Genomic DNA, 57,671 nt, shown 5'->3' with positions numbered 1-57,671 from the left:
CTTCGTCCTCCGGGTCAAGAGATACCGATTCCGTGGTTGATTTGCCCATTACCCAGGCGAAAATCATCGGCAGTATAATCAATACCGTAAATGTAGAAAATAACAAACCGCCAATTACGGCTCTTCCTAACGGAGAAACCTGCTCTCCACCCTCACCATGGCCAATTGCCATTGGCAACATACCGGCAATCATTGCAATACTGGTCATGATGATCGGACGTAGCCTCAAAGAAACTGCTTCCCTGGCAGATAATACGGCATCACCATTGTGTTTCCTCAACTGTTCTGCATTGGTAATCAAGAGTACCGCATTGGCAATCGATACCCCGACTGACATGATGATCCCCATATAAGATTGTAAATTGAGGGTTGAACCTGTCAGCAACAATAGAATTAACGAGCCCAGCACAACCGCAGGTACCGTAGTAAGGATGACAAAAGAGATTTTGAACGACTGGAAATTGGCAGCCAGCATCAGGAAGATCACCACTACAGCAACCAGTAGTCCAGATTCAAGGCTCGTCATTGTTTCTGTTAATACTGTACTCAATCCGATAGGCTCAATAAACAATCCCCTTGGTAAGGTCCCCAGCCCTTCAATAGTCTTACCTACCTGTTTTGCGGCAGTTCCCAGATCAGTATGGTCAATATTGGCAGTTACAGAAAGGTATGGCATTGCACCAATATTGTCGTTTTCCCCATAAGTAACAGAAGGAATAATTTCCGCCACATCACTCAATACAGGTCTGGAATTGTTTTTCAATAAGGGTATCGCCCCCATATCATTTTCCGTCATCATTTTTTCCAGTGGAACCTGCACCTGCACATTATAAGACAAGCCTGCTTTTTCATCTATCCATGTATTCTTTTCCGTATACCTTGACGATGACGTGGAAGCAATCAGCGATCGGGAGATATCAGTCATATCGACACCCAACTGGGCAGCACGTACTCTATCAATATTGATATCTAGCGAGGGATAATGAATAGGTTGCGCAATCTGAACATCCCTGAAATAATCAACCTTGTTTAATTTCGCAATGATCTTATTTGCATATTCCTCGTTTAGTTTCTTATTCTTTCCGGCAATCCTGATTTCAATAGGTGTTGGTGAACCCTGGCTTAACACTTTATCAGTCAACTCAATTGGCTCGAATGACACCTTGGTATCAGGCAATAGCTTCTTGATCCGCTTTCTCAGCTCATCCTTAAAAGTATCCATATCGGTATGGAAATCTTTCAGCGCAATTTGAAAAACAGCTTCATGTGGGCCAGCAGTAAACAGGTAGATCGGAGATACAGAAAACTGTGCCGGATGCTGTCCGATATAGACTGAAGAAATGGCTACATGTTCTTTTCCGACCATCTTTTCCAGATCGTGAAGCACTAGCTTTGCCTGATCTTCTGTTCTCTCCAACCTTGTACCATCTACAGCCCTTAATCTCATCTGAAACTGACTGGAATTTACCTTTGGAAAAACATCCTGTCCGATAACATTTAGCAGAACGATCGCTATAGCCGAAATTCCAAGGAGATAAAACAGTGTAACAGGCTTTTTGAAATTAAATAGCCTATCGATCATGGCCACAAACTTCATTCTGAACCTTTCAAAAGCACCAATCTTCCCATTATTATTCAGATCCTCACGCACCAGTATTTCCTTTTGTACAATGATATCTTTTTCAGATTCAGGCGTCAGCCCTGAAGCATTGAATTCTGCTTCATCATCAGTAATCCCAACAGGATGTTTTACTTTCGTGTGTGCCTTCATCAGCCAGTTGGCCATAATGGGTACAAAAGTCTGAGACAATAAGAAGGAGACGAGCATCGCACAGCCAATAGCCAGCGCTAAAGGTAAAAACAATGCTCCCGGAATACCCGTCATGACAAATGCCGGAGCAAAAACAGCAAGTATACACAACAGGATCAATAATTTCGGCAACGCAATTTCTTTACAGGCATCCCAAATCGCCAGGGCCTTGGGTTTCCCCATATCCAGGTGCTGGTGTATATTTTCTATGGTTACTGTACTTTCATCCACGAGGATTCCAATAGCCAGCGCAAGACCGCTTAAGGTCATCAGGTTAATCGTCTGACCAAACAACTTTAACAGCAGTACTGAGGAAATTACAGAGATCGGAATGGTCAGGATTACAATTAATGCAGCCCTTCTATCACCGAGGAACAGCAATACCATCAATCCGGTCAGGACTGCGCCTATCGCGCCTTCAGTAACCAGGCTTTTTACTGAATTGATCACATACACCGACTGATCAAATTCGTACGAAAGCTGTACATCATCAGGCAAGGTACTTTGTATAACGGGGAGTTTTTTCTTCAGTTGTTGTACAACCTCCCAGGTAGAAGCATCACCAGCCTTGGCAATACTCACATAAACAGAGCGTTTTCCATTTACCAACGCATAACCGGCCGTCACATCAGCCCCATCTTTTACAGTCGCCACATCCCCGAGGTAAAGGTTTTGCACGCCTCCTTTAAACAAAGGGATCTTTTCAAAATCTTTTACCTGCTTAATTGTATTGTTGGTTGGCGTAATGTAGTTTTTATCGCCAATTCTAACATTTCCGGAAGGTGCCGTCTGGTTATTGATCCTTATCGCTTCAACAATCTGATCGGGCGTTAAATTATGCGTGCGTAGCGTTACAGGATCAACATTGATTTCTATTGTTCTAGGACTTCCTCCAAAAGGTGGTGGAGAAAGTAAACCTGGCACAGAAGTAAAGGAAGCCCTCACATACACATTTGCCAGATCCTGCAGTTCATTGTTACTCTTTGTTTTACTACTCAGCACCAACTGTCCGACCGGAAGTGAGGAGGCGTCGAAACGAATGATAAAAGGCGGCTGCGAGCCCGGAGGAAATGCCGCCTGCATCCGATTTGCCAGGGCACTAAGTTCCGCTGCAGCCTGAGCCATATTGGTATCCTCATAATAGCTGATCTTCATCAACGTCAAGCCCTGGATATTCTTTGATTCAATGGATTTTACACCATTGGCGAAAAGGAGAATGTTTACATAGTTTTTTGCGAAGTACGATTCCATTTGGTTAGGCGTATATCCACCAAAAGGATGCGCCAGGTAAATCACCGGCAGGTTCATTTTAGGCAGAATATCGACTTTTATAGTCCTAATGGCGCCGATTCCGAAAAAGAAAAGCCCGGCGACCAGTACAAGGATAGAAATGGGTTTGCGAAGGGCAAAACGGATTAAATTCATGAAGCTACAGCATTAAAATTCATTAATAAAAAGGTCGAAATCTCCGGAGGCAGCTGCTTTCATCAGCAAAGACTGCCATACATTGGTATAAATGATATCGCTATCAATTTCCGCACGATTCAGTGCATACAGGGCTTGGGTAACGTCAACCAGGTTCGTTAATCCATTTTTATATAAAGTTGTTTTCTGAAGATAAGCCTGACGAGCAGCACGTACCTGTTTAGGAGCTTCATTGTAATTGTTCAGTGCAAATTTGATTTTAGCTTCCGCTGCGTCCAATTGTGTTTTCAGTTGCTGATCAATGACATCATATTCATCCTGCAAGCCCGACACGGTATACTGCTGGGCAGTTACCTTCTTTCCTGTTCTGGCGATGGAGGTTAAATTCCATGTCAGACCGATACCAAAGAGATAATTTTGTCTGTCGGGACTAATGCCATCCAGGTAATTCTGTGAAAAAGCGTGTTGATTGCTTGCGTATTCCGGACTAAAACCAGAACCGCGTGTCTGGTAAATCCCGATCAGGTTCACTGTTGGGTAATATTCTTTTTTATATAGTTTAAGTGATTGTTTCCCTGCATCCACACGGCTTTTATAATATTGAAGCACCGGGTTCAGGGTAACCGCATTGGATAAGATGGCCTTTGGTACACGCCTTACAAAGCTACTGTCCAGCACAAAATCTTCAATACCTACCCCCATCAATGCAACGAGTTTGTTGTTTTCTTCTTTTGCACGGTCCTTTAACTGGTTCAATGCGATAACGGCTCTTGAAACCTCAGCATAAGCCAGGGTAGAATCTACGCCGGCCAGCAATCCATTCTTCACCCTTGCGGCTGCAGTGTTATGAAATACAGTTGCCCGCTCCAGATTTTTCTGCTGCGAGACAATCAATCGCTGACTAGCTAATAGGTTTAGGTAAGCTGCCGCAATTTTTATCTTTTGCTGAAAGGTCTCCTGATCCAGATCTTTGGCTGAACGTTCCGACTCCACTTTTGAAAGATTAATTCGCTCTCTGATCCTGCCAAACGAAAATACTTCCCAGTTCACATTCACCAGGTATAAAGCGCCGAAAGCAGCATTCCAATTTTGTTGTGGCAGCGGTAATCCTGACGAAGCCACTCCATACCCACCGAAGCCATACAACGGACCATTTTGTCCATTTACAGTTCCATAGTCCTGCTGGGCAGAAAGCGTTACATTAGGAAGGTAATCTGTTTTCGTCTGTTTAATTGTTTCTTTTGATGCTGCAAGATATTTGCTTTTAGCTTTAATGGTACCGTAATTGAAAACGCCTCGCTCAATAGCATCTTTTAAAGTAAGTGTTTGCGAATAACTGTGAAATGAAAATAACAAAAGGAGAAAAATAGGCCACTTTTTAAACATCTGATTCTTTAATTTGAACCAAAACTAAGTGGAAAGCAGAGGATAAAAGCGCTTTAAATGATGAATGAACCTTATAAATGACCAATTGAATTCGTCATTTATATAATTATGTTACATAATTATATCCTTACTTTGTATTCTTTAACAAATGTGATGGGGGCAAAATATATATTGGAGAGCAAATGGTTACAGGAAATTTCTATACTGATTTTCTCCTTCCTGCTGTTTACTGTTAACGATTGGATTTTCATCACAGGCTGGAGAAGCTTTTTCACAGGCACTGTATACTTTTTTATTCTGTATAGTCATGCACAGTTCAATCGTTTTTTTATATTGCCCATCCTACTGAAGGAACATAAGCCTTACCTCTATTTCCTGTTGACAACGACATTTCTTTTTGTATTTTCCATTCTGTTATTCGAGGTATCTACCGAGTTGCTGTACAAGAATTGTTTCCTATATAAATCTTCCTATCAAAAAACCTATCACTTTCAGCTAGGCACGCTAGCGGGAACGCTGATCTGTATCCTCGGCTCCATCCAGATCCTTGAGCATTACCGGGAGCAGAAAATGAAAACCAGCAAAGAGCTGTTACACAACCAGGCGCAGCTCAATGTTTTAAGAGCACAGCTCAACCCCCATTTCCTGTTCAATACCTTCAATACACTTTATGGGGTCAGCTTACAATATCCCGAACGATCATCTGAGCTGATTATGCAGGTTTCTAAGCTCATGCGCTACCAGGTAGAAAACAGCACAAAAGAATTCATTTCTGTAGAAGATGAAATTGATTTCATCTCGAGCTATGTGGAACTGGAGAAAGAGCGGGTCGGTTACCGGTCCGAAATTAATTACACGCATCATACTGACAACGGTAATTATAGAATAGCACCTATGCTCCTGATCACCTTCATTGAAAATGCGTTTAAACACGGCGCATGTTCAATTGAAAAATGTTTCGTTGATATTGATATCAATGTAGTGCAAGGGACGTTGCATATGCATATCCGCAATTCTATACCTACAAAAAAGAAAAAGGTCATCTCTACGAAAATCGGATTAAAAAATACCATTGAAAGTTTAAAAATTATCTATCCCCATAAACATCAGCTGGAAAGCTTTGCGAATGGAGAAGAATATGTTGTAAACCTAAAAATTGACCTGAGCTCATGAGTATACCAAAGAAATGTATCATTGTAGATGATGAACCTGCGGCCCATTATGTGCTGGTTAATTACATTAGTCAAAACCCACTCCTGGAACTTACACATCAGTGTTACAATGCTATTGAGGCACTAAATATACTACGTAGCAATACAATAGACCTCATGTTTCTGGATATTGATATGCCGGAAATATCAGGGCTGGAATTATTGCAGACTTTAAAAAATATCCCCCGGACAATCCTTACAACTGCTTATTCTGAATTCGCACTGGAGAGCTATGAGTATGGAGTTATAGATTACTTGCTAAAACCAATATATTACCCAAGATTCGTCAAATCAATAGAACGTTTTTTGGCTATGGATGCCGTTGAAAAGCCAGAGACAACTGCCGGGAAGAGTATTGCTGTAAAGGTAGACAGTGTAGTTATCGAACTTCCTGTAAATGATATTTTATATGCTCAGAGTTACGGGAATTACGTAAAGATATTTACCCCGGATAAATCCCATCTTGCGTCCATCACAACTAATCAACTGGAGAGCATGTTACCACAAGATCATTTTGTCAGGGTTCATAAATCATATATTGTAGCAGTTGGAAAAATAGAGCAGGTAGAGCGGGATAACATCATCTTGAACAACGAGAAAATCCCGGTCGGCATTACCTACAGAAGAAACCTGAGCCGTTTTTTAGGGTAGAAAACCGATGATCATTTACATTATTGGGATGGAGTTTTACTAAACAGAAATGGTGCATTATCTCATACTTATGAAAATGCTATCGTCCATTATACTCGCGGAGTTCCTGACGAAATAAAAACCAATTACATCAACAGAATACAGTTTGATTACTACGCAGAGATATTCTACTAACATTTCTCCACGATCAAAGATACTATCGGACAAATTTTGAATGTATACTATGAATTTGATATCGATTCAGAAAAGCTTTATTTTAATGATGTCTTAGCCAAGATTCCCGATAAATCTGTTACTGAGGCAATCACTTCTTTTGTTAAGGAAACCAAACTTGCCGCAACCTTAATTGCCGAAAATGCTGCATTATTATTTACCGATTACAGCATTCCGATCATTTTAGAAGGGTTAGCCAGTTTGCGTGTCAAAAATTAAAAAATAAAGCCCCTTTTATTCAAAGGGGCAGTCAAATTCTTTCCATAATTTTTAGCAATAGGGATTTGCAACTTTTACTTGGTGTGACATAACGGGCAGCAGCTTGCACATCCGTCAGAATTACTATAATGATATGCTTTAGCTCTTGCAATAGCTGATCCGCAAGATGCATAGGAACCCAAGTATGACTTGCTCCTTACCTGGCTTAGCCAATAACACCCATCTTTGTGTACTTCATGCTCACCCGTTGATTGCGCATTGTCGTTTACATAATAATTGTCCATTACCTACTTCTCCTTTGTCACTCCCTTAAATGGAGTTCCATCTTTTTTAACATCCATAAATCTACCTGTATCGGCATCCCTTTTTACCCATTGGTCTGTTTTCGGGTTGTGTGTTTGAGAACGATCCCTGATCGCTCCATTTCTGTGACCGTCGCCTTTAGGCGGATTTGTTGCCATATTTTAAATGATTAAATGATTAATTATTACAAATCTAGAGTGGCAGAACGCAATCTATTTGCGGAGTGATTTTTTTTATATAACTTTCTTTCAAATTTAAATTAAATGCCTCAAACCAGACAACCAACCGCTAGATATAAAATAATTAATGAATGTCTCTCAAGACCAGGTAGCTATTGGACAAAACAGCAGCTACTTGATAAAATTTCCGAAATAGATATAGATATAAAAGGTAGGTCGATAGACGGCGATTTGCATCTTATGCGTCATTGTCCACAACTTAAATACTATGCGCCTATTGTATATTGTAAAAATAGAAAGGGCTATCACTATACCGACCCTGACTATTCAATCGACAAATTGCCGTTAAATCATGCCGACATACTTGCTTTAGAACTTGCAGCAACTACGCTTAAGCAATACCAGTACATTCCAATCATGAAAGAATTTACAACTATAATAGACAAAATTATTCGGGTTGTAAATCGGGCGAAGCAAGCTGATCATGAAAGTATTTTGGATTTCATAGAATTTGAAAAGACACCTGTAGCACTTGGTATTGAGCACATGGACATCATTATAGAAGCCATTCAAAAAAAGCTGCCGTTAAATTTGTCTTATCAAAAATTTGGAGCCGACATTTCCACAACACAACTAGTTCATCCTTATTTTTTAAAAGAGTATAGAAACAGGTGGTACGTGATAGGTCTCAATGAATCAAAAAATGAAATTCGTACATATGGTTTTGATAGGATCAAATCAGTTGAATACTCTGGTACCCCCCACATTCCTAATACCCTAATAGATACAAAAGAATATCTAGGGAATTGCGTTGGTATTGATTTAAAGGACAATGTAGTTGAACTTGTCCAATTACTTTTTACACCCAATCAGTCACATTATCTAAAGTCACAAGCGCTACATAAATCCCAGACAATTCTTGAAGACTCTCCGGAAAAGGGGCTATTACTTGAATATCGCTTGGTCGTAAACTATGAATTAATTGGCATACTATTAAGTTACGGTGCTGATGTCAAAGTTTTGACACCACAATCACTCGGGAATACAATCGTTGAAATTTTGGATCGCACAAAAAATCGTTACATATAGCTACTAATGCTGATCATCGTATCAAGGAATGTATGCTTAAAATCGCCTGTTGTCTACGCTACCACTCATCGTCACCCCCTTCATTTATCTCTATCTTTGTCGAAAGATCATAATATAGTTTAAATATATCTAAGCTGGGTTTTACGTTTTGATATTCTTCATGATCCGATAGTTCTTCCTCTCTAATATCGAAGATTTTATAGTTACCGATCACAATGCATTTCTTAATCGCCCTCGTGATCGCTACGTTTAATCTATTAGGACTATAAAAGAAGTCTAAACGAGTCTTTGATTCCAATGGGTACGAGTTTGATAAACTATAGATTATAAAATCACGCTCCTGGCCTTGGATACTATCTACGGTGTCTATAAATAAGAGATCGAAAGTGCCAGAAGTAAACGATGACAGTTTCTTTTTTACTTCTTTCTTTATTTCTCTTACCTGGGCCCTGTAAGGGGAAATAATTCCAATATCTTTAAGATGGATTCCGTTTTGAACCAAATCATAGACTAGCTCAGAGACAAATTTTGCCTCGTAAGGTGAACGGCCCTGAGCGTCAAATACATTATGAAGCACCAAGTTGTGTGCAACACCATTCAGAAGTGACGGATGATAAGTGCAATGGTATTCTTCCTTATCCTCCTTTGTTGTTGAATCGGAGTATAGCAACTCATTATAAAATAATCTATTGGGTATTTTAATTAAGGATTGATTTAATCTGTATGAAGTATTCAACAGATTAATATCATCAGGATACACTTTCGCTAGCCGAGTGAATATTGAACCAGCAAACATCTCATTTTTTGTATCTTTTGGTATTATCGGATCTAGTTGCTTATGATCACCGACAAATATATACTTTCTTGCTCTTGAAATTGCTGAGACGGCAAGTGGAATGCTCAATTGAGAAGCTTCATCAATAATTGCAACATCGAATTCCCAACCATCTAATTTCTTTGATGCAGGGTAACATAAAGCATGTGGCGTAGCTCCAATGGCAATCCCATTTTTGTTACAATCGACACTCGTGACATAGTTGTTGTAAGTCAACCTAGTTTTCTTCAATATATTTTCTTTGATCTCCTTACTCTGTGCCTTCTCGCCAATCTTAACAACTTTGCTGGCATCTCCAATTTTTTTAGAAATAGCATTCATACAATTGTTAATTGCTGTATGGGTGGGAGCTGTTACAAAAATCTTTAAACCCGCTTCAACAAGCTGCTTCGCAATATTTGAAATTGTTTCTGTCTTTCCCGTACCGGGAGGTCCCTGAATTATACAGAAACTATTCGAATTGATAGCCTGTAAATAGGCATTATTTTGCGAGTCATTTAAATGAGCAACCTTTTGTGAATGATTATGATATGTATTTTTTATATGGCCGTTAAGAAATCTCTCAACCCTATTAAGTCTATCGCTTTCGCTATTAAGCAATTGCGCCGTAGTCAATAAGAGTTTTGTCGTAATATCAGAATGAATAGTGTTTATTTCCCAGTTATTCTGCGGGTAGTTTTTACCGTTTATGCGACAATGCTTTACGTTGAAGTCGTTAGGTTTGAGAATAAAATTATCCGGACTATCTTCTTCAATCTCCATCTCAAAATTGTACGCGCCATTTGTTAGACGAACCGAATTACCTTCCTTAAATTTTGAGATATTGTTTTCGCAATAAACCTTTGCGTAGGCAATATATTTATCCGAGTCTGATAGAAAAGAGCACCATTTATTAGGCAAACCTGCATAAAATTCAAACTCCACCCTCAACTTCGACATAGTCACTCCCTTTGCCACCCGCTCATCTAAAGGTTGACTCATTTGCACTTCAAAATCACCAAGATTCTTAAGACGTTCGATTTCAATTGCTTCGACCAATTCATTTAGTACATCCATATTAAATCTTGTGTTTGAGTGAGTTTAAAATTATTTTAGTCTCTTTAGGCATGTTAGGTACGTTTACGACATAGTATGTCGAATATTCGTCATGCAGTACAACTAACTTCATTGATGAGATCTTAATCCCATATTCATTTTCAGCTATGTATTTATAGATATTTTGCTGCAAACAGTATTTGTTATAGCTCGAATTATCAAAATGGTTCAATTCAGAAAGAGCGTAGCCATACCCAAACAGTCGGGGTCTACCATCTATTATCAGTTTTTTACTTCTCTTCCAATCCAGCATAACAAATTCTTCCTTGTCGCTTTTTTTAAATAGACAATCGATAGTTCCAGCTACATTGTATCTTTTTGAGACAATCCTTTTCTCAGCATCGTAAAATTGAAGATTTCTTGCTTTGATTTCATTATTGAAAAAGCTGAGGAATAAATCAAATTCCGTAAAGTCCGGAATGAATTCTCTTTCCTTGAGGTAATTTTCTATTTGGTTATGTAAATAGGTACCTCGTTCTGCCGCTTCATCCCTAATCATTAAAAACTCAATCAAGACTTCTTCTTCTGCTCGGTTTTCGTCAAAAGCTTTCTTTTCTATGTATCTCTTTAAGTCAAATGGAAAAAAACGTTCAATTAGCGCCGTGACAGAAATATATTCTGCATTGCCGGTTCTGTCTTTAGAGTGAAAAAAAATTGGTGTTTTTTTATCAAATAAGTTAGAACCATCGGCAGCTAAAAAATCATACTTTTTAGTTCTTTTAATTATTTCTTCGATGTCTTCATTTTCACTTGTATCTATCTCTATTTCCCTACCATTATAATTTTTATGGAAGTTAACAATACCCAGATATTTCTCTCTATAATTTATTTTTTGCCATTGGATACATTGATTCTGATCCCATTGGAATTCAGTTTCACATTTTACACTATTATTGAAAGCTACAAGACGTAGAGAATTGATAACGTTTTTTATATGGTCAATACACTCTAAAGCTTGCAAATGCACCTGCCTTTCAGTAAACCTAATTACAACCCATCCACTTTCCGTAAAAAATAGATCTCTTATATCATCTTGCTTGATCGGCTTATCTAACATGATGCAGTGTGTTGGGTATCTGTAATAGCCATCGTAGGGCTCATCAATCTCAATGTCTATATAAAGATTTAGCTTTTTGTCAAATAGCACTATATCCGGCTCATATGGTCTACTGAAATTAGGTATTACCATATGGACGTTTTCAGCAATCTGTAAATCTGAGACGTGAAGTTTGAGCCGATCCGAAAATTCTTTTTCTTTATAACCTCTATTACTTGTGCGCCCCAATCTTGGCAATTTTAAGCTTGCATTGTCTTTAGGCATTTTTACCACCGGATAGCAATATTTCGAAAGTTGCTCAAAGTAGCTATTGGGGCTATACATAATTTTTAAATTGTTCGTCTGATCCTCATTTGGTAATGATAATATTTTCTGCCTTTTAGGCTCTAGCGAAAACGAATTTGGATTCAGCGGAATGGATTCCGGTGGCAATTCTGTTACAATATCAATAATTATTTGTTTTGAATCATTCTGGTGTACACTATATCCTTGTCGTACTAAAATAGCATTTTCCTTGTTGGCAAGTTTAATTTTTGACCAATCTCGTTTGATACTAGCAAAAAACTTACTTTTCTGTTTCTTTGTTAATTCGGACGGTGAAATCACCTCATACGATTTTAGCTTTTCAAGAAAAAAACTCTGGTATTCCTTTTGCAAATTTGATAGTTCTCGTTCAGTCACTTTATGAATCCTCTGGAATGTTAGTTAAATCACTTTCAATATGTTCTACTTTGCACTGTTGAAATTTTTACCAAGAAAGGAATAGATATCAAAACATGTCTTACTATTAACCAAGTATAAGCCTCTTTAGATTAACAGACATAAAAATTATGAGCGGCCCATACATAAGCAAATGGTATTTGAAATAAACAATACAATAGTATTTTAGATCTATCCAGAGGCGCTTACGAAGATTTAACTTGAAGTATCCAGGTTTAATAAGTTGGAATCTTTCATAATCAATTGGCTTATGGTTTTCATAGCGCTTGAGTATCTTATCATACTTTTCACTTATTTCTTGTAGTATCTTCCCCTTATCCGCATTTTCGCTTTCGTAAGTCTTCGTGTACCTGAGTGCATTGTAAAGTTCTGCTATGTCTAGCGAACAATCATGATAGCGATGTGACTTAAGAACGAAGTTTTCCGCGGTTTCAAGTTGACTAAATAGAAGAATCAATACTGAAAGAGATACGGAAGCAAAGTTGACCTCGTCATTAGAAAGCGTAATCTTCCAAAAATTAAGCTCGTAAACATTTACTAAACCGACTATAATCAAGTATGCAGAAAGATACCCAACGCATTGACTGGATAATCGCTGAAGTGTGCCTGTACGATGGCTAGCGGAAAAACGAGCACCTTTAGTACTCCATAGTTTGTAATTTAATTCAGTTTCAAATTCTTTGAGCAAGTATGGTGGTATAGACTTTCTCGCACGTGAAATGCGCCTAGCGCGTTTAACTTTCTTCCAGTAATTAAAAAGTTCTTTTAACATATTTTAAACAATATTTACTCCTTTGCAAATTCTCGAGTCGGCAACATTTTTTTTATACATGATGAATTTAAAACTATTTATCGGGGAATAATGGTCATTCCCATAATATCGCACTACTGCATTTTTCACATTTGAAATTGTCAATAGCCTTAAAAATCATAGAAATGACTAAAACGACAAAAAAATAGATGCTATTACCCAGCCCACACTCTAAGCCTGCAGATACAACCATCAAAACAAAATGGATTTTTGAACATACGTTAATTTAGATTTGGTTGTTGTTTGGTTAAAAGCGGCCATGAATTGAGTAGCATTAGTTTCATCTGCACCCTATGATACAGATGTTTACAATGGTTATTATTTCAAATTTTAGGAATTTAACTTAGAATAGCAAAAATATTTACATTTATTTTTATATTTTTCACAATCAGCACAAGCATTTCAAATAAATTATTTTTTTAAATGAGTTTACCGGCCATTTGGTAAATTCATCATTTCATGCATAACTACGATTGCCAGGCATCATATCATCGTACTGGAAATATTCAAGGCTACTCTGATCTTTGTCTAATACGGTATTCATTGGGCCAGCCATTATGCCATGATGTTAATGTATGAAATTCTGTTTTCATAGGTATGATTTTGTAATATGCTGAAAAGCCATACCAATGGCATACACATATTTTTCGTTAAAATTTATGTTGACTAGCGTTAGTCCTGCCCAGCTGAAAGCCGGGGGTCAGCTCCCTCTATAGGACCGGGAGCGTTACAGTGGGTTGGGTTATGAGCCCGTAAATATAACTGTAAGACCAAGTTAATAAAAATATTAATTAACCAAACAGGGCAGCTTTGCATTTTTTATGCTCAAAGTATGCAGATATAGAAGGACTTCTGGTTAGCTGTATAATAGAAGAGGGCATCTTTTTTTAGACGCCCCCTCCATTTACAGTAATGTAAAAACTATTGAATTTTAGTGCCATAAAATGGCCTGAATTCGTCATTAGATTTGTAAGTGTAATAAGTTGCTGGTGCGGTGTATGGATTGTTATAATGGAAGATGGCACGGTTTGCATTCAATTCCGCCTGATTCCAACCTGGAGTCCAGCCTGCAAATACCCCATCCATATTGATACAATACTGGTAACGCTCGTTGTTATTTCCCAGGTATGCACGATGAATACCTACTTCCAAACGCTTAGCATCAAAATAGTTAACGCCTTCTCCCCAAAACTCAACACCTTTCTGAAACACATATTCATCAAGAAAAGCAGCTTTAGTAGATGCGGTGCAGGTATAGGTGCTGTTACGTGTTTTTACAATACTTTCCAATGCAGTAGCTGCTGCAGCTACCCCCGAGGTGTGCAGTGCGGCTTCTGCTTTCAGGAAATGCATCTCCTCTACGCGCATGGCAGGATAATCCGTGGCACCGCCAACTTCGAAAAGTCTGTACTCCCCTCCTGCAGGGCGAAACTTAATGTTTACGTAAAGCCATGGCCAGGATTGAAAGCCGTTTCCTTTATTGATACGCGAACGGATCCAGGAAGGATTGCTGTTCAGCTTATATTGTTCCTTATCGGCATTAAAACCTGAGTAATCATTTTTCCAGTCTTCCTCTTGCGTGCTCTGATCATTATTACCATTTAACCATTTATTGTTAATTAGGGCACCTTTGGAATCTCTTTCAACCAGATAAGGCGCTCCTGCCTGTTGGTTGGTTGACTCATAAAAGAAATTTGGAGCTAACCAGGACTTCTTACGAAAATCCTTGTCGGAAAGGCGTTCATACCATTTACGATCTAATGAACGACCTACTCGCCAGCCATAAACTGAAAAATCTGCTTCTGTTCCGAAGATCATAGAAAAAACAAAAGATCCCGTAGATGCTGCTTTGATATTACCTGCTGAAATAGAAGTGGCCAACATCCATGAATTCTGAGAATTGCGGTTATTAAAACCGTTTGAAGGATCTGTCCATTCTGACTCTGACAACGGTGCCGCTCCGGAGCTGGAAATTGCTTTGTCTGCATACTCAGCAACTTTTTGCCAGTAAGTAGCCTCATCTTTATAGGTAGCCGAAGTATTTACACGAGAAGCAAGGTTCGAATATGCGCGTGCATACAGCCCATATACTACAGAAAGATTGGGTTGTACCTTATCTGTACGCACATAACCATTCAGATACAGTTCTGCCGCTTTCAGATCGTTTAAAATCAGGTTATACACCTCATCAACAGTAGCTCTGGGATTGTTTGAGGCCTGTTCAGATGTTGTTTTTTCAGTAACAATGGGTACGCCTAAGTTTACTAGATTATTTTCAGACGGTACAAATTGGTATTTGGTATCCGTAGGTTTTTTGTATTCCATTATCTGCACCAATTCCATATAATACAATGCACGATAAGCATAACTAATCCCCAGATAAGCTTTTTTCTCCTCGTCCAGGTTATTGGCATCGATCAGTTTGATGACATCGTTTACGCTTTTGATGTACGCATAATACACATAAGATGGGTATAGCCCACGGTTAGATCCCGTAGCGCTAACGGAGCCATTTGCATAGGCACCCATGGTGTTAAAGCCGTTTGCTCCAGAACATACCAGTTGCGTAGTTCCATGCTCCAGCATTCCGCGCATACTGCTGTATGAAATCATTTCGATTCCACCATCGGTATTCTCATACCCCGCCATCGAGGTATAAATAGAATTGACCAATCCTTTTAAAGCTGTAGGAGAATTCTGGATTTGCTTATCCAGGACAAACTCTGTAGGTAATGTTTCTTTTATACAGCCACTCAGCCCCAGCAGAGCGGTAGCAATGAAAAGTATATGATTTTTTTTCATGATGTTTTCCTTAATTATATTTAGAATGTCAATGAAAGACCTCCTGAAAATGTACGCATTGGAGAATAAAGTTCGGAATTGGTATATCCTTGTAATGAATAGCGGGGATCAAATCCCTGACGGGCCGATATATAGAATGGATTTTCGACAGCCATATATACCCGCAGTCTCTGAACATTAAATTTTCCAACCAACTTAGCAGGCAGTGTATAACCCAGATTGATATTCTGAATATTTAAATAGCTTGCACTGGTAATAAAACGATCTGAACGTGCATTTTGCGAATTAATTTCAGAAAATAAAAGACGTGGTACAGCTGAGTTTTTATTCTCGGGACTCCATGCGTTCAACATGTCAACATGCCAGTTTGTAGCTGTGGTTCCACCAGTATGCATTAAAGTCTGATAGTTATAATCGTATGCTTTACCTCCGATTTGATAGTTCAGGTTCACAGAAAGGTCTATTCCATGGTAGTTAACCGTTGTTCCAAAACCTCCGTAAAAATCAGGAAGTGCATCACCGATCAGGTAATCCGTTGCCTGACTTGGATCTTTCGTAGTGGTTTGTCCCGTTACCTCTCCATTTTTCAACTCATCCTTATAATAAAGTGATTCACCTGTTTCCTGATCTAGCCCCGCAAATTTAGGCAAGTACCAGGTATAAAGCGGCAGCCCCTCTGCTACGAAATATTTATATTTAGACACAAAAGACTTATCCAGGTTCACGTAACCGACATTCCCTTCAACTTTTGTTTTCTTGATATCATCCGGCAAACTCAGCACTTTATTTTTTACGTGGGAAATGTTAAAATTAACATCCCATGTAAAAGCTTTCTTATTGATCAGGTTTGCATTTAAAACCAGTTCAAAGCCTTTATTCTGCATATCGCCCAGGTTTACATAATAGCTGGTGTAACCAACAGACGGTGGCGTATTCAATGAAAACAACATATCACTGGTTTTGCGGTAAAAATACTCTGCGCTACCACTCAGTCGTCCATTAAACAAATTGAATTCAGTACCTAAGTTCCAGTTGGTATTGGTTTCCCAGGTAATGTCATTAGATCCCTTTTGGCGCCATTGATACGCCACTTCATTGTTGTTGTTAACAACAGTATAGGAATCTGCAAACAGGTAATTACCAATATTGTCGTTCCCCTGAGAACCTACAGATGCTTTGATTTTTAATGAATTAATCCAGGGTGCTTTAAAGAAGTTTTCTTTTGAAATCAACCATGCAGCACCAACTGACCAGAAATTACCCCAACGGTTTTCTGTTGCAAAACGCGAAGAAGCATCGCGGCGATAAGAGAACGAAGCGAAGTATTTGGTATCATAATCATACATTCCCCTAAAAAAATAACCTTCATTGTTATAGTCATTGGCATAGGAATTAGGATTGCCATTCAAAGTCAATACCGTAGCAAGCTCAGTCGTGTTATCAATACCGAAATTCTTCCCTGAAGCATCCAGGTATTCAAATCTATAATTGTAATATTCATGTCCTAACAAGGCACTCACATTATGTTTGCCAAATCCTTTTGTATAATTCAGCAATTGCTGGCTGTTGTAGGTAAAGGTCCTCGAAGCACTTTTTGATAAGTAGCCGTTATCAGATGAGTTTGTATAATTATCAACAAAGGGGCTATTGACATAAGTAAACCTACGATCATAATCGTAGGCATTCCCGTTAACCGTCAATTTCAGATCTTTAGTCAGGTCAAAATCAGCATAACCACTCATGATGAATGAATTACCAGTTGTAGTAGCACTTCTGTATTTGTTAGAAAAAATCGCATTGCCACCAAGGCCACCTGCGCGGCTTAAATCATAATTATTGGCAAAATCATACATTTGTTCACCCCATTTATCGATCATGATATTCTTGCTGGCATCACGGTAATAAACCGGATAGATAGGTGCCTGCGACTTTATGGTACTCCAGATAGTTCCCGTTCCGATGGTCCCCTCCTCTGTTTGCATATAATTGTATTTGCTATAATTTGCATTTCCGCCAACCTTTAGCCATTTTTTCGCCTGATAATCCAGTTTAAGACGCGCAGTTAGCCGATCCTGAGCAGATCCAACCTGAATACCTTCCTGATCCAGATAGCCCAATGAGGTATAGTAATTTATTTTATCGGATGCTCCGGAGATTGAGGTGTTATACTCCTGTCGTAAGCCCGTTTGCAAGCCTTCTTTTTCCCAATCGTCAGCTTGCAGCCAATATTGATTATTGTTGTAGGTATAAAGCGTACCCATAGTTGCTTTTGGATTCATTTTACCACCACTCTGGATAAATTCCTGTCCTGCAGGAACAGTATAAATCATATATCCAGGACCAACACCACTCGTTGTGCTGGTCAGGTGTTGATTGGCCAGCGTATGGGCGGCGCCTGGCGTCATAGCCCCTCCCCTGTCAGTTACGTAAAAATTAGCCAGCATCTTATAATAAGTCTCATAGAACTGCTGAGCATTCATGACCTTATAGTTTTCCAATCCATTAGAATTGGCACCCAATTTGGCATCAACATTAATCTGTGCTTCACCACTTTTCCCTCTTTTGGTGGTGATCATGATTACGCCATTTGCACCACGGGCACCGTACAAAGCATTAGATGCAGCATCCTTTAAGACCGTCATAGACTCAATATCTGCAGAGTTAATCAGGTTCAGATCACCTTCAAAGGGCATACCGTCTAAAACGATCAATGGTTCAGTATCCGACGAAATGGAGCCCAAACCCCTGATGGTAATGGAGGGTGAACTACCCGGCTGCGCAGAAGCACTGCTCAGCTGCACACCGGCCACACGTCCTGCTAAAGCACCAAGCGGGTTCGTGCCCTGCGTTTTTTGCAAATCTTCTGATTTTAAAACACCAGCCGAGCCGGTAAAAGCTTCTTTAGTCGTTTTACCGAAAGCTACAACCAAAACTTCATCCAGGCCCGCGGTTAAGGGTTCCAGTTTAATAATGCCCATATTCCGAGCTGCTTTTACCTCCATCATTTTGTAGCCCACGTATGATATTTGCAGTGTAGCGTTTTCATCTACTCCTGCCAGGGTAAATACACCGTTTTTGTCGGTCATCACATATTTATCTGAACCTTTTATACGAACACTTGCGCCCGGTAGTGGCTGTCCGTTCTCATCTTCCACTGTTCCCCGAACATCAAATTTTAAAAAGGAGCTGATAATATTTTCTATCAGGGAGTTTCTCTTTTCGTTGATGATCACTGTTTTAGTGTCCAGGATATACGTTAAGGGCTGATTTTTAAAGATCTGTTTGAGCACCTCTTCAATTGCCATATTGTTCGCATCTATGGTCACAGATTTTGCCTTCGCCAGCTGGTCGTCTGTATACACAAAATCGTAACCACTCTGGATTCTCAATTCCCGGATGACCGTTTTTAATGAAACATTCGACTTGGTCAAATTGATCTTTTGTGCAAATCCGACAGCACTGACCTGCATACAGGTTGCTATCAAAATTACGGTGGTTAATCGCATAATCAGCAGTATTTTCGAGACGCGCCTATTGGGCACGATAAGTTTATTCGTATATTTTTTATACATTTACTTGTTTGGTTTAGGGCAAGGAACCTTATGTTTTGCAGACGGTTAGGTTTTTGCATGTTAGTTGTTTATTTCAATTTCATAAGCCAAATATTTCCGGCTCCGGATGTGTCACAGGGTGCAATCTGTGATACACGGGGTTTGGATAATTATTTTGTCACGTAAATCCTCCTTTCTTCGATTCTAAAGTTGACTTTTTTAGTGGAGGCCAAAATCTGCAACACTTTTGAAACGTTATCAAAGCGGGACACTGAGCCTCCGAATTTATTTTCAGGAATTTCCCCTTCGTAAATTACTTCTACATTATACCAGCGCTCTATCATTCGCATTACCTCCTGTATAGATGCACTCTCAAACATAAACTTATTATTTTTCCATGCGATAGAAAACCGGCTGTCAACCGCTTCAATACTTAGTTTTCCGCTTGTAATTACGCCCTGTTCCCCCGGATTCAGGATTTCATTAACACCACTTTTTGTTGAGATCTTCACACTTCCTTCCAACAGCGTTGTATTTGACGAGCGCTCATTTAAATAGCTATTGATATTGAAATGTGTACCCAGCACCTCTACCGTCTGGTTGTTGGTTTCTACTATAAACGGAGCTAATTTATCTTTTGCGACTTCAAAATAGGCTTCTCCGTCTAAATAAACTTTTCTCTTGCCTGCTTGCTTCAAGTTTGCTGTATAGGTCAAACTTGAAGCTGCATTTAACCAGATTTGCGAACCATCGGGCAACCGCACCTGATAAGTCTCACCACGAGAAGTAGACAATGTATTCATTTTATTTGCTGAATGCTGATTCTCATTGACCTCATAGATCAGCTCTCCCGCCTTAGTTTTAGAAATTTTCACCCCTGCATCTTCAGCAAGGTTACCATTTTCAGCATTATCCAACTTAATTTGTCTTCCATCTGCCAAAGTAAGCGTCGCACCAATTTTTCCGGCATGGATATCTGTTTTAAATGCAACCGCCGATTGTAGTTTTTTAGTAGAAATAAACCAGAAGACTGCAGCAGTCGCTAAAAGCAAAATTGCTGCAGCACCTGAAATTCTTAACCACAATTTTCTATGCATCTTCCTCAACTGTGGCTCTTTAACAATTCTATTAAGCAATTCATCTGAACGCACCGGCTCCAGATCATCCAGCAGATCGACCGGGATCTTTTTCCATGAATCCTCTATCAGCAAAAGTATTTGTTCCTCAGAATCAGGATCGTTGACGAATTGCTGCCATTCGACACTTTCCCCGGCATTTAATTTGCCAGCAATGTATCGGTCGTGCAGATGATTTATTCGATTTTGATTCATTCCCTATATATTTATTTAGCCTTCTGTTATAAAAATAACCGGCCTCTAATAATAAAGACACTTGAAATGTGTAAAGCGGGCAATGAAAAACTAAATTATTTTAAATAAAATAAGTAAAATGGTCAAATCCGTATGCATGCTGATATGTGCGCGCAAAGATTTCAGTGCTAATTTTAGGTGAGAGCGCACGGTTTCGGGTGATATATTTAGCTTTTCTCCCACTTTTTCATATTTAAGGTCCTGCATGCGGCAAAGTTGATAAACAAGTTTTTGTTTAGGGGGCAGCATGGCAATACCCTCATTTACAATTTTTCTGGTATCATTTAATAAAATCTGGTCTTCTGTATCAGAATCAGCATATTCAAATCCTTCATGCAATGGTTCAATATGTAAATTCTCCAAATTCTGTCGGCGCATCATATTCAAACATTTGTATTTGGTAAGCTGAAGAAGATAGGCTTCCAGATTCCTTATATTTGTTAGATTGTCCTCTAAACGCCATAGCTTCAGGAAAATTTCCTGTACTGCATCTTCAGCCTGCATCTCAGCATGAAGATACTGCAGTGCAATTGTATATATTCGTTTTCTATAGGCGTTATAAATAATGGAGAAGGCATGAGTATCCCCACTTGCAACTTTGGCAAGTAATTCATTTTCATTTTCGGGTAACTTATGCAACATTAATTATGATCAGAAAGTAACATCAATATTACATATTTAAATCAGCATTTCTAAAATTTCAAATCTTTTAGAGGTGATTTTTTTTTAGCGTATTACAAGAAGTTATCTAGATAAAATTAGGATGCAATATAAATCCAGGCTTCTTTCCCAGATTCGAACTGCAGTTTGACTCTTTGATAAGCATCAGTCTCGTAGCCATCCGCTGCCAGCAGTTCTTTATCTGTAATTTCGAAAATCACACCATCAATACGATCATTTGGTATTTCAGATGGTATCGCCAGAAGATGAATTTCCTGGCCACTTGTAGCAAGCACATCTTCGTCCACGATTACAATAGTCGAAAGCTTATAACCATTTAAAGTATCTTTCGAACCTTTCAATAACCGACCAAAGGTCTCCAGTTGGACTTTATCTTTTTGTAGCGTACCGTAAGAGAAAAGATATTCGTTCATTTAATCCCTCCACAAATAAGGGAAAAGTAATAAAGACACGGCCATCACCAATACGTTGATCACCAGGAGTATCCCTACCTCGTCCCAACTTACGCTTCGATCTAGCCCGTCAATTGCATTTTTTGTAAGCTTAATTAACACGACCAGCACAGGAATTATGATGGGAAAGCCAAGGATAGCCATCAACATTCCACCGTTACCAGCTTTAGATGCAATGGCAGAGATCATAGTAAAGATGGTTGAAAAACTCAGACTACCTAAAACCGTAGCCAAAAAGTACATGGGTAGATCCTGAGGTGTACGACCAAATACCATCATGTGAAAGATTAGCGCAATAACTGTAAGCACGACCATCAGTAATACATTATAAAGCGTTTTACTGATAATCAATGCAATCGGACTTGCGATGGTATAAATATATAATTGCCGGCCTTTACTTTCCTGCAAAAAACTCTTTGAAACTGCGTTTATGGATGCAAAAAGCATAATAATCCAAAACAAGGCATTCCAGGTAATGATATCAACACTTACAAAGGACAAGAAACATACAAAAACTGTAGAAACGACATACAAAAGCACGCCGTTTAAGGCATATTTCGAGCGCCACTCCAGCAGCAATTCCTTTTTAACTAAGTGTTTTACCTGGCTTCCTAAATTCATTCAGCCGCAAAGATACTATTTCGCTTTATATCCAACTAACTCCGGTGTCAAAATCCTAGCAACAACAGGAGCTTTAGAAATCTGGTCAGCACCAACCTGTAGCGGCTGTTTACGAACTTGCCCATCCATATCAACAGTAATTAATGGATAATCACCAACAACATTTAAAGCTGGATTAGCTCCTTGAAGATGGAATGTTCCCGTAGCATTGCGAACCAATTTAGGGTCCAGAATTTTATAAGCACCTTCGGGTATACTTCCCGGACCTTTAACCTTATAAATAACGTTACCTTCCCATTTTGGATTAGCAAATGGACCATTTATAGAAACAGCATCCTCACCACCCTGAATTAAATTATTAGCAATAGTTACCGATGTTGCACCCAAACCAATTGGTGTTCTAGGCGTTAAACTGATATTATTTTTATTGTTTACCAATGTATTAAAGGCAATTAAAATCCTATCAGGGCGATCATGAGAAGTAAGTGGAGCACCATCAGCCACTTCAGCACCACCATTACCAATGTTAATTGCCACATTACAATCCTCAAAATAATTACTATAAATAATATGGTCATCCCCAAAAATCCGTAATCCAGGTGTTTTGGTGAAATAGTTACCATACACTTTATCAAAATTACCATGTCTTAAGGTCATTTGAGCTTTGCAATCACGGACAGTATTATACCGAATTGTTACCGCAGACGATTTAACCGAAAGCAACTCATTTTCCCCCTCGCAGTTCTCAAACAAGTTATATTCAAAAACACTGTTGCTCGAGGAAAGACTAAAACCACTTAAACCAAACTGTACAGCCTCTGCCCCATTTCCAGTTTGTTTAGAAAAATTGTGGAAATAATTGTGGTGAATCCACAATCGCTCCGCTATCTGTTTACCTACTCCCCTAACGCCAATAAACTTACCCAAAGCATTTTTATTCTGAAAAGTATTGTAGTCAACCTGATGGTCATTTCCAATAATGGATAAGTAATTACCTTCACCCACCGTTTCAAAAATATTCCTTGTCCATTGGCAAAAACTGCTTCCGGCTGCTATTTCATTTTTACCAGATGCATTTGTAAACTTAAACCCACGTATAATTACATAAGTTGCTGGGTTTTGAATACTCAAGCCACCCGTTCCATTTATTTCTGCTCCAGCAATCGTTTCAGCAGCAATCGTAATCGGTTTAGCCGCGGTTCCTTTACTTTTCACGACAATATTATCCGTAGTGGTATAAACACCGTTCTTCAGCAAGATTACATCTCCGGCAACAGCATTATCAATCGCCTTTTGTAACTCAGCTAACGAAGCAACGGTAATTGTCTTCGCAAAACTGGCCGCAGGATTGCTTAACATTAAAATTAGAAGAAGGCTACAAGCGCCAAAAAGCTGCTTTTTCAAATGGTTTGTAATGGTCAATATCATAATTTGGTGGTTCCAATAAGTTGATCAAGTTAGCTTTTCTTAATTTACATATTGTCAGCTAAATATTCATATCATTGTATTATAATGGCAAATCAATATTGTACAATCGTAGATAGCCCGATAGGTGAGCTAAGCATTTTTGCAGATGATGACTTTGTAAACAAGATCACCTTTAAGAAGACAGACGCCTCAGGTTTAACGGAAAACAAAGTTACAAAGCTTGCCGGCTTGCAATTGGCCGAATATTTCGAAGGAAAACGTCAATCCTTCAACCTACCAATTAGCCAAAGCGGAACAGATTTTCAACAAATAGTATGGCAGGAACTCACTACGATTAAATACGGAACAACGATTTCCTATCTGCAGTTCTCTACCCAATTAAATAATGTACTTGCCATACGGGCTATCGCGGCTGCAAATGGAAAAAATGATCTGGCAATCATCATTCCCTGCCACCGCGTAATTGGTAGCAATGGTAAACTTGTTGGTTATGCTGGCGAATTATGGCGCAAACAATGGCTGCTGGATCATGAACGGGAGATTAGCCAACAAGGCCAAATGACTTTAAGATTTTAATGGCTAAATTTTAGACAAATGAACGAATATCTCGACATTGTATTAAGAAGTCTGGCAGTATACGCCTTCATGCTTGTAGCGATCCGCTTGACCGGCAAAAAAGAACTTTCGCAGTTAAACACTACCGATGTAGTTTTAATCCTACTCATCAGTAATGCGGTACAGAATGCTATGGTAGGCAGCAACACCAGCCTTTTGGGTGGACTGGTTGCTGCTGCAGTATTATTTGCGCTAAATTATCTGCTAAAAAAGCTGATGTTTAAGAACGAAAAATTCAGAAACCTGATCTCAGAAAAGCCTGAAATTCTAATTCACAATGGCAACCTAGACTTTGCAAAACTCAGCAAACTTGGCATCACCAATGAAGAACTCCAGGAAGCCATCAGGGAGCATGGTATAGAAAAATATAAGGATGTAAAGCTTGCCATTATGGAAGCCGATGGAAACATCAGCATCATTAGCGGAGACGATAGCTTAAAACAAACTCAATACAAACGAAAAAGAAAACACAAATCGCTTAGCGATTTAAACTAACCAATTTCGGTCTTCTAACCGTAATCATAACCGTTGCTCCGGCCAATATCACAAACCATCCCCATTTAAACTTCACTAAACCAGAGGCAAAGCTAACCAGCTTTTTAAAATGAAGGAAGCCAAATGATTCCATTGTTTTAAACTGAATACCAGCAAGAGAAAGTACCACCAAAGCAATAACTGCCCATCCTGCAAATTTCACTAAACCCGCTTTTTCTTTAAATGCGCCAATCAAACCAATTACAACCAGTATATAAAAAGTAATTGCCAACGTTTGATCTACCTGAAAATAATTCCAGTTTCCTAAAATAGGTACACGCACCAGTGGACACATGCCACCAATAGCCATAATGATGGCACCTACAATCCCCTGAATTTTTATCATTACCCCTGTGTATTGATACCCATTTTATCGGCAAAATGCGCACAATAATCACGCAAATCTTCTACGATTAGGTTCTCGCCAGTAGCCTTTAAGAAGCTATCACCCATAGTTTGCAAGGTCTCATAGAAAAAACGCTTCATCTCATCAACAGGCATATCTTTAGTCCACAAATCAATACGCATTGAGTTTTTATAGTTATGATCCCAAAGTGCTAACATCATAGATTTTACAGGTACTTGTTCTTTAGTTTCGGCATCTGTAGATTCCCAAAGGATATTGTCTGGCACATTATTGTCATCCAGTTGAACTGTGATTTTGATTTCTGCTTGTTTCATTATATTATACTAACTTTTATTATAAATATTAAAATGACGATGAAGACGATTAAGACGCCTTCAATTACCCATAGTTTTTTAAGGCTTGGAATAAACTTTCTAAAGATCTGATCAGATATAAAAGCAATGATAGCTGTCAAAAAGCAAAACCCAGAAAGCAGCCAGGTAACATCTACATGTTGAGGTCCGCTATCTTTTTTATTAAGCAATACCATCACAGCAATAACCAGGGCCAAAGCCGAAACGATATTAAGCGGGGTAAGTTTTACTTTCAATCTTCTTTACTTCTTACTTTTAAACTTCTTTTTCTTCCAGTTCGGCTGCTTATTGGTTTTATTCCTTGCTGCATTAGCTATAGCTGCAGCATGTTTTTTCTCGTGGAAAGCCCCTTTAAATTCAGGATCCTCTCTACGCTTCTGATCATCAATAGCACGCGCAATAGCCTGTTTCTCTTCGTAAGGAGTTTCCTCCACAAAAACTTCGGCAGGCAAAGGTACAACAGGAATCTCTTGTCTAATCAATTTCTGTATTTTCTCAATGTAATATTTCTCAGCAGGGCTACAGAAAGTTAAGGCATCACCTTTAGCGTAAGCCCTTCCCGTTCTGCCAATCCTATGTACATAATCTTCAATAATGATAGGCACATCAAAGTTGATCACATGACTAACCTCAGTTACATCAATACCTCTCGAAGCCACATCTGTAGCAACCAACACCCTTACATTACCTTCTTTAAAAGCATTAATGGAATTGATTCTGGTATTTTGCCCCTTGTTAGCATGAATAACCCTTACTACCTCTTCACCAAAACGACGGGTAATAAAGCTATATATATTATCCGCAACTGTTTTAGTCTTACAGAAAATGATCAGTCGTTTAACCTCCTCATCATTTTTCAATAAGTGTTGCAATAAATTGATCTTTGTTTTAAAATTAGGCACCTCGTACAATACCTGTGTAACTGTTGCAGCAGGTGTAGCCTGTGCGCCAACCTCAATAATGGTTGGATTCTTCAAGAAATCACCAGCTATTTTCTGTACCAGATCACTCATCGTAGCAGAGAACAATAGGTTCTGTCTGCGACGCGGAACAATTTCCAAAATCCTATGTATAGAACCAATAAAGCCCATATCCATCATTTTATCCGCTTCATCTAATACCAAAAACTTTAAGTATTGGGTATTGATGTGTCCAGCTAAATAGATATCAAGGAATCTACCTGGTGTAGCGATGATAATATCCACTCCAGCTTTGATTTGCTCAATTTGAGTTTTAGGGCCGATACCGCCAAATACCACAACAGAACGTAAATCTGTATAAGTAGAAAACATCTTTGCGTGTTCTGCGATTTGCATAGCCAGTTCCCTGGTTGGTGCTAAAATCAATGCACGTGCCGCATCCCCTTGGGCATACTTCAACTGCATTAAAATAGGTAACAAATAAGCAGCAGTTTTTCCGGTTCCTGTTTCAGCAATTCCAAAAATATCCTGTCCGGATAACACTGGTGCAATTGCTTTTTCCTGTATTGGGGTAGCAGTAGTAAACCCTGCATCCGCTACAGCGTTTAGTATTTGCCTGTTGAGGTTAAATTCCTCGAATTTCTTGGCCATTTTGCAAAAATAGACAAAATTTATTTACTAGCTCCTTGTATTTAGCCACCACGTCATCCTGAATTTTTCAGTAGTACTTATTTTACCTATTGTCATCAAGAGCGTTGCGCGGTTTATTTCAGGACCACGAAAGAGAAAGATAAAGAATATTTTATTTAAGTTTGAACCATGAACACCATTCTGATAAAAGCAGCTTCAATTGTAAATGAAGGGCAAATTATTGTTGCCGACCTACTCATCAAAAACGGACTTATAGAAAAGATCGCTCCAAACATCGATACTCCTGCTGATCAGGAGATCAATGCAGAAGGCTTACACCTTTTCCCTGGAATGATTGATGACCAGGTACACTTCAGAGAACCGGGTTTAACACATAAGGCCGATATCTTTACGGAAAGCATGGCTGCAGTAGCCGGTGGGATCACCTCTTTTATGGAGATGCCCAACACTGTACCCAATACGCTAACCCAAGAATTATTAGCAGATAAATATGCCATCGCATCAGAAATGTCCCTGGCGAACTACTCCTTTTTTATGGGAGCTTCCAACAATAACCTGGAAGAAGTACTGAAAACAGATCCTAAAAATGTTTGCGGGATTAAGGTATTCATGGGCTCATCTACCGGAAATATGCTGGTTGACAATGAGAAAGTATTAGAAAACATCTTTAAAGAAGCGCCAATGTTGGTTGCTACACATTGCGAAGATGAGCAGACCATACAACGTAACCTTGCCGAATACAAAGAAAAATACGGCGAGAACATTACAATTGATATGCACCCGCTCATCCGTAGTGCCGAAGCATGCTATAAATCTTCTTCAATGGCAGTAGAACTAGCAAAAAGATACCAGACACGTCTGCACATTTTACATATTTCCACAGCAAAAGAGGTTTCACTTTTTGACAATAAAACACCGCTTGCGGATAAAAGAATAACTGCTGAAGCCTGCGTACACCATTTGTGGTTTGACGATCAGGATTATGCAACAAAAGGCAACTGGATAAAATGGAACCCAGCTGTTAAAACTGCAACAGATAAAGCCGGCATTCTAAAAGGTGTGCTAGATGGCTATATCGACATTATCGCTACTGACCACGCCCCGCATACTATAGCAGAAAAGGAACAACCTTATTTACAGGCTCCATCAGGCGGACCATTAGTACAACATGCCCTACCAGCACTTTTCGAAATGTACCACCAAAATAAAATATCCTTAACGCAAATAGCCGAAAAAACCGCTCACAACGTTGCTACCTGCTTTAACATAGATAAAAGAGGCTTTATTAGAGAAGGCTACTGGGCTGATTTGGTTCTAGTAAATCTTAATGATCCTTTTAAAGTAACCAGAGCAAATGTGCTTTACAAATGTGGCTGGTCGCCTTTTGAAGGTCAAACTTTCCAGGCTGAAGTTACACACACTTTTGTATCAGGAAACCTGGCTTACCAAAAAGGCCGATTCACAACCCAAGAAACGGGAAAACGTCTGTCCTTTAATCGCTAATGAATACTAGCTACCCGCCAAAATTAAAGCAGTTTACCTTACTGTTCATCCTTTCGGCGATGGTATATGCTTTTGGATTCAACGAACAATGGGTAGAGCATTTGTATGTTCGGGGGACTTATCCAATCACATCGGTCGTACAACGTTACATCAGTAGTTTCCTTCCTTTCGCGCTGGGCGATTTCCTTTACCTCCTGCTGATCCTTTATGTCATCAGGAGTTTATATCTTTTCTATAAAAAACTAGTACAAAAAAGAATAAAGCGGAGCGACCTGCTCAATATTACATTGCAGGTCCTTAGCTTTTTTTTGGTCCTTTATCTGGCTTTCAAATTACTTTGGGGACTTAATTATTCGCGTTTCCCCATTGCGAAACAACTAGCGATCAGCGATGAAAAATACACTACCCCACAATTGATTTCGCTGGGTGAGTATTTCATTGGTCGACTAAACAGCCTTCAACACGTAAAAAAGCAAACGTACACCGTGCCTCAATTGCAAGCAAAAGCCAAACTAGCTTATGATGTTATGCAGCAGAAAAACAGCTTGTTTATTTACCATACTCCGGCAGTAAAGCCCGTATTAAACAGCTGGATAATTACCAAAATAGGTATTGAGGGATATTATAGTCCGCTATCGGGCGAAGCCAATGTAAACATGCGCCTACCACTTACCTCTCTCCCATTTGTAACCTGCCACGAAATTGCTCATCAGTTAGGCGTAGCAAGAGAGGATGAGGCTAATCTTGTTGGTTACCTCGTAGCCAGTAGCAGCAGCGATCCATATTTCCAGTATTCAGCAGTCTATGAAGTATTTAAAAATATACTATTCGAGATCAGACTAAAATCACCAGATGATTACGAACGTCTTTACAAAACCATAAACGCAGTAACCATAAGTGATTTAAAAGCCGATAGAGACTTCTGGCAAAAGTATAATAGCAATATGTTTGCTTATATGGACGTCGCTTTCGACAGATTTTTAAAGCTAAATAGTCAACCAAAAGGAACCGACAGCTACCAAGATATTGTATTGTGGCTGTATAATATCCACAAAAAAGACGTCAATAATTAATACAATTAGGCTATAGTGATTTTATCTCCTCTAAAGAGAGACCAGTGGCTTCAGCGATAATGTTAAGATCGATTGCTTTATTCTTGAAGTTGCGGGCTATTGTCCTCTTTTCCTCTACAGCTTTAGCTCGCTCTAATTGGCGGCCTTCCTTGAAACGTCTGTCTAGTAATATCTCTTTGACTCCCATAGGTGTAGTCCTTCCTGTTAGTTTTTGAACTTCTTCTTCAAATTTAATCATCATTTCCGGGTTTTCAAAATTCACATAATACACAAGAAAAGCCATAATCCTTTCATGCTTTACTTTATCTAGCTTTCTTTTAATTAATTCACTTGTCAAATCCATTTTGATGGATTTTAAACCTTCGTCATCAATTTTCTTGTTTTTCAAAGCCATTAAAACTGTAAGCGCGACCACAGCAAACGGATTAGGATTTGCGCGTAACGTTTCTTCATCTTGGTCTAAAAGCTTATAAGTATTAAACTCATAACTCAACCTCGTACCCAAATACTCTTCCTTGTATATTTTTGGATGGTAACTTTTTACATCATCTATTAAAATAGCAAAGGCAGTGATGGAGACATTATGTTTGTCCTTGGCTCGGTAAAAGTATCGAAACATCCTAGAGCCTAGCTCTTCGTGCCCTTTACTGCCTTGTATTTCCACATGCATCAATATGAATTTAGAACCTCCGGCTTTTAAATGAACTTTTACCAGTTTATCTACAAATCTTACCCCAGCGGCATTCTCTTCTGGTGGAAATAGTCTGTTAAACTCCTTGTCAAGAAAAACGAATTTCTTTTTAAAATCAAACAAGTTATCAGCATCCGGAAAAAAAAACCGCAGAAAATCTTCAAAAACATCCGCTAAAATTCCCTTCCAAAGTTCATCATCCCTCCTTGGGGATTTTCGTTTGGGCTTTTGTTTTGATATTGGTTGCGCAATCACACTTATTTCTTCCCGCATCTATTCCTAATAAAATCCTTAGCAAAAATACCGAGATCACCCTTTATAAACTTTACTCGAATAAAATCCCGCGTAATCCGCAGTCAAAATCAACACTTGCAAAATAAAAGACGTTTCCCCTACCTACAACCACCACGACACAAAACAAAATACCGAAGTCATTTAAAGGTATAGGCCTTACCAGAACAGCTAGAAATTAAAAACAACCGCAAAACATTACAACCTTAAAACAAAATAAACCCGAAACATTCCTAAATTTGCCAGACTATGGCAAAGATATCCATTAACCTGGCAACAGGTTCACTACAAAAAGAAGAAATCATCGTTGGAATTGATTTAGGTACAACCAATAGTTTAGTAGCCTTCATCAATCCCGATAAAAACCCACAAGTAATTAATGATACTGGAAAAGGCCTGTTAGTGCCTTCAATCGTGCATTTTAACAAAACGGGCGATACACTTGTAGGTAATGAAGCCAAAGAATTTCTGACAACAGATCCAGAAAACACCATATTTTCTGTAAAACGATTACTGGGTCGCTCTTATAAAGATGTAGCTGGCCATCAGGATACATTCTCCTACAAAATCATCGACGATGAAAACGATTCGCTGGTAAAAATCAAAGCCGCAGATAAATTCTATACCCCAATAGAATTGTCTGCAGAGATTTTAAAAGAATTAAAAGCGCGCGCAGAACATGCCTTAAAAACACCAGTAAATCGTGCAGTAATTACGGTTCCAGCCTATTTTAACGACAGTCAGCGTCAAGCCACCCGTGATGCGGGTCGCTTAGCCGGATTAGATGTTTTAAGGATCGTTAACGAACCTACTGCTGCCAGTTTAGCTTATGGCATAGGTCTCGATCCTACCCAGCAAAAAACCATAGCAGTATACGATTTGGGTGGTGGAACATTTGATGTATCCATCCTATCTATCCAAAATGGCATATTCGAAGTCCTATCCACCAATGGAAACACCTTTTTAGGTGGTGATGATTTTGACCGCGCGATTGTACATTACTGGATAGAAAAAAACAAAATAGACACAGCTCAACTGGCCCAAAACCCTGCTTTAATGCAAACATTAAGGCTAAAAGCCGAAGCTGCAAAAAAAGCGCTAAGTACCCAAAACCTGTTTAATGAACAAATGGGCGACATCTGGTGTACCATTGATAGACAAACATTTGAGCAATTAATTACACCTAAGGTTGCTGAAACCATCAACTCCTGCAAACAAGCATTGAGCGATGCCAAATTAACGATAGCAGAAATTGACGAAGTAGTGTTAGTTGGCGGATCTACCCGCACCCCATACGTTAAAAAACAAGTAGAAGATTTCTTTGGCCGTCAGCCACATGATCAAATCAATCCTGATGAAGTTGTAGCCCTTGGTGCAGCTATACAAGCTGATATCCTTGCAGGAAACCGTTCAGACATCTTATTGTTAGATGTAACACCACTTTCGCTAGGTATCGAGACCATGGGCGGATTAATGGATGTTATCATTCCAAGAAATGCAAAAGTTCCAACCAAAGCAGGTCGTCAGTATACCACTTCTATCGATGGACAAGTAAACATGAAGATCTCTGTTTTTCAGGGAGAGCGCGATTTGGTACAAGAAAACAGAAAACTGGCAGAGTTTGATCTAAAAGGAATCCCTGCTATGCCTGCTGGCTTACCAAAGGTCGATATCAACTTTATCCTAAATGCAGATGGCATACTTACCGTTCAAGCCATCGAACTGCGCTCTGGTGTAAAACAAGAAATAGACATCAAGCCAAGTTATGGCTTAACCGATGATACAGTTGAAAAAATGTTGGTAGACAGCATTACCCATGCTAAAAGCGATGTTGAGCAACGAATGCTTATTGAAGCCCGTAGTGAAGGTGAGCAACTGGTTTATACAGCAGAACGTTTCATTGAAAAACACGCCGTATACCTTACCGAAGCTGAGATCAGCGAAACAAAAACATATATTGAAGCCCTAAGAGCCGCCTTAACCAAACCAGAGAAAGACGAGATTCTTAAAAAGGCTGACGAATTAAATGAATTTACCCGTCCTTTTGCCGAAAGAGTAATGGATGTAGCTGTTTCTTCGGCTATGAAGGGAAAAAGTATCGAATAAATAACCAGGCAATACGCTTGTTGATATAGGTTTACAGTAATGAAACGAACATTTCTTACTGTAAGCCTTTTTTTTGTCCTTATCCTGTGCAGTTCATGGGGCTTCTACGCCCATATGCAAATCAATCGATTGGCTGTTTTTACGCTCCCTGCAGCTATCAATCCATTTTACAAGCAACATATCAAATATATCACAGATCATGCTGTAGATCCGGATAAACGAAGGTATGCAGATACTTTAGAGGCGGCAAGACATTATCTGGATGTAGAATTGTACGAAGCACATATCGATAGCATCCCTTACAAATGGGAAGATGCCGTAAAAAAGTACGGATTGGTTAAATTAAACCAAAATGGCATTCTCCCCTGGCAAATCCAAAAAACATACTATCAACTGGTAAATGCTTTTAAGGACAAAGATTCGCGTAAAATACTGATATATTCGGCCTATATAGGACATTATATTGCCGATGCCCATGTACCACTTCATACTACACAAAACCACAACGGACAATTGACCAATCAACTGGGCATCCATGCTTTTTGGGAAAGCAGATTACCAGAGTTATTTGCGAAACGCTACAACTATGTAGTAGGTACTGCGAAATACATCGAAAGCCCTTTAAAGGAAGCGTGGAAAATTGTAAAAAACACGCATACCATGGTAGATACCGTTCTTAGTTTCGAAGCAAAGTTAAGCGCGCGATTCCCAGCACATAGAAAATATAGCTTTTCGGAGCGGAAGAGTCAGGTTACTAAGCAGTATTCCGAAGCTTATTCAAAGGCATATCATGATGGAATGGAAAATATGGTAGAGCGTCAAATGCGCTCTGCCATATTATATATAGGATCTTTCTGGTACTCTGCCTGGATTGATGCCGGACAGCCAGCATTAAATTTCTAAAACGGCGAGCTTAGCTTACCTTTTCTCGTCCTCGTCTGTAAGAACTTCATCAACCACTACAACTACACTCTTCTTTTGAAATTTAGACTTTAAAGCTGCAAATACTGCAGGGAAGAAAGTAACAACAGCGATCACAATGATGACAAGATCAAAGTTCCTTTTAACGACAGGAATTTGTCCCAAGAGATATCCGGCTAGCAACAAACTACCTATCCAAGCTACCCCACCAATAATGTTAAAGAAGGTAAATCTGCCAAAAGGCATCTTTGCCACACCAGCTACAAAGGGAGCAATGGTTCTAAAAATAGGTAAGAACCTACTAAAGATGATTGCTTTACCGCCATGTTTCTCAAAAAACTCATGCGACTGATTATAGTATTCTAGTTTGAGAATCTTGTTTCCGGGCTTAAATACCTTAATACCGAAAAAGCTTCCCAATTTATAATTTAAAGAATTACCTGCGATTGCCGCCACAATCAACAACAACATCATTAACCAAATACTTAAGCCAGTGTTTCCACCTGCAATAAGGGCTCCCATCGCAAATAACAGCGAATCGCCTGGTAAAAATGGGGTAACCACGAAACCTGTTTCAGCAAAAATGATTAGAAAGAGGATAGCGTAAGTCCAGGTACTGTAATCTCTGATGATCTCTTCCAGGTGCTTATCGATGTGCAGGAGGAAGTCTATTAAAAAGCTGAAAAATTCCAAATCTTGTAAATTAAGCCCAAAAATAAAAATATCATGGCAATAACCATGATATTTTTAAGAATAGAAATGTCATAATTGAATTATAGCGAATAAACTAGTTCTGCTCAAAGATATGGCCGATTAACTGTTTATTGGCGGGATCAGTGTTTCCATCAATCCAAATCGTATAGCTTTTACCAGCAACAACAGCACCATCATAATCAACAGCAGTAAGCCAGCCAGTCGCAGAAAAAGAAAACTTTGCAGCTGCATCAACTGGAAAAAAGTCTGAGACACCAAAATATGCTAAGGAAGGAACCAAATTAGTACCAGCGCTAGAAATTGTCATGTTACCATTTAAAGTACTGTTAAAATTAACAAACCTCACATTTGCTTTACCCGCAGGAAGTGTACTCTTGCCATCGCCTAAAAATGCTAAAGCTTTTTTGCCGTCCGTAGTTAAATAATAAAAAATCGAATACTTATCACCGATAGCAATATCTACCTGAGCCCCTGTATTCGCAGTTGTAGTACCTGCATCATTTACATTAAAAGCATTTGCCCCTGAAATAATCGTAAAATATTCAGATGTATTGCCATAAACAAGTGGAGTTGTGCTTTTCTTGGTTCCGTTCACATAAAAATCTTGCGCTAAGGCTCCGTAAAATGCGTTTATGTACCTTACTTTCGCCTCTCCAACAGGTAATGGTTCAATATCATTTTTCTTGCTACATGAAGCGAGCAGCATAATGCTCGAACAAGCAATCATAAAAGCCATCCTGGTCTTTGATGATAATAAAAAAAGTTTTTTCATTGTGCTTAAAAATTAGTTATAATTATTTAACATAACCGGCATCACCAACATCAACACATCCTCGTTCTCATTGTTTGTTTGAGGAATCAACAATCCGGCTCTATTTGGCGTAGAAAGCTCCAATGTCACTTCTTCACCACTTAAGTTATTTAACATCTCAATCAAAAACCGTGCATTAAAACCAATCTCCAGGTCTTCACCTTCATATTGGCAGCTTAAACGCTCATGTGCTTCATTTGCAAAATCAAGATCTTCAGAAGAAATGTTTAGCTCACTTCCGTTGATTTTTAATCTTACCTGATGCGTAGTTTTATTCGCAAAAATAACCACCCTACGTAATGTATTTAAAAACAAAGCTCTGTCGATAACCAGTTTATTAGGATTATTAGCAGGAATAACCGCTTCGTAATCAGGATAACGCTCGTCAATTAAACGACAAACCAGGTTGATGTTTTCGAATTTAAAAAAGGCACTAGTTGCATTATAATCAACTGATACATTGATTTCTGTAGATGGTAAAGCCGCTTTTAATAAAGTCAATGCTTTTTTAGGCAAAATAAAAGAAGAACTCTTATCCGCTTTGCTATCCATACGTCTGTATCTTACCAATTTATGCGCATCAGTAGCTACAAAAGTGATGTGCTGATCAGAAAGCTGACAATAAACACCCGTCATAGCCGGACGAAGCTCATCATTACTTACCGCAAAAATAGTTTTGGTAATTGCTTCAGTTAAAACAGAAGCTGGTAAATTTACAGAAGAAGCGTTTTCTACAACAGGTATTTTCGGAAAATCGTCGCCGTTTTCACCACTTAATTTATACTTACCGTCACCTGCACTAATCTCAATAGAGAAAGTACTATCATCAATATTGAAAGAGATAGGTTGATCTGGTAATGTTTTTAAAGTGTCTAATAGTATTCTTGCCGGCACAGCAACTTTCCCACCCTCTTTTGATTCTACAGGTAAAGAAGTCGTCATGCTGGTTTGCAAGTCCGTAGCAGATATTGTCAAATTTCCGTCCTTAATCTCAAACAGGAAATTTTCCAATATAGGCAACACAGTGCTGCTGCTCGATGCACCATTAACTGTTTGCAAATGTTTTAAAAGCGTTGATGTGGATACAATAAATCTCATAGTTATGATCTAGTCAGTTCTCAAAAATATAAAAATTACCTCGCATACTTGTGTTTGCGGCAATAATGTTGAAAAATTGCAAATGATATTAACAAAAATAAAGGCACAAGCACATTGATCAGCTGCCATTGCAACTTTTCGACACGTAACTTTGCCTTATCTAATAACCTTATTTTAACCTCCTTATTGCGCAGGGCGATTAAATTATCATCATTAGCTAAGTAATCGGCGATATTTAATAGCAAGGCCTTGTTTCCAAAATTCCGTTGCGTATATCTGTCAAATCCCAATGGAAAAGTAGAACCATCTTTGCTACTCACCTGATTTTTAAAAATATCTCCGTCGCCAATCACAATCATTTTAGTCGGCTTGCTCAATGCTGGCACTCCATACTCCTCTTCAATCCCGTGGGGAACAGCTCTATTCAAAAACACTGAAGAGAAAGTACCTTCAAGCAATACCCCTACCGACTGCGGTACACTGGCATATTCCCTTGGATTAGGCTGCTCGGCTACCATCTGTAAAGAAAGCATCTTAGGTGCATTAAAAACCTTGTTAAAGGCCGAGGTATGCAGAATAACCTTCTTGCTTACACCCTTTACGCCGATGGTATCAACCGTACTTATAAACTCACTTTTAATGTTGTCAATATTTTTCACCAGAGAATTGGCCGTATCCGGCATCAAAAGCGGATAATACACCCATGGAGCCATTTGAATCTGTCCTTGTGGACCGCCCATTGCTAAAGGTATTTCGGCACAATTGGCATCAGCAACCAGGTTGTAATTTACCCGGGCGCCATACAGAAACAACATATCGTCCAGATTTAACTTACGGTTAAAAGCCAGTTGCTCCGGCCTCCCCTTTAAGCTATCCAAATCGGCACTTACCTGATCAATGCTCCAAAGTACCCTACCACCATTCATTACAAAATAGTTGATTTTGTATTTCTCAGCCTCGGTAAATTCCTTTTGCGGCTTGGCCACAACCAATAGCTTCAGTTTATCCAATCCTTTTTTATCAATCAAGTTAAGATCAACCCGCCCAACTTCATAGCTTTCAGAAAGGCTCTTAATCGCATCGCTTAAATACAGATCAGACAACTCCCCATTTCCCTCTGTAAAACCGATACGTGAATGTTCTCCTGTCAGCACCTTTTGAATCCCAGAAGTAAACACATATTCCAGATTTTGGATGGAGTTGTTGATATTTTCCTCGTAGTTACCGGTTACATCCAGATTTTGCAACAGCTTAACAGGATACCTTTTGCCATCAGCTACAATCATAGCCATCGGGAAAATAGTTTTTTGCGCAAAACCATTGTCATTTTTAATGTTCAAAGTAGTAGCTTCAATACCTGCCTGATATAAGTTATTAATAGCTGTATCTTGCTCTGCTGCAGACAATCCAGCAATCGGATCGGCAAATATCACTTTAATATCAGTCCCCGAATAAGCCTTATAATCCGTTAACAAATCACTTGTAGCGTTTCTAAGTCTTTTAAATGCAGCGGGCAAATCTCCGTCTAAAAAAACGGTAACGCTGATCGGTTGCTTTGCGGCCTTTAAAATCTCTTTAGACTTATCATTCAAGGTAAAACGCTTCTCCTTTGTAAAATCGATCCTCGTATACAGATATTGAGCAACAATATTTAGCAATACAATTGCCAACACAAAAATAGCAGCTTTAAAATATTTGTTCTTTACCATTTCCTACCTCCAATCACAAATCTGGTAAGGCCCAAAAACAGCGCTACAAAACTGATAAAATAAACAAGATCCCGAGTATCCAATACCCCACGACTAATAGACTGATAGTGTTCATTTACACTCAAACCGATAAGCAACGATTCTAAATATTGCAAAGCAAATATCTGACTCATGGCGTCAAAGCCCGTATAAACGATAAAGCAAATAAACACCGAAATGGCAAACGCAATAACCTGATTTTTAGTAACGGAGGAAGCAAAAACACCTACAGCTGTAAATGCTGAACCCAATAACAATAAACCGATGTAAGAACCGATTACAGCTCCGGTGTCTATATTGCCCTTAGGCAAACCCAATTCCGAAATAGAATAATAATAGATCAATGTTGGGATTAGCGAAAAAAGCACCAGTACTAAACAAGCCAGATATTTGGCCAATATAATTTGCCAATCGGTAAGCGGCCTTGTGGCCAACAAAATATAAGTACCTTCCCTCCGCTCTTCGGCAAAAGAACGCATGGTAATCGCGGGAATTAAAAACATGAATAAAAAAGGCGCTAAACTAAAAAAGCCTGTTAGCTCAGCATAGCCATAGTCTAATATAGAGGTATCAGGAAAAAACCACAGCAATAGGCCCAAGGCCAATAGAAAAACGCCGATGGTGATGTAAGCCATCAGTGAATTTAACAAACTAAATAATTCCCGTTTAAAAACTGCGTACATGCATTCAGATTAATGACGCCGAAGTTAGAAAAATATCCGCTAAAAGTTGTACCCAGCCCGCAATCCAACAAATGAAAGTGTTGCACCACTTCTCGACCAGCCTTCATACCTTACACCTATATCTACAGTACCACTATTAGATACCGAAAATTCTGTTCCGAAACTCGGTGCATAAGTAAATGCAGTTCCTGCGCCTCTCCCATAAGCGGTAGAAAAGGCAACACCTAACTCGCCAGCACCATAAAGATATGGGGCAATAAAATATCTGGCACCTGCTTTTATCGGCACAAATCCTTCCTTGTAATTAATATTTTCTAAAATTTTCGGACCATGAAACCTTAAGTAACCGACATTTCCGATAATACTTAGGTTTTCAGAAACTGGCTTCTGATAAAGCAAGGAAACGCCTACGCCATAATCGGCTGTATTTTTATAATCTCCAATAGGAAAACCAAAATCAACGCCCAAACCAATTTTAGATTCATATTTATTTGTTTGAGCGTTGATGTGATTGAGCATTAAAAAACTTGCAACGGCAATTAATATTATTTTTTTCACGTAGTTCTTTTTTTAAGAGCCGCAATATTATAAAATATAGCCGTTCTCTAATAGCTTTATTTTTTCAAAAGTTCAAATAGTTCAGTATTGATATACAATGTCTCGCACTCGAGCCTCTTTAAATATTACTGCGTTTAAAAGTATCTACCGATTAGGTAGTGTATAAGCTAATCCTTTTAATTCAGCAAGGGCAATTGAAGATTGCACAATCTTGTCTCAATATAGTTATTGTCTCTATTTCGGTATGATCAGGAGGTAATAGAGACAATTCATTAAAGAGGACATCACTCATCATGTGAAGATAATCCCACATTCTTTACATGATGAGTGTCTCATGTAAAGAATGTTTACATAAGTTTTGTTTTATGCCAACTATATCCAAACCTACATAGAAAAGATGTAACGAAGGAGTTGAACAAAATCCAACTGTCGCAAAATTTGAGACAGTTCAAACCAAAGGGAATAGACATTAAACCGCTGTTATCTCACCTAAATACTCATTAGTAGAGGCTAGTTTTCTATTTTCAGAATAAAAACTAATGTAACAATGTAGCGTATCTCCAGCGAAATCTTCAGGAAGAAGTAACCTTGAGGCCTTATCTTCTCTTAACCCCGCATTTTCTAATATGCAAAACACTTTCTTTACCGGATTATAAACAACCAAAGTCACCTGATCATCAGCAGCACACAGCGGTGTGAAGTTTCCATTTTTCCAACTAAAGTCAACTGAATTACTTTTTATTGAAACCACCTTTGGCGACCAAGTCCCCAATAGATCTCCTTTACTAAAAATCAGCTGTTTAAAATTCACGCTTTGCTCGGGGTGAATCCCTTCAATAGTATTCAGCATATTATATGACAAAGCATCATTCATCGGAGTATACTTCGAAATATTTTGAAAACGAAGTTCAATAACGTCACGTAGCCCAAGTAAAAACCCTCTCAATAATGCCATTTTATTTCGCTGAGCCAGTTGCTTCATTGTGGAAGGCTTGTTACTTGGCCTTGGTAGCCCCCGCATATAGTCTACAGTTTTCCAACTCGCACCTACAACAGTGCCTACTTTTCCTGAGAATCCACCTAGGATCCCTTTTTTAATTCTTGCCATTTTATTTAATTTAGATTACTAATTATTTAATTAAAAGCAATATAAGCACGAAAACACGTTTCGCTACCTCCGGACTCTAAAAACAATAAAACAGGATATACTATTAAGCAAAGTCAAAATCATTAATCCTACACTATTAGTTAATTTAATAGAAATTATATTTATTAAAAATATTATATTTATCTTTAAACAATGTGATAGCGCTGTAAATATGGCGCTAGAAATTAAGAACAATTAAAAAACGGCCAATGAAATAAAGAAACAGCACAACATATCATTACTTCTTAAATGAGGTATTAATTAGAGTCTCACTCATCAAAAATCTGACAACTGTGAACCGAGACAATAGATTAATGCCCGTAACAAATATTGTTGTACTTTTGAGGTGCACTATAGCGTTATGGGCTCTATTGTAATCCGTAGGTTCAAGGCGGTCAGATGCCCGATGTGTTGCGGTTTTACATAGAGCTTGCTATAGTTCACCTTCGTTTCATTTAAAAACGAAAACCTACACTAGCAGCTCCTAAATCGCCAGAGACTCAATTTTTTTAACTTTAAAAATGAGCATATGAACCACGAACAGTATCTTCACAAAAGACCATCCGGCACCAAAGCCGAGCAACAAGAAGTTGCCAATGAAGTCTTAAAATCTTTTTTTTCTGTTTATTCACTCGACGACAGCCTTGATTACCTTCGTCAAATGATCAAACAAAGCTTTTACACCAAAAAAGAATTTTTAAATAACGTAGAACGAACTAATTTGATCGCATTCTATGAATACCTTCACCCTATGATTATGGCCACCAGTATCCTCTATGAGGATAAATACCCCCTACATCAACCTAAACCAGAAACTAGTCACGCTTAAGGAGTAGTCCTCACATAGTCCACACATTCCACACACTTTCTTCACAAAAAGGTACCTTTTTGTGGGTTTGGTGTGAAGGATGTGTGAATAAGGTGTGAAGAAACGTGCTTGTTGTGAAGAACTAACCTACAGGCCTAACTAGTTAAAAACGGGGCAAAAGTTATGTAATTTCAAAATAGATCTTATGTAATTTCAAAACAGAAGCTATGTAATTTCAAAATAAAAGCTATGTAATTTCAAAATAGCGTTACATTTGTATTCATGAATGGTTTTATACACAGGCAAATAGCAGAAAAAATAACTCAACAAAAAAGTAAATTTCCGATTATTGCTTTGACAGGCCCAAGGCAATCAGGAAAAACCACTTTGTTAAAGCAAATTTTTGCGGGCTATAGATATGTATCGCTAGAAAATCCTGATGTAAGGTCTTTCGCTACTGAAGATCCTGTAGGTTTTTTAAAGCTATACGATGAAAATGTGATTTTTGATGAAGTGCAACGCGTTCCATCACTTTTTTCCTACATCCAGGGTATTGTTGATGAAAGTGGAAAAATGGGACAATTCATATTATCTGGTTCGCAAAATTTCCATCTGTTAAATAATATCACACAAACACTTGCCGGCAGAGTAGCTTTATTCAAACTTCTACCATTCGACTTCACAGAACTTAAAAGTGTAAATCTTCTCAATGAGAGCTATGCAGAAACAGCAGTAAAAGGATTTTATCCGGCAATTTACGCCAGGGAAATAGACCCAGTTGTTTTTTACGCCAACTATATCCAAACCTACATAGAAAAGGATGTAACTGAGCTGTTAAACATTAGAGACATTAGTTTGTTCCGAACATTTATAGGTCTTTGTGCAGCCAGAGCAGGACAACTACTCAACATTAATGCACTTGCAAATGAATGCAATATTTCTCAACCGACAGCAAAAGCATGGTTATCAATATTAGAAAGTAGTTATATTATATTTCAAATGCAGCCCTACCATCAGAACTTTAATAAACGCCTGGTAAAAACACCCAAAATTTATTTTTACGACACAGGTCTGCTTAATCACTTACTCGGCATCAGAAAAGCGGAAGACATGGAACAGAACAGGCTAAAAGGGAACATCTTCGAAAACATGATTATTACCGAATATATTAAGAAGAATAACCATCTATATCTTCACCAGGAGTATAACTTTTGGCAAGATAGTAATGGCCGCGAGGTGGATATGTTAATCAAAACCCATAACGGTTTTGATATTTACGAGGTTAAGGCAACCCAAACCATTTCAGCATCTTTATTTAAGGAAATGGATTATTTTGAAGAACTAACCCCAAACACTCCGATAAAGAAAACACTAATCTACGGCGGTACAGATGATCAACAAAGAACAAAGTACACCATTACAAGCTGGAAGAATATATAAGGATCTGCATTAGCAATGTACAAAAAATGCACATTGCTAATGCAGATAAATAAGTAGCCTTCTTATTGAGCCTATTGTAAAGAATTAAAGTTCGATTTCTTTTAAGTTGTCCATTTTCTTGTAAGCCAAGAACCCTTTAATATCCTCAAAGTGCTCGCGTACACGCTTATTACCAAACTCGAATACTTTTTCTGCCAGCCCATCCAAGAAATCCCGATCATGGGATACCAGAATCAAAGTGCCATCAAAATCCTTAAGGGCGTCCTTGATAATATCTTTAGTCTTCATGTCCAAATGATTGGTTGGCTCATCCAGTATTAACACATTTACAGGTTCTAATAGCAACTTGATCATGGCTAAACGAGTCTTCTCTCCTCCAGAAAGCACCTTAACTTTTTTCGTGGTATCATCACCACTAAACATAAAGGCACCCAAAAGGTCTTTAATTTTTATAGAACCATCGCTTAATGGAATCTGGTTAATGGTTTCGAATACCGTTATATTTTCATCAAGCAATGCAGCTTGGTTTTGGGCAAAGTATCCAATCTTTGCATTGTGACCTACTTTTAATTCACCTTCAAAATCGATCTCGCCCATGATAGCTTTGATCATGGTCGACTTACCTTCACCATTTTTACCCACAAACGCTACTTTTTCTCCCTGCCTGATCACCATCGATGCTTTCTGAAACACCACATGATCGCCATAGGTTTTAGTGAGTTCTTCTACGATAACCGGATATTGACCCGAACGCGGCGATGGTGGAAATTTCAGGCGCAATGCTGAAGTATCCACTTCATCGATCTCAATAACTTCGAGCTTTTCGAGCATCTTTACACGCGACTGCACCGACAAGGTTTTCGAGTACACCCCTCTAAAACGGTCTATAAATTCTTGGTTATCGGCAATAAAACGTTGTTGTTCCTCATAAGCTTTCAATTGGTGGACACGGCGGTCGGCACGCAACTGAAGATAATGGCTATACTTAGCTTTATAATCATATATTCTACCCATAGTAACCTCGATGGTACGATTGGTAATGTTATCTACAAAAGTACGATCGTGCGAGATCACTATAACCGCCTTTGCTGAGTTGATCAAGAAATCTTCCAACCATTGTATACTTTCGATATCCATGTGGTTAGTCGGTTCATCCAGTAAGATAAGATCTGGTTTCTTTAACAGAATTTTGGCCAACTCGATACGCATACGCCATCCACCCGAAAACTCAGAGGTTTGGCGGGTAAAATCCTTGCGCTCAAAACCTAAGCCTTTTAACACCTTTTCTACTTCTGCATCATAATTGATCTCTTCGATCGAATAAAACTTCTCACTCAATTCCGACACGCGTTCGATCAGCTTCATATAGTCATCACTTTCGTAATCGGTACGAATAGTAAGCTGCTCATTCAATTCATCAAGCTCTTTTTGCATCTGGTTTACCTCTTCAAAAGCTTTCATCGTTTCTTCAAAAACGGTAACCTTATCCTGACTCAGCAAATGCTGTGGCAAATACGCTATTACCGCGTCCTTTGGACCGGTTACGTTACCAGAAGTAGGTTTAGCAGCATTGGCAATGATCTTTAAGATGGTCGACTTGCCTGCACCATTCTTCCCCATCAGGGCTATCTTATCGTTCTCGTTTATCGAAAAGGTTACATCGCTAAATAGCGTGGTTCCGCCAAATGAAACGGAGATGTTATTTACATTAATCACAGTATAGAAATATTGAATTTTGGCAAAGATAAGGGAAAGACATCGTATTATGGAAAGTCAAATCTAAACCATATAGCAATCCCAAAATAGGACACAAAAAAAGGGCTGTTTGATCATCTCAAACAGCCCAATTTTATTAAAAAAATTGCCTTTCGACTATAAACCGAAGTTATAAGCTAATCTTAATCCAAGGAAACCGCTTGTATTAGAGTTAGCCGACCAACCTTCGTAACGCGCGCCTAATTCAACTGAACCTTTATCAGATACAGGAAAATCAACACCAACACCTGGAGAGTAAATAAATGCAGTTGACCCACCTTCTTCAGTTGAGAAACCAGCACCTAATTCAGCACCAGCAAAAAAAGTTTCACCGAAATAATATCTAGCACCCGCTTTTACAGGAATAGTACCAAAAGAAGGAGCTTTGAAAGTTGTACCAAAAACCGTCACATCTTTCCCAGTAAACGTAGTGTAACCTGCACTACCTGTTACCAATAAATTAGCTGCTACTGGGTGTTGGTACTGCAATGAACCACCATAACCTAAGTTATAACTATCTCCAAAAGTTCCCATTGGAAATCCAAACTCAGCACCAATACTTAATTTTGGCGTTTTAGTCTGTGCATTAACACTAGTAAATGCGAATAAACCTGCAACTGCTGTTAGTAGTAATAATTTTTTCATTTTTTACTTGTTTAAAATTAATTTAATTTGATTTATACCTTTGATACAAAAACTTTGCCATAGTTACAGTAAAGTAAATAAATTCAAATTACTAAAAACAAAAAAGCGCCTACCAAAACCGGCAGGCGCTTTTTTGTTGTATTTTTTTATTGGTTAGAAAGAAAAACCTACACCAACAGAAAGCACATTGTTTTTAACTTTTAGATCACCTGAATTCTTAGCGATATTACTTAATCCTAATCCGTAACCGGCATGAATATTAAAACCATTACTCAATTGGTAACCACCTAAAAAGTTTACACCAAAATCACTACGTTTAGTATCTCCATCTTTACCAAAATCAGCATCATTAGACTCCTCATCGGATACTGTAACACCATCAACAGTCATCTTAGATTCCATTTTACTTTTTCCTGAAATAGCCATTCCATAATACGGTCCTGCTCCAACAAATACTTTACCTTCTCCTACAGGGAAACTCACAACTGCATTTACAGGTATCTCAATATACATCAAACTTGTACTTGACTTAGCAGAAAAACTATCACCTCCTTCAGATACTGAGGCTTCCTGTTTATCACCTTTTCCTGAAAAAGTTAATCCCGGTTGGATTGTAAACATACCACCTACTGGAATATCTACAGTACCACCTACATAAAATGAAGTATTTGCTTTGTTTTTCATACCCTCTTCAAGGTCTGAAGAATAGGAAAGTGTAGGAAAAGTTACACCGGCTTTAACACCAAATTTAATACCTGTTTCTTGAGCCTTAACTGCTAAACCAGCGCTAGCAATCATTAATGATAATAAAATTTTTTTCATTTGTTTTTTACGTTAACTTATTTGGTTAAATCATTCATGAACTACTAATTAGTAGTAGTTCATTTTTCGGCAAATGTAAAGCTATTTTCAACGACAACAAAAACAATCTCAATTATTTTAAATAAATACCGATACAATGTATAAAAACAAAGTTTTACCAGACTAACTAACACATTAAAAATCAACAATTAGCGTATAACGAAAAGAAAAAAGACAATAAAACAAGATTAAAACAGCATTACTTGGTCAACTTCTTAAATATTTCTTCCAAAGAAATGCCATGTTGCTTTTTCAGGTCTACTATTGGAGCATTTGCCACGATATTCCCCATATTGATGATAATTACGTCATCACAAATAGCTTCCACCTCTTGCATAATGTGTGTAGAAAGAATAACAGTCTTATCTTTCCCCAATCCTTTTATAAGGTCTCGAATCTCAGAAAGCTGGTTTGGATCGAGCCCTGAGGTTGGTTCATCCAGGATCAATACTTCAGGGTTATGAATAATGGCCTGCGCCAGTCCTACCCTTTGTTTGTATCCTTTTGATAGCATTGCTATCTTTTTATGCTGCTCGACAGTTAAACCTACCTTTTTAATGACCTCTTCTACCCGCAACACCGCATCCTTCAATTGATAAGTATTAGCCACAAACAACAAAAACTCCTTCACATACATATCCATATATAATGGTGTATTTTCAGGAAGGTAGCCCATGATCTTTCTCATTTCGAGATTTTGAGTCTGACTATCATAACCACATAAACTGGCCGTTCCAGAAGTAGGTTTCAAATAACCGGTGAGCATACGCATGGTGGTTGATTTCCCCGCGCCATTTGGCCCTAAAAAACCTAATATTCTGCCCGGCTTAGCTTCAAAACTAATTCCATCTACTGCTTTCTGTTTATCGAAATGCTTGGATAGCGCGGTTACCTTAATACTCAATTTGTTTTATTTTTAGATTTTTACCTCAAACTTCTGATCAACTTCAAAAGTAGGAAAAAGTTATTGCCCAAATCTTATATATTTGTATCATTATGGCAAAGAATACTAACGACGAACAATTTAAAAATGTAATATCACACGCAAAAGAATACGGTTTTGTATTTCAAAGCAGCGAAATTTATGATGGGCTAAGTGCCGTATATGATTATGGGCAACTGGGTGCCGAATTAAAAAATAACATCAAAACTTATTGGTGGAAAGCAATGGTGCAAATGCATGAAAATATCGTAGGGATAGACTCTGCCATATTTATGCATCCTAAAGTGTGGAAAGCAAGTGGACACGTGGATGGCTTTAATGATCCTATGATTGACAATAAGGATTCAAAAAAACGTTACCGTGCCGATCAGCTCTTAGAAGATAAAATCACCCGTTATGAAAAAGACGGAAAAACAGATAAAGCAGCTAAGTTACAAGCTGATATGGATGAAGCTTTAAAAAGCGAAAACCTACAAGAATTAAAAACATTAATTGAACAACATGAAATCGCCTGTCCTGTAAGTGGTACAAAAAACTGGACAGATGTTCGTCAGTTCAATTTGATGTTCAGTACGCAGTTTGGTGCAATGGCAGAGGGTTCTGAAGAGGTTTACCTTCGTCCGGAAACTGCTCAAGGTATCTTTGTAAATTTCCTGAATGTACAAAAATCAGGACGCATGAAGATTCCTTTTGGAATTGCACAAATCGGTAAAGCATTTAGAAATGAGGTGATTGCCCGCCAGTTCATCATGCGTATGCGTGAATTTGAACAAATGGAAATGCAATTCTTCGTTCGCCCAGGTGAAGACGAGAAATGGTTTACTTACTGGAAAGAAGCTAGATTAAGATGGCATGCTGCATTAGGTACTCCTGCTGAGAAATATCGTTTCCACGACCATGTTAAGTTAGCGCATTATGCCAATGCAGCTACTGATATCGAGTTTGAATTCCCATTTGGCTTTAAAGAAGTTGAAGGTATCCATAGCCGTACAGATTTCGATTTAACACAGCATCAAGAGTTCTCTGGCAAGAAAATGCAGTACTTTGATAATGATTTAAACGAAGAAGGCAAGCCTTATGGAAACTATGTTCCTTATGTAATTGAGACTTCAATTGGTTTGGATCGTATGTTCCTTTTAACCATGATCAATGCTTTTGAAGAGCAAGACTTAAGCAATGAAGATAAACAAGACAGCAGAACGTTATTGCGTTTACACCCTTGTTTAGCGCCATACAAAGTAGCCATCTTCCCTTTAACTAAGAAAGATGGTCTTCCTGAAAAAGCAAAAGAGATCATGAACAACTTAAAGCTTGATTTCAATTGTATTTACGAAGAGAAAGATGCGATAGGAAAGCGTTACCGTCGTCAGGATGCCATTGGTACTCCTTTCTGTGTAACAATTGATCACCAGACATTAGAAGACGATACAGTTACTATTCGTCACCGTGATACAATGGAGCAGCAGCGAATTGAGATTAAACACCTTGATGAGATCATTGCAAGTAAAACAAGCTGGAAAACATTGTTACGCAAAGACTAATAAAAAGGACCTGCATAATACTTCGGGTCGTCATTAGCACTAATTCAGGAGGACGACCGAACAAAATAAAAAGTCGCTTTATCATAATGATAAAGCGACTTTTTATTACCTTATTTAATCACACCCAACATTACATTTGGCGTCCGGATTCCCGGTTTCACCCCACCATTTGAAAGTACAATATTTCCGTTCCACATAGTCGCGGTTGTGGTAACCTGCGCTGGAAAAGGCAAATCTGCAATCTTACTCCACTCGTTGGTCATGGTATTATACAACAACATCCCTCTATAAAAACCTCTATGATGGATGCTTATTTCATTTTTTTCTTTAATGAGTCTGGCCTTAAGCTCAACATCATCCGTTTGAGCTATTTGGGCCAGGTAGTTTTCAATTTTATGGAAGGTTTTTCCATTATCTCCGCCCGTAATCAATATCCAGCGATCACCAATACCTACCCCTGCTCCCGCAGAAAAATTGGTTACATTTTTTCCATCGCTGATCGGCGCAAGTTCTTGCCAATTCTGTCTGCTAACATTATACACGTAAGTTGTAGCATGTAGATCGCTTATTCCTGAAGCAGTTTTTGTCCTCCCTCCTATGACAAAAATATTTGTGCCCAGTCTGTCTTTTTGCACCACAACTACGGCATTACCCAATCCAATGGGCAGATTAGGCAACACTTTCCATTCGGGGTTCTGTTGGTTCAGATCCAAGCTAAAAAAAGCATTGGATGATTTCTTTTGCAAATCGCCCCCGACGGCATAAACCACATCACCAATGCTTGTCAAAGCCATATTGGTGACAGCAATAGGCAAATTGGGTAATTGAACTACTGTTACCTTATTTCTATGGTTATCCCAGTTTAATTTATAAGCCTTATTGGATAAGACTTTATCATTTTCGCCACCGGCATACACTACCCCCGCAGGAGTTGAGGTATTGCCACAATAAGCAATTGGCTCTGGAAGTACCTCTGTCACTTGTTTGTTCCAATGAAATCCATTTATAGATTTTTGCAACACATGAATTTCACTGGAATAATATTTCCTACCCCCATCCCAGGGCATTTTGTCTGGAAAATTTGCTCCACCAGCTACAATTAGTACATTATTATGAACAGCATTAATGGCACCCGCAAAACCCAAAGAGATGTTCCCTTCAACATTTTGCAGGCTTGCTGCTACGATCCATTCCACACTGGGGTCTTTAATTTCTTGAGAAAAAACAGGTGCTGTGATTAACATGATATAAAAGAATAAGAAGAAATACTTATAAATTTTTTATTAGGTATTAACGCCGACACCTACTGATTTGAAATTATGAAAGCCGACTGTTTCTACGTCTTTCTTAAACAATTCAAATCGGGATCCGTTCATATTTTTTACAGGTAATCTAAATTCACCACAATTGCGATGCGCAATCACCTGGAAAATCAATTGTAAGGCTATTCGAATAACGGTTATTTAGTAACACTGCTAAGCGCATATTCCCAGTTCATCCTTGCAATATTTAGCACCGAAATACTTTGAGGGCATTCTACTTCGCAGGCTTCTGTATTGGTACAATGCCCAAATTGTTCTTCATCCATCTGCTGAACCATAGCAAGTACCCGCTTCCTGGATTCAATTTCCCCCTGTGGTAATTTTGCCAGGTGCGCCACCTTAGCGGAAGTAAACAATGCCGCACTTGAATTTTTGCAAGTAGCCACACAAGCACCGCAGCCTATACATGCTGCAGAATCAAAGGCCGACTCGGCATCTTCATGACTAATCGGAATGCCATTCGCCTCTGGAGCCTGACCAGTATTTACAGCTATAAAACCTCCAGCCATAATGATCCTATCGAACGCCGACCGATCTACTCTCAAATCACGTTTTATCGGAAAGCCTTTGCCTCTAAAAGGTTCGATATAAATGGTATCTCCATCTTTAAACTCACGCATATGCAGCTGGCAAGTGGTTAAATGAGCAACAGGTCCGTGTGCACGGCCGTTAATCATCATCCCGCATTGTCCGCAAATCCCTTCCCTACAATCATGATCAAACTCTACCGGCCGATCACCAGCAAGAATCAATTGCTCATTTAAGGTATCCATCATCTCTAAAAAAGACATGTGAGGGATAACATTATCTAACGTATAATCAACCATTTTACCAGGAGTACCGGCATCATTTTGTCTCCAAATTTTCAGATAAATCTTCATAGGCCAACTTCTTATTTATAACTTCTTACTGCCAACTCCACATTTTCAAACGTTAAAGGTTCAGGAATTAGGATTTCTTCCTTGTCCTCGCCCTGATATTGCCATGCTGATACAAAACAAAATTGTTCATCGTTTCTTAGGGCCTCTCCTTCCGGAGTTTGATATTCTTCCCTGAAATGTGCCCCGCAGGACTCTTCCCGGGTCAGCGCATCCTGACACATCAACTCGGCCACTTCCAGATAATCACTCACGCGACCAGCTTTTTCCAATTCTCCATTCATCTCATCTTCATCGCCACTCACCTTAAGGTTTTCATAAAAATCCTTACGCAGTTCTCTGATCTCCCCAATGGCTTTTAATAATCCAGCTTTACTTCTCGACAAGCCACAATAATCATACAGCAACTTACCCAGTGTTTTATGGTACTGATCAGCCGTTTTACTCCCATTAATAGAAAGCAATTTAGAAAGATGTGCCCTAACAGCCACCTCGGCATCAACAAATTCCTGTCGATCAATCTCCAATCGAGGTTCTTTAATTTCTCCTGAAAGATAATTTGACACCGTATAGGGGGCCACGAAATAACCATCCACACAGGCTTGCAGCAATGAGTTGGCCCCTAAGCGATTTGCCCCATGATCTGCAAAATTAGCTTCACCGAGTGCAAACAAGCCAGGAATAGTGGTCATCAATTCATAATCTACCCATAGACCGCCCATTGAAAAATGTGCAGCTGGCGAGATCATCATGGGTTCTGCATAAGCATCAGTTGCTGTAATTTTATGGTACATATCAAACAGGTTACCATACTTTTCTTTAATCTTTGGCTTGCCTTGCTCCTTAATCGCTTTCGAGAAGTCGAGGTACACAGCGTTTTGCTGTGGCCCAACGCCAAATCCGGCATCTATACGTTCTTTAGCTGCACGGGAAGAAATATCCCGAGGCGCAAGATTCCCAAAAGCAGGGTAACGTCTTTCCAAATAGTAATCACGTTCTTCTTCCGGAATATCATTCGGCTTTCTGCTTTCATTTGGTTTTAGAGGTACCCAAATCCGTCCATCATTCCTTAGTGATTCGGACATCAGCGTAAGCTTGCTCTGGTAACTACCAGATTGTGGCAAAGATGTTGGATGCACCTGTGTCCAACTTGGACAGGCCATAAATGCACCCTTTTTATGGGCGCGCCAAATAGCCGATGCATTACAGCCCATGGCCAGGGTTGACAAATAGTAAATCTTCCCAAAGCCCCCAGAAGCCAGAATCACCGCATGCGCAGTATGACGTTCTATCTCTCCAGTATCCAAATTTCGGACAATCACCCCCCGAGCCTTTCCATCAACCAATACTACATCCAGCATTTCGTGACGTGTAAAAAGCGATACGGTTTTGGCCGCCACCTGCCGCATTAAAGATTGATAGGCACCCAATAGCAATTGTTGTCCCGTTTGTCCGCGTGCATAAAAAGTCCGGCTAACTTGCACTCCACCAAAAGAGCGATTATTTAAATAACCACCATATTCTCTTCCAAAAGGCACCCCTTGGGCAACAGCCTGATCTATCAACTGAGCAGAACATTCGGCCAATCGATACACATTCGCTTCCCGCGAACGGAAATCGCCACCTTTAATCGTATCATAAAACATTCGATAGGTGCTATCACCATCGTTTTTGTAGTTCTTAGCTGCATTTACACCACCCTGAGCGGCTACCGAATGTGCACGCCGTGCAGAATCCTGAAAACAAAATGAAGTCACATGGTAGCCCATTTCTGCCAGAGATGAAGCAATTGAACTTCCTGCCAGTCCTGTTCCTACAACAATTACATCCAGCTTTTTGCGATTGGCTGGATTAACCAATTTTGCATGATCCTTATAGTAGGTCCATTTATCCTTTAATGGTCCCGGTGGTATTTTAGCATTCAGTTCCATAAAACATGTTGAGTTAAGTAAATGTAAACCGGTATTACTGCAAAACCGATAGTAATGACATAGCTATACCAGGCACCAAAAACCCTTATCCATGCCACATATTTTGGGTGGTATACACCTAAACTTCTAGCAGCACTAAAAAAACCATGCAACAAATGGAAACCAAGTGCAAACATACAGACTACGTAAAATAGCACATACCATAAGTCTCCGTAAACACCGACTACGATGGTATAAAGATCTTTGTGTCCGGCTCCATCTACCGGCAAACTGCCAAACTTATATTGATACCAGAAGTCTTTAAAGTGAAACACCAGAAAAATAAGGATAATGGTGCCTAATATTCCCATACTTCTGGAATACCATTTACTAGATGCCCCTCTTTGATCATATACATACTTACCCGAGGTTTTCTTATTTTTAAGGGTGATGATCAGCGCATCCAGACTATGTATAATGATAGATGCATACAGCACATAAGAAATAATTTTGATAAAAATATTTCCTGAAAGCAGTTGCGAATAGCTATTAAAGCTTTCCCTGGCTTGATCTGTCGGCAGTAAAAGTTGTAGATTACCCAACAAGTGAATAACAAGAAAAAAACAAAGAAACAATCCTGTCAGTGCCATGAGTGTTTTTCGCATCAAGGTTGATGTAGTATTGTTATGATCCATAATGCTCGATTAATAAATTCCAATTACTTTCCACCATATACCTCCTATGCCCATCCATATCACCAGGAAAACTATACTTAATATAAATCCGCGCGACCACCACTCTTTCACTTCTACATAGGTACTTCCAAAAAATACCGGTGCCGGACCATGCCCATAATGAGTAAGTGTTCCATAAATACCGCCACAAAAACCTAGCGAAAGCGCAAGTAACATTGGCGGGATCCCCACAGAAATCCCTACACCTAGTAAAGCGGCATACATAGAAGCCACATGGGCAGTAGCACTGGCAAACATGTAATGACTGTAAAAATAAACGAGAATGATGATCGGGAAGGCCATAGTCCAGTCTAAACCTCCAATTTTACCTTTTACCAGTTCACTAAACCAGGGAATTAATCCCAGTTGATTTAGTTGGCTCCCCATCATTACCAATGCCGAAAACCAAACAATAGTGTCCCAGGCTCCTTTTTCACTTTTAACATCCTCCCAGGTAAGTACCCGCGACAATAATAAAAACACCAAGCCTATAAATGCGGTCGTTGTTGCATCAATTTTAAAGATATCGCCCGTTATCCATAGAAACAACAGTACAAAAAAGGCGGCTAGCATTAACCATTCATTGAGTGTTACCGCTCCCATCTCTTTCAACTTCTCTGAGGCCATTTTTGTAGCGCCATCCGTCTTTTTAAGTTCAGGGGGATAAATCTTATATAAAATATAGGGTACAGCAATCAACGAAATAATTCCCGGTATCAACGCAGCCCACATCCATGACATCCATGTTATGTCTATCCCTAGATCAGCAGCAAACTTCTGACACATCGGATTACTCGCTGTACCTGTCAAAAACATGGAAGAGGTAATCAGGTTAACATTATAACAATTTAAACTTAGGTAAGCACCCAGTTTACGATGCGTTTCCGGCTTTTCGGGCACAGAACCAAAATTGAGGGCCATTGATTTCATGATCGGGTAAATTATACCACCACCCCGAGCTGTATTGCTGGGAATGGCCGGTGCCAATACCAGATCGGCTAAACCAAGCCCGTAGCCCAATCCCAAAGAACTTCGACCAAAAACCCTAATAAAGAGATAGGCTATTCTGCTACCCAAACCGGTTTTTATAAAGCCCCGGGCAATGAAAAAAGAAATCCCAATCAACCATATCACCTTATCACCAAAACTGCTTAAGGCCAATGAAATTGACTTCCCCGGATTACCGGGCGCCAGCACTCCGGTTAGCGCCACCAATGCAATGGCAATCATCGACATGGTACCCATTGAGGCGGCCTTAAGGATAATCCCTAAAATGGTTGCTAAAAAAATAGCTAGTAAATGCCATGCTTCGGGTTTCACCCCATCTGGAACTGGTAAAAACCAAATCAGCAAGCCAAAAGCAAGCGTAACCAGAATCATTTTGTAATTAATTTCCTGCATAATGTTATGGATTAAAACCGGGCCTGAACTTGGCAAATGATCCGATTGGCATCATATTGCGTGGTATTTGGAATATTGCGTTCATATCTGTCCATCATAAAGCCTAATTGTACCCTAACAGCATATGCCTCTGCAAATGATGCACTCACCATTGGTATATAGCTTTGTCTTGAATTTCCTGCCAGCTTAAAATCAGCGTCCAAATACTCGTAACGAACAGCAAACTCTAGATTTTTAAGCCTCACATTCTTAAAACTATAACCAACATTCGGCTGTACATAAACTCCTCGCATGACATACCTGCTTATTGGAATAACCGGATCTGTTTGCTCAAAATAAGCTACACTGTTCACCCCCTGTTTAAACTCAGAAACAAACTCTACATTCCATTTTTCATTCAACTGCTTCTTGTAATCAACATCAGCACCATAAGCCCATATCTTTTGCCCCATATTTCTTCCAGCTCCACCACTCAAACCCAAAAGGGTACCTTTCCCTAATCCAAAAACAAGCCTGGCGGGAACAATCTTACCATCATCATTATCCGTTATCTGATTGCGGTTATTGCCATTAAAAATACCGATAGAATATTTTATTGGAACAGTGCTATTCTTGATTTCACCAAAATAACTCGCCCCGATCTGGAAGCTTTGCCAACTGTTAGCACCAAAAAGATAATATTGGTTGGAATAGTCGATAGAGCGAACAAAATCCACTGGGTAATTATCTTCCTGACCAAATTGCGGTCTGAACTGACCAAATTGAAAATTTACATAATCATTAATACTGTATTTGATATAGGCATTTTCCAGTACCTTATTTTGTGGATTACCTGTAAAATCACCAAAATTAACCAGCATAACCGCATTTATCCGATCCGTAATGGCCGCATTAATTTGTATCCTGGCTCGTTTGACGGAAAAAGAATTATGGGAAAACCGTTCGGTTCCGGTATGGTGTCTACCAGTAATATCGATATCATCATCAAGGGAATAATTGAACTGAGTTTGCAACATTCCCGAAAAGTTGATCTTACTTTTCGCCGTTACAGGTACATCAATACCTTGAGCATTTAAAAAAAAAGGGAAGCAGAGCAACAAGAGCTGAGCGTAGAGTTTGTTCATCACAATAAAAACAAAGTTTTACCCGCTTTGTTTACAAAAGTTTACAATTTTCTCCCCACCATATACAGCTTATTCACACGAGAACGTACAAAATAGCCTGTCTTTTGCGTTATCACAACTATGAAACCTTTATTCATCCTTTTAATATGGCTTATTCCGGCTTTAAACACACCTGTACCCCTTAAAACTCAGAACGACAGGTTATGGTCTGAAGAAGAGTTAAGAATGGCGAATACTGCCAAAAATGCCAAATACCTTAACGCTCAGGAGAAAGACCTTGTAATGTATATGAACCTGGCACGCATAGATGGCGAGAAGTTCTTCAATACCTACTTTCAGGAATTTTTAGAGGAACATAACAAGCAAATGGTGCAATACAGCAATTACCGTCAGCTAAGAATAGATAAAACCGACCGCTATTACAAAAGCCTGAAAAAAGACTTAAAAAGCATAAAAGATTTGCCCGTACTCTATCCTGACGAGTCTTTAAGCTGGGTAGCACAACAACATGCTCAAGACATGAACAAGTATGATTATGCATCTCATAAATCAAAAGATGGCCGTTCTGTCAAAGACAGGATCAGCAGCATGTACCCTAAAAGAGCTTTAGGAGAAAATTTAGCCTTCGGCTTTTCGACTGGCCTTGGTAATGTTTGTATGCTTTTATTAGACAAAGGCGTTCCAGATCTTGGCCATAGAAAACTGATTCTCAACACCTCCTTAAAATTAAACTATGTTGGAGTAAGTATAGAGCCGCATAAAGGTTACAAATATTGCTCAGTAACGGATTTCGTTGGATTACCGCCCCAGTAGCCCCCCTTCTAACCGCCCAGTTAAGAGAAAAAATTCCTTCTCAGAAAGAGCCTAGCTTTCTTCGCTTTTTCAGCGAAGCAATGCAGCTCTAGAAGAGAACGGTATTTTTTAAACTTCAATGACGATACCCCCCTCCTCTACACCCAACTCTTCCAAATACCCAACCATTGCCGCCGTAAACGGGTCAGGGCCACATACGTAATAATAAGTTTCCTTCTTACCAAGATATGTTTTTAGCAAGTCCCGATCTATGATTCTCCCCTTCACAGATTCATCAAGAGGAGCTTTCAAAATATCGATATCATTTTCGCCAAGCATATACTTCAGTTCCGTTTTTAGTATGATATCTGTTTCATTGTAATTGGCAAACAACAAAGTATTCCCAGCCAATAAACCATCATGTCTCAGCTGTCTGAAGATGGCAATAAAAGGCGTTATACCTGCACCACCAGCAATAAACACACCCGGTCCCTTATAGTGAATAGTCCCAAACACATCATGAATAACCAATTCATCCCCAGTCTTTAATTGGGCAAGCTTTTCCGTTATTCCATCATGATCTTTGTAAATTTTAATGTTAAACTCCAGGTAGTCCCACTCATTGAGCGAAGTAAAGTTAAATGGCCTTAGCTCGTCTCGTAGTCCAGGACGATTAATCGATACATCAGTAGCCTGTCCCGGAATGTAAGTCAATCCGGGAGGCTTTTCGATCACAAAACGTTTTACGTTGTGCGTTGCATCTTCGACATTTAGTATTTTAACGACATGCATTTTCATCGGGATAGAATTTATTTTTCATTGGT

The 57,671-nt window shown here is 39.0% G+C and carries 50 protein-coding genes (1 of these 50 only partly in view); 14 read left to right on the top strand and 36 right to left on the bottom strand.

The features are described from left to right. Positions 1-3,235: the 5' portion of an efflux RND transporter permease subunit gene (locus tag EZ444_RS05505; protein WP_131607716.1), read on the bottom strand. The gene continues 38 nt to the left of window position 1, outside the view; the window shows 3,235 of its 3,273 coding nt (coding positions 1-3,235); it begins with the start codon at positions 3,233-3,235; the stop codon falls past the left edge of the window. 12 nt (positions 3,236-3,247) lie between these two features. Then, entirely contained in the window at positions 3,248-4,621 is a 1,374-nt protein-coding gene (locus tag EZ444_RS05500) for a TolC family protein (RefSeq protein WP_131607715.1), read from the bottom strand. 108 nt (positions 4,622-4,729) lie between these two features. Between EZ444_RS05500 and EZ444_RS05495 the strand changes: the two genes are divergently transcribed. From EZ444_RS05495 to EZ444_RS05485, 3 genes are all read left to right on the top strand, one after another. Next, positions 4,730-5,794, top strand: coding sequence for a sensor histidine kinase (locus EZ444_RS05495; RefSeq protein ID WP_225874644.1), 1,065 nt, complete (start codon positions 4,730-4,732; stop codon positions 5,792-5,794). After that, complete coding sequence (locus EZ444_RS05490) at positions 5,791-6,483, top strand: LytR/AlgR family response regulator transcription factor (protein WP_131607714.1); 693 nt, start codon at positions 5,791-5,793, stop codon at positions 6,481-6,483. The genes EZ444_RS05495 and EZ444_RS05490 overlap by 4 nt, the downstream gene beginning before the upstream one ends. 210 nt (positions 6,484-6,693) lie before the next feature. Next, positions 6,694-6,915, top strand: a complete 222-nt coding sequence (locus EZ444_RS05485; protein WP_131607713.1) for a hypothetical protein — start codon at positions 6,694-6,696, stop codon at positions 6,913-6,915. Between the two features lie 287 nt (positions 6,916-7,202). Here EZ444_RS05485 and EZ444_RS27135 read toward each other — a convergent pair whose 3' ends face one another. Next, entirely contained in the window at positions 7,203-7,376 is a 174-nt protein-coding gene (locus tag EZ444_RS27135; RefSeq protein ID WP_165503534.1) for a hypothetical protein, read from the bottom strand. 105 nt (positions 7,377-7,481) lie between these two features. Between EZ444_RS27135 and EZ444_RS05475 the strand changes: the two genes are divergently transcribed. Next, positions 7,482-8,486, top strand: coding sequence for a helix-turn-helix transcriptional regulator (locus tag EZ444_RS05475; protein WP_131607711.1), 1,005 nt, complete (start codon positions 7,482-7,484; stop codon positions 8,484-8,486). 58 nt (positions 8,487-8,544) lie between these two features. Here EZ444_RS05475 and EZ444_RS05470 read toward each other — a convergent pair whose 3' ends face one another. The 10 genes from EZ444_RS05470 to EZ444_RS05425 all read right to left on the bottom strand — a co-directional run bounded on the left by EZ444_RS05470 (position 8,545) and on the right by EZ444_RS05425 (position 23,840). Beyond that, positions 8,545-10,377: a DEAD/DEAH box helicase gene (locus EZ444_RS05470; RefSeq protein ID WP_131607710.1), complete on the bottom strand. Its 1,833-nt coding sequence runs from the start codon at positions 10,375-10,377 to the stop codon at positions 8,545-8,547. A gap of 1 nt (position 10,378) precedes the next feature. Next, positions 10,379-12,154 carry a hypothetical protein gene (locus tag EZ444_RS05465; RefSeq protein WP_131607709.1) on the bottom strand — a complete coding sequence of 592 codons (1,776 nt, stop codon included), beginning with the start codon at positions 12,152-12,154 and terminating at the stop codon, positions 10,379-10,381. A gap of 106 nt (positions 12,155-12,260) precedes the next feature. Next, complete coding sequence (locus EZ444_RS05460) at positions 12,261-12,965, bottom strand: SLATT domain-containing protein (protein WP_131607708.1); 705 nt, start codon at positions 12,963-12,965, stop codon at positions 12,261-12,263. Between the two features lie 960 nt (positions 12,966-13,925). Continuing rightward, positions 13,926-15,806, bottom strand: a complete 1,881-nt coding sequence (locus tag EZ444_RS05455) for a RagB/SusD family nutrient uptake outer membrane protein (RefSeq protein WP_131607707.1) — start codon at positions 15,804-15,806, stop codon at positions 13,926-13,928. Between the two features lie 20 nt (positions 15,807-15,826). Beyond that, complete coding sequence (locus EZ444_RS05450) at positions 15,827-19,378, bottom strand: TonB-dependent receptor (RefSeq protein WP_131607706.1); 3,552 nt, start codon at positions 19,376-19,378, stop codon at positions 15,827-15,829. A 149-nt stretch (positions 19,379-19,527) separates the two neighbouring features. Further along, positions 19,528-20,688 (bottom strand): FecR family protein, encoded by a 1,161-nt coding sequence (locus EZ444_RS05445; protein ID WP_131607705.1) that lies wholly within the window; start codon positions 20,686-20,688, stop codon positions 19,528-19,530. Between the two features lie 90 nt (positions 20,689-20,778). Beyond that, complete coding sequence (locus tag EZ444_RS05440; RefSeq protein ID WP_131607704.1) at positions 20,779-21,369, bottom strand: RNA polymerase sigma factor; 591 nt, start codon at positions 21,367-21,369, stop codon at positions 20,779-20,781. Positions 21,370-21,485: 116 nt separating this feature from the next. Continuing rightward, a complete protein-coding gene (locus tag EZ444_RS05435; RefSeq protein WP_131607703.1) occupies positions 21,486-21,821 on the bottom strand; it encodes a gamma-glutamylcyclotransferase family protein in 336 nt (111 codons plus the stop codon). Further along, positions 21,822-22,481, bottom strand: a complete 660-nt coding sequence (locus EZ444_RS05430) for a heme exporter protein CcmB (protein WP_131607702.1) — start codon at positions 22,479-22,481, stop codon at positions 21,822-21,824. 15 nt (positions 22,482-22,496) lie between these two features. Next, positions 22,497-23,840, bottom strand: a complete 1,344-nt coding sequence (locus EZ444_RS05425) for a polysaccharide lyase 6 family protein (protein WP_131607701.1) — start codon at positions 23,838-23,840, stop codon at positions 22,497-22,499. Positions 23,841-23,993: 153 nt separating this feature from the next. Between EZ444_RS05425 and EZ444_RS05420 the strand changes: the two genes are divergently transcribed. Next, positions 23,994-24,485 carry a methylated-DNA--[protein]-cysteine S-methyltransferase gene (locus tag EZ444_RS05420; RefSeq protein ID WP_131607700.1) on the top strand — a complete coding sequence of 164 codons (492 nt, stop codon included), beginning with the start codon at positions 23,994-23,996 and terminating at the stop codon, positions 24,483-24,485. A gap of 18 nt (positions 24,486-24,503) precedes the next feature. After that, positions 24,504-25,019: a DUF421 domain-containing protein gene (locus EZ444_RS05415; RefSeq protein WP_131607699.1), complete on the top strand. Its 516-nt coding sequence runs from the start codon at positions 24,504-24,506 to the stop codon at positions 25,017-25,019. On the opposite strand, the gene EZ444_RS05410 is transcribed toward EZ444_RS05415, so the two are convergent. The 4 genes from EZ444_RS05410 to EZ444_RS05395 are packed head-to-tail and all read right to left on the bottom strand — an operon-like array spanning position 25,003 to position 27,349. Next, entirely contained in the window at positions 25,003-25,404 is a 402-nt protein-coding gene (locus tag EZ444_RS05410) for a hypothetical protein (RefSeq protein ID WP_225874643.1), read from the bottom strand. The two genes, EZ444_RS05415 and EZ444_RS05410, sit on opposite strands and share 17 nt — an antisense overlap. Beyond that, positions 25,404-25,739 (bottom strand): gliding motility protein GldC, encoded by a 336-nt coding sequence (gene gldC / locus EZ444_RS05405; protein WP_131607698.1) that lies wholly within the window; start codon positions 25,737-25,739, stop codon positions 25,404-25,406. The genes EZ444_RS05410 and gldC overlap by 1 nt, the downstream gene beginning before the upstream one ends. Further along, on the bottom strand, positions 25,739-26,014 hold the full coding sequence (locus tag EZ444_RS05400) for a hypothetical protein (protein ID WP_131607697.1): 276 nt from the start codon (positions 26,012-26,014) through the stop codon (positions 25,739-25,741). Before EZ444_RS05400 ends, gldC begins: the two co-directional genes overlap by 1 nt. A 6-nt stretch (positions 26,015-26,020) precedes the next feature. Next, positions 26,021-27,349: a DEAD/DEAH box helicase gene (locus EZ444_RS05395; RefSeq protein WP_131607696.1), complete on the bottom strand. Its 1,329-nt coding sequence runs from the start codon at positions 27,347-27,349 to the stop codon at positions 26,021-26,023. A 168-nt stretch (positions 27,350-27,517) separates the two neighbouring features. Here EZ444_RS05395 and EZ444_RS05390 point away from each other — a divergent pair, with 168 nt between their 5' ends. Continuing rightward, on the top strand, positions 27,518-28,852 hold the full coding sequence (locus EZ444_RS05390) for a dihydroorotase (protein WP_131607695.1): 1,335 nt from the start codon (positions 27,518-27,520) through the stop codon (positions 28,850-28,852). After that, the gene (locus EZ444_RS05385) at positions 28,852-29,925 is read left to right on the top strand and encodes a DUF3810 domain-containing protein (RefSeq protein ID WP_131607694.1); all 1,074 of its coding nucleotides are present in this window, start codon (positions 28,852-28,854) and stop codon (positions 29,923-29,925) included. Before EZ444_RS05390 ends, EZ444_RS05385 begins: the two co-directional genes overlap by 1 nt. Before the next feature lie 10 nt (positions 29,926-29,935). Here EZ444_RS05385 and EZ444_RS05380 read toward each other — a convergent pair whose 3' ends face one another. After that, the gene (locus EZ444_RS05380) at positions 29,936-30,889 is read right to left on the bottom strand and encodes an RpnC/YadD family protein (RefSeq protein ID WP_225874642.1); all 954 of its coding nucleotides are present in this window, start codon (positions 30,887-30,889) and stop codon (positions 29,936-29,938) included. A gap of 267 nt (positions 30,890-31,156) precedes the next feature. On the opposite strand from EZ444_RS05380, the gene hscA reads away from it, so the two are divergent. After that, entirely contained in the window at positions 31,157-33,013 is a 1,857-nt protein-coding gene (gene hscA, locus EZ444_RS05375) for a Fe-S protein assembly chaperone HscA (protein ID WP_131607693.1), read from the top strand. A 39-nt stretch (positions 33,014-33,052) separates the two neighbouring features. After that, positions 33,053-33,916 carry a zinc dependent phospholipase C family protein gene (locus tag EZ444_RS05370; RefSeq protein WP_131607692.1) on the top strand — a complete coding sequence of 288 codons (864 nt, stop codon included), beginning with the start codon at positions 33,053-33,055 and terminating at the stop codon, positions 33,914-33,916. A 15-nt stretch (positions 33,917-33,931) separates the two neighbouring features. On the opposite strand, the gene EZ444_RS05365 is transcribed toward EZ444_RS05370, so the two are convergent. The 7 genes from EZ444_RS05365 to EZ444_RS05335 all read right to left on the bottom strand — a co-directional run bounded on the left by EZ444_RS05365 (position 33,932) and on the right by EZ444_RS05335 (position 40,654). Beyond that, positions 33,932-34,627 (bottom strand): DedA family protein, encoded by a 696-nt coding sequence (locus EZ444_RS05365; RefSeq protein WP_131607691.1) that lies wholly within the window; start codon positions 34,625-34,627, stop codon positions 33,932-33,934. A 94-nt stretch (positions 34,628-34,721) separates the two neighbouring features. Next, positions 34,722-35,420, bottom strand: a complete 699-nt coding sequence (locus EZ444_RS05360) for a DUF4397 domain-containing protein (RefSeq protein WP_131607690.1) — start codon at positions 35,418-35,420, stop codon at positions 34,722-34,724. A gap of 12 nt (positions 35,421-35,432) precedes the next feature. Then, entirely contained in the window at positions 35,433-36,557 is a 1,125-nt protein-coding gene (dnaN, locus tag EZ444_RS05355; protein ID WP_131607689.1) for a DNA polymerase III subunit beta, read from the bottom strand. Between the two features lie 35 nt (positions 36,558-36,592). After that, positions 36,593-38,266 (bottom strand): gliding motility-associated ABC transporter substrate-binding protein GldG, encoded by a 1,674-nt coding sequence (gene gldG, locus EZ444_RS05350; RefSeq protein ID WP_131607688.1) that lies wholly within the window; start codon positions 38,264-38,266, stop codon positions 36,593-36,595. Further along, positions 38,260-38,988 (bottom strand): gliding motility-associated ABC transporter permease subunit GldF, encoded by a 729-nt coding sequence (gene gldF / locus EZ444_RS05345; RefSeq protein WP_131607687.1) that lies wholly within the window; start codon positions 38,986-38,988, stop codon positions 38,260-38,262. The genes gldG and gldF overlap by 7 nt, the downstream gene beginning before the upstream one ends. A 39-nt stretch (positions 38,989-39,027) precedes the next feature. Continuing rightward, positions 39,028-39,546, bottom strand: coding sequence for a hypothetical protein (locus EZ444_RS05340; protein WP_131607686.1), 519 nt, complete (start codon positions 39,544-39,546; stop codon positions 39,028-39,030). A 469-nt stretch (positions 39,547-40,015) separates the two neighbouring features. Further along, positions 40,016-40,654, bottom strand: a complete 639-nt coding sequence (locus EZ444_RS05335) for a DUF6266 family protein (protein ID WP_131607685.1) — start codon at positions 40,652-40,654, stop codon at positions 40,016-40,018. Positions 40,655-41,222: 568 nt separating this feature from the next. On the opposite strand from EZ444_RS05335, the gene EZ444_RS05330 reads away from it, so the two are divergent. Both EZ444_RS05330 and EZ444_RS05325 read left to right on the top strand, forming a co-directional pair. Then, a complete protein-coding gene (locus EZ444_RS05330) occupies positions 41,223-41,522 on the top strand; it encodes a hypothetical protein (RefSeq protein ID WP_131607684.1) in 300 nt (99 codons plus the stop codon). A 261-nt stretch (positions 41,523-41,783) separates the two neighbouring features. Beyond that, positions 41,784-42,941 (top strand): ATP-binding protein, encoded by a 1,158-nt coding sequence (locus EZ444_RS05325; protein ID WP_131607683.1) that lies wholly within the window; start codon positions 41,784-41,786, stop codon positions 42,939-42,941. Between the two features lie 84 nt (positions 42,942-43,025). Here EZ444_RS05325 and EZ444_RS05320 read toward each other — a convergent pair whose 3' ends face one another. The 4 genes from EZ444_RS05320 to EZ444_RS05305 form a co-directional block, all read right to left on the bottom strand. Then, positions 43,026-44,657, bottom strand: a complete 1,632-nt coding sequence (locus EZ444_RS05320; protein ID WP_131607682.1) for an ABC-F family ATP-binding cassette domain-containing protein — start codon at positions 44,655-44,657, stop codon at positions 43,026-43,028. A gap of 156 nt (positions 44,658-44,813) precedes the next feature. Beyond that, positions 44,814-45,341 carry a hypothetical protein gene (locus EZ444_RS05315; RefSeq protein WP_131607681.1) on the bottom strand — a complete coding sequence of 176 codons (528 nt, stop codon included), beginning with the start codon at positions 45,339-45,341 and terminating at the stop codon, positions 44,814-44,816. A 153-nt stretch (positions 45,342-45,494) separates the two neighbouring features. Beyond that, a complete protein-coding gene (locus EZ444_RS05310) occupies positions 45,495-46,163 on the bottom strand; it encodes a porin family protein (protein ID WP_131607680.1) in 669 nt (222 codons plus the stop codon). Positions 46,164-46,401: 238 nt separating this feature from the next. Next, positions 46,402-47,106 (bottom strand): ATP-binding cassette domain-containing protein, encoded by a 705-nt coding sequence (locus EZ444_RS05305; protein ID WP_131607679.1) that lies wholly within the window; start codon positions 47,104-47,106, stop codon positions 46,402-46,404. 92 nt (positions 47,107-47,198) lie between these two features. Here EZ444_RS05305 and EZ444_RS05300 point away from each other — a divergent pair, with 92 nt between their 5' ends. Further along, positions 47,199-48,686: a glycine--tRNA ligase gene (locus EZ444_RS05300; protein WP_131607678.1), complete on the top strand. Its 1,488-nt coding sequence runs from the start codon at positions 47,199-47,201 to the stop codon at positions 48,684-48,686. 110 nt (positions 48,687-48,796) lie between these two features. Here EZ444_RS05300 and EZ444_RS05295 read toward each other — a convergent pair whose 3' ends face one another. From EZ444_RS05295 to EZ444_RS05265, 6 genes are all read right to left on the bottom strand, one after another. Continuing rightward, the gene (locus EZ444_RS05295; RefSeq protein ID WP_225874641.1) at positions 48,797-49,930 is read right to left on the bottom strand and encodes a galactose oxidase; all 1,134 of its coding nucleotides are present in this window, start codon (positions 49,928-49,930) and stop codon (positions 48,797-48,799) included. A 215-nt stretch (positions 49,931-50,145) separates the two neighbouring features. Further along, positions 50,146-50,889, bottom strand: a complete 744-nt coding sequence (locus EZ444_RS05285; protein ID WP_131607676.1) for a succinate dehydrogenase/fumarate reductase iron-sulfur subunit — start codon at positions 50,887-50,889, stop codon at positions 50,146-50,148. 11 nt (positions 50,890-50,900) lie between these two features. Beyond that, a complete protein-coding gene (locus EZ444_RS05280) occupies positions 50,901-52,817 on the bottom strand; it encodes a fumarate reductase/succinate dehydrogenase flavoprotein subunit (protein ID WP_131607675.1) in 1,917 nt (638 codons plus the stop codon). Beyond that, entirely contained in the window at positions 52,808-53,491 is a 684-nt protein-coding gene (locus EZ444_RS05275; protein ID WP_131607674.1) for a succinate dehydrogenase cytochrome b subunit, read from the bottom strand. Before EZ444_RS05275 ends, EZ444_RS05280 begins: the two co-directional genes overlap by 10 nt. Positions 53,492-53,500: 9 nt before the next feature. Continuing rightward, positions 53,501-54,931 carry an anion permease gene (locus EZ444_RS05270; protein WP_131607673.1) on the bottom strand — a complete coding sequence of 477 codons (1,431 nt, stop codon included), beginning with the start codon at positions 54,929-54,931 and terminating at the stop codon, positions 53,501-53,503. A gap of 11 nt (positions 54,932-54,942) precedes the next feature. After that, on the bottom strand, positions 54,943-56,055 hold the full coding sequence (locus tag EZ444_RS05265; protein WP_165503532.1) for a porin: 1,113 nt from the start codon (positions 56,053-56,055) through the stop codon (positions 54,943-54,945). Positions 56,056-56,175: 120 nt separating this feature from the next. Here EZ444_RS05265 and EZ444_RS05260 point away from each other — a divergent pair, with 120 nt between their 5' ends. After that, positions 56,176-56,868, top strand: coding sequence for a CAP domain-containing protein (locus EZ444_RS05260; protein WP_131607671.1), 693 nt, complete (start codon positions 56,176-56,178; stop codon positions 56,866-56,868). Positions 56,869-56,976: 108 nt separating this feature from the next. Here the strand turns inward: EZ444_RS05260 and EZ444_RS05255 are convergent, their stop codons facing one another. Further along, the gene (locus EZ444_RS05255; protein ID WP_131607670.1) at positions 56,977-57,645 is read right to left on the bottom strand and encodes an FAD-binding oxidoreductase; all 669 of its coding nucleotides are present in this window, start codon (positions 57,643-57,645) and stop codon (positions 56,977-56,979) included. Between the last annotated feature and the right edge of the window lie 26 nt (positions 57,646-57,671).

It is taken from the genome of Pedobacter hiemivivus (genome assembly GCF_004331685.1).
GTDB lineage: Bacteria > Bacteroidota > Bacteroidia > Sphingobacteriales > Sphingobacteriaceae > Pedobacter > Pedobacter hiemivivus.
This window is presented reverse-complemented; position numbering and strand designations above follow the sequence as displayed.

Excerpts from the sequence above, each read along its gene's own strand:
- EZ444_RS05360 (WP_131607690.1), bottom strand. The coding sequence starts at position 35,420 with ATGAAAAAACTTTTTTTATTATCATCAAAGACCAGGATGGCTTTTATG.
- gldG (WP_131607688.1), bottom strand. The coding sequence starts at position 38,266 with ATGGTAAAGAACAAATATTTTAAAGCTGCTATTTTTGTGTTGGCAATT.
- EZ444_RS05335 (WP_131607685.1), bottom strand. The coding sequence starts at position 40,654 with ATGGCAAGAATTAAAAAAGGGATCCTAGGTGGATTCTCAGGAAAAGTA.
- EZ444_RS05270 (WP_131607673.1), bottom strand. The coding sequence starts at position 54,931 with ATGCAGGAAATTAATTACAAAATGATTCTGGTTACGCTTGCTTTTGGC.
- EZ444_RS05390 (WP_131607695.1), top strand. The coding sequence starts at position 27,518 with ATGAACACCATTCTGATAAAAGCAGCTTCAATTGTAAATGAAGGGCAA.
- EZ444_RS05395 (WP_131607696.1), bottom strand. The coding sequence starts at position 27,349 with ATGGCCAAGAAATTCGAGGAATTTAACCTCAACAGGCAAATACTAAAC.
- gldC (WP_131607698.1), bottom strand. The coding sequence starts at position 25,739 with ATGAAACAAGCAGAAATCAAAATCACAGTTCAACTGGATGACAATAAT.
- EZ444_RS05425 (WP_131607701.1), bottom strand. The coding sequence starts at position 23,840 with ATGTTAAGCAATCCTGCGGCCAGTTTTGCGAAGACAATTACCGTTGCT.
- EZ444_RS05415 (WP_131607699.1), top strand. The coding sequence starts at position 24,504 with ATGAACGAATATCTCGACATTGTATTAAGAAGTCTGGCAGTATACGCC.
- EZ444_RS05385 (WP_131607694.1), top strand. The coding sequence starts at position 28,852 with ATGAATACTAGCTACCCGCCAAAATTAAAGCAGTTTACCTTACTGTTC.
- EZ444_RS05430 (WP_131607702.1), bottom strand. The coding sequence starts at position 22,481 with ATGAATTTAGGAAGCCAGGTAAAACACTTAGTTAAAAAGGAATTGCTG.
- EZ444_RS05435 (WP_131607703.1), bottom strand. The coding sequence starts at position 21,821 with ATGAACGAATATCTTTTCTCTTACGGTACGCTACAAAAAGATAAAGTC.
- EZ444_RS05315 (WP_131607681.1), bottom strand. The coding sequence starts at position 45,341 with ATGAAAAAATTATTACTACTAACAGCAGTTGCAGGTTTATTCGCATTT.
- EZ444_RS05370 (WP_131607692.1), top strand. The coding sequence starts at position 33,053 with ATGAAACGAACATTTCTTACTGTAAGCCTTTTTTTTGTCCTTATCCTG.
- EZ444_RS05255 (WP_131607670.1), bottom strand. The coding sequence starts at position 57,645 with ATGAAAATGCATGTCGTTAAAATACTAAATGTCGAAGATGCAACGCAC.
- EZ444_RS05470 (WP_131607710.1), bottom strand. The coding sequence starts at position 10,377 with ATGGATGTACTAAATGAATTGGTCGAAGCAATTGAAATCGAACGTCTT.
- EZ444_RS05310 (WP_131607680.1), bottom strand. The coding sequence starts at position 46,163 with ATGAAAAAAATTTTATTATCATTAATGATTGCTAGCGCTGGTTTAGCA.
- EZ444_RS05450 (WP_131607706.1), bottom strand. The coding sequence starts at position 19,378 with ATGTATAAAAAATATACGAATAAACTTATCGTGCCCAATAGGCGCGTC.
- hscA (WP_131607693.1), top strand. The coding sequence starts at position 31,157 with ATGGCAAAGATATCCATTAACCTGGCAACAGGTTCACTACAAAAAGAA.
- EZ444_RS05330 (WP_131607684.1), top strand. The coding sequence starts at position 41,223 with ATGAACCACGAACAGTATCTTCACAAAAGACCATCCGGCACCAAAGCC.
- EZ444_RS05420 (WP_131607700.1), top strand. The coding sequence starts at position 23,994 with ATGGCAAATCAATATTGTACAATCGTAGATAGCCCGATAGGTGAGCTA.
- EZ444_RS27135 (WP_165503534.1), bottom strand. The coding sequence starts at position 7,376 with ATGGCAACAAATCCGCCTAAAGGCGACGGTCACAGAAATGGAGCGATC.
- dnaN (WP_131607689.1), bottom strand. The coding sequence starts at position 36,557 with ATGAGATTTATTGTATCCACATCAACGCTTTTAAAACATTTGCAAACA.
- EZ444_RS05410 (WP_225874643.1), bottom strand. The coding sequence starts at position 25,404 with ATGATAAAAATTCAGGGGATTGTAGGTGCCATCATTATGGCTATTGGT.
- EZ444_RS05280 (WP_131607675.1), bottom strand. The coding sequence starts at position 52,817 with ATGGAACTGAATGCTAAAATACCACCGGGACCATTAAAGGATAAATGG.
- EZ444_RS05440 (WP_131607704.1), bottom strand. The coding sequence starts at position 21,369 with ATGTTGCATAAGTTACCCGAAAATGAAAATGAATTACTTGCCAAAGTT.
- EZ444_RS05455 (WP_131607707.1), bottom strand. The coding sequence starts at position 15,806 with ATGAAAAAAAATCATATACTTTTCATTGCTACCGCTCTGCTGGGGCTG.
- EZ444_RS05300 (WP_131607678.1), top strand. The coding sequence starts at position 47,199 with ATGGCAAAGAATACTAACGACGAACAATTTAAAAATGTAATATCACAC.
- EZ444_RS05295 (WP_225874641.1), bottom strand. The coding sequence starts at position 49,930 with ATGTTAATCACAGCACCTGTTTTTTCTCAAGAAATTAAAGACCCCAGT.
- EZ444_RS05380 (WP_225874642.1), bottom strand. The coding sequence starts at position 30,889 with ATGCGGGAAGAAATAAGTGTGATTGCGCAACCAATATCAAAACAAAAG.
- EZ444_RS05500 (WP_131607715.1), bottom strand. The coding sequence starts at position 4,621 with ATGTTTAAAAAGTGGCCTATTTTTCTCCTTTTGTTATTTTCATTTCAC.
- EZ444_RS05275 (WP_131607674.1), bottom strand. The coding sequence starts at position 53,491 with ATGGATCATAACAATACTACATCAACCTTGATGCGAAAAACACTCATG.
- EZ444_RS05265 (WP_165503532.1), bottom strand. The coding sequence starts at position 56,055 with ATGAACAAACTCTACGCTCAGCTCTTGTTGCTCTGCTTCCCTTTTTTT.
- gldF (WP_131607687.1), bottom strand. The coding sequence starts at position 38,988 with ATGTACGCAGTTTTTAAACGGGAATTATTTAGTTTGTTAAATTCACTG.
- EZ444_RS05445 (WP_131607705.1), bottom strand. The coding sequence starts at position 20,688 with ATGAATCAAAATCGAATAAATCATCTGCACGACCGATACATTGCTGGC.
- EZ444_RS05490 (WP_131607714.1), top strand. The coding sequence starts at position 5,791 with ATGAGTATACCAAAGAAATGTATCATTGTAGATGATGAACCTGCGGCC.
- EZ444_RS05460 (WP_131607708.1), bottom strand. The coding sequence starts at position 12,965 with ATGTTAAAAGAACTTTTTAATTACTGGAAGAAAGTTAAACGCGCTAGG.
- EZ444_RS05285 (WP_131607676.1), bottom strand. The coding sequence starts at position 50,889 with ATGAAGATTTATCTGAAAATTTGGAGACAAAATGATGCCGGTACTCCT.
- EZ444_RS05475 (WP_131607711.1), top strand. The coding sequence starts at position 7,482 with ATGCCTCAAACCAGACAACCAACCGCTAGATATAAAATAATTAATGAA.
- EZ444_RS05325 (WP_131607683.1), top strand. The coding sequence starts at position 41,784 with ATGAATGGTTTTATACACAGGCAAATAGCAGAAAAAATAACTCAACAA.
- EZ444_RS05495 (WP_225874644.1), top strand. The coding sequence starts at position 4,730 with ATGTTACATAATTATATCCTTACTTTGTATTCTTTAACAAATGTGATG.
- EZ444_RS05260 (WP_131607671.1), top strand. The coding sequence starts at position 56,176 with ATGAAACCTTTATTCATCCTTTTAATATGGCTTATTCCGGCTTTAAAC.